Annotated in this window: 48 protein-coding genes and 1 other RNA gene (2 of these 49 only partly in view); 24 read left to right on the plus strand and 25 right to left on the minus strand. The window is 63.9% G+C overall.

The annotated features are described in order from the left end of the window. The 7 genes from V6U71_RS15725 to V6U71_RS15755 all read right to left on the minus strand — a co-directional run. Positions 1-254, minus strand: partial view of a M13 family metallopeptidase gene (locus V6U71_RS15725; protein WP_411339329.1) — the start only. 1,840 nt of this gene lie to the left of the window's left edge; the window shows 254 of its 2,094 coding nt (coding positions 1-254); the start codon lies at positions 252-254; its stop codon lies beyond the left edge, outside the window. An 80-nt stretch (positions 255-334) separates the two neighbouring features. Further along, positions 335-1,771 carry an amidohydrolase family protein gene (locus V6U71_RS15730; protein WP_411339330.1) on the minus strand — a complete coding sequence of 479 codons (1,437 nt, stop codon included), beginning with the start codon at positions 1,769-1,771 and terminating at the stop codon, positions 335-337. A gap of 221 nt (positions 1,772-1,992) precedes the next feature. Beyond that, positions 1,993-3,879, minus strand: a complete 1,887-nt coding sequence (locus V6U71_RS15735) for a DUF885 domain-containing protein (RefSeq protein ID WP_411339331.1) — start codon at positions 3,877-3,879, stop codon at positions 1,993-1,995. Positions 3,880-3,929: 50 nt separating this feature from the next. Beyond that, the gene (locus V6U71_RS15740; protein ID WP_411339332.1) at positions 3,930-6,020 is read right to left on the minus strand and encodes a PQQ-dependent dehydrogenase, methanol/ethanol family; all 2,091 of its coding nucleotides are present in this window, start codon (positions 6,018-6,020) and stop codon (positions 3,930-3,932) included. Between the two features lie 40 nt (positions 6,021-6,060). Beyond that, entirely contained in the window at positions 6,061-7,155 is a 1,095-nt protein-coding gene (locus V6U71_RS15745) for a dipeptidase (RefSeq protein WP_411339333.1), read from the minus strand. Then, entirely contained in the window at positions 7,152-8,720 is a 1,569-nt protein-coding gene (locus V6U71_RS15750; RefSeq protein WP_411339334.1) for an amidase, read from the minus strand. Before V6U71_RS15750 ends, V6U71_RS15745 begins: the two co-directional genes overlap by 4 nt. An 82-nt stretch (positions 8,721-8,802) precedes the next feature. After that, positions 8,803-11,124, minus strand: coding sequence for a TonB-dependent receptor (locus tag V6U71_RS15755; RefSeq protein WP_411339335.1), 2,322 nt, complete (start codon positions 11,122-11,124; stop codon positions 8,803-8,805). Between the two features lie 498 nt (positions 11,125-11,622). Here V6U71_RS15755 and V6U71_RS15760 point away from each other — a divergent pair, with 498 nt between their 5' ends. Beyond that, entirely contained in the window at positions 11,623-12,516 is an 894-nt protein-coding gene (locus V6U71_RS15760; protein ID WP_411339336.1) for a LysR substrate-binding domain-containing protein, read from the plus strand. A gap of 293 nt (positions 12,517-12,809) precedes the next feature. On the opposite strand, the gene glyA is transcribed toward V6U71_RS15760, so the two are convergent. The 5 genes from glyA to V6U71_RS15785 form a co-directional block, all read right to left on the minus strand. Beyond that, positions 12,810-14,132: a serine hydroxymethyltransferase gene (gene glyA / locus V6U71_RS15765; protein ID WP_411339337.1), complete on the minus strand. Its 1,323-nt coding sequence runs from the start codon at positions 14,130-14,132 to the stop codon at positions 12,810-12,812. A gap of 83 nt (positions 14,133-14,215) precedes the next feature. Further along, entirely contained in the window at positions 14,216-14,998 is a 783-nt protein-coding gene (locus tag V6U71_RS15770; RefSeq protein WP_054730873.1) for a phytanoyl-CoA dioxygenase family protein, read from the minus strand. A 496-nt stretch (positions 14,999-15,494) separates the two neighbouring features. After that, entirely contained in the window at positions 15,495-17,510 is a 2,016-nt protein-coding gene (locus V6U71_RS15775; RefSeq protein ID WP_411339338.1) for a S9 family peptidase, read from the minus strand. A gap of 11 nt (positions 17,511-17,521) precedes the next feature. Next, positions 17,522-20,440: a TonB-dependent receptor plug domain-containing protein gene (locus V6U71_RS15780; protein WP_411339339.1), complete on the minus strand. Its 2,919-nt coding sequence runs from the start codon at positions 20,438-20,440 to the stop codon at positions 17,522-17,524. A 125-nt stretch (positions 20,441-20,565) separates the two neighbouring features. Next, complete coding sequence (locus tag V6U71_RS15785; RefSeq protein WP_411339340.1) at positions 20,566-23,352, minus strand: TonB-dependent receptor plug domain-containing protein; 2,787 nt, start codon at positions 23,350-23,352, stop codon at positions 20,566-20,568. A gap of 187 nt (positions 23,353-23,539) precedes the next feature. On the opposite strand from V6U71_RS15785, the gene V6U71_RS15790 reads away from it, so the two are divergent. The 4 genes from V6U71_RS15790 (at position 23,540) to V6U71_RS15805 (ending at position 27,161) form a co-directional block, all read left to right on the plus strand. Further along, positions 23,540-25,480, plus strand: coding sequence for an isoaspartyl peptidase/L-asparaginase (locus V6U71_RS15790; protein ID WP_411339341.1), 1,941 nt, complete (start codon positions 23,540-23,542; stop codon positions 25,478-25,480). Beyond that, on the plus strand, positions 25,480-25,926 hold the full coding sequence (locus tag V6U71_RS15795) for an Lrp/AsnC family transcriptional regulator (protein WP_411339342.1): 447 nt from the start codon (positions 25,480-25,482) through the stop codon (positions 25,924-25,926). Before V6U71_RS15790 ends, V6U71_RS15795 begins: the two co-directional genes overlap by 1 nt. A gap of 70 nt (positions 25,927-25,996) precedes the next feature. Continuing rightward, positions 25,997-26,281, plus strand: a complete 285-nt coding sequence (locus tag V6U71_RS15800; protein WP_411339343.1) for a hypothetical protein — start codon at positions 25,997-25,999, stop codon at positions 26,279-26,281. A gap of 34 nt (positions 26,282-26,315) precedes the next feature. Continuing rightward, complete coding sequence (locus tag V6U71_RS15805) at positions 26,316-27,161, plus strand: hypothetical protein (protein ID WP_411339344.1); 846 nt, start codon at positions 26,316-26,318, stop codon at positions 27,159-27,161. Here the strand turns inward: V6U71_RS15805 and V6U71_RS15810 are convergent. Beyond that, the gene (locus V6U71_RS15810; RefSeq protein WP_411339345.1) at positions 27,158-27,778 is read right to left on the minus strand and encodes a cation transporter; all 621 of its coding nucleotides are present in this window, start codon (positions 27,776-27,778) and stop codon (positions 27,158-27,160) included. The two genes, V6U71_RS15805 and V6U71_RS15810, sit on opposite strands and share 4 nt — an antisense overlap. Positions 27,779-27,847: 69 nt before the next feature. Between V6U71_RS15810 and V6U71_RS15815 the strand changes: the two genes are divergently transcribed. Continuing rightward, a complete protein-coding gene (locus tag V6U71_RS15815; protein WP_411339346.1) occupies positions 27,848-28,258 on the plus strand; it encodes a MerR family transcriptional regulator in 411 nt (136 codons plus the stop codon). 16 nt (positions 28,259-28,274) lie between these two features. Here V6U71_RS15815 and V6U71_RS15820 read toward each other — a convergent pair whose 3' ends face one another. From V6U71_RS15820 to mscL, 3 genes are all read right to left on the minus strand, one after another. Then, a complete protein-coding gene (locus V6U71_RS15820; protein ID WP_411339347.1) occupies positions 28,275-29,027 on the minus strand; it encodes an NYN domain-containing protein in 753 nt (250 codons plus the stop codon). A 136-nt stretch (positions 29,028-29,163) separates the two neighbouring features. Further along, positions 29,164-29,518: a transfer-messenger RNA gene (gene ssrA, locus V6U71_RS15825) on the minus strand. Positions 29,519-29,546: 28 nt separating this feature from the next. After that, positions 29,547-29,963 (minus strand): large conductance mechanosensitive channel protein MscL, encoded by a 417-nt coding sequence (gene mscL / locus V6U71_RS15830; RefSeq protein ID WP_054730895.1) that lies wholly within the window; start codon positions 29,961-29,963, stop codon positions 29,547-29,549. 118 nt (positions 29,964-30,081) lie between these two features. On the opposite strand from mscL, the gene V6U71_RS15835 reads away from it, so the two are divergent. The 5 genes from V6U71_RS15835 to V6U71_RS15855 are packed head-to-tail and all read left to right on the plus strand — an operon-like array spanning position 30,082 to position 33,308. Further along, the gene (locus V6U71_RS15835) at positions 30,082-30,684 is read left to right on the plus strand and encodes a LemA family protein (protein ID WP_054730898.1); all 603 of its coding nucleotides are present in this window, start codon (positions 30,082-30,084) and stop codon (positions 30,682-30,684) included. Positions 30,685-30,722: 38 nt separating this feature from the next. Then, positions 30,723-31,229 carry a TPM domain-containing protein gene (locus V6U71_RS15840; RefSeq protein ID WP_411339348.1) on the plus strand — a complete coding sequence of 169 codons (507 nt, stop codon included), beginning with the start codon at positions 30,723-30,725 and terminating at the stop codon, positions 31,227-31,229. A 26-nt stretch (positions 31,230-31,255) separates the two neighbouring features. Then, the gene (locus V6U71_RS15845; RefSeq protein WP_411339349.1) at positions 31,256-32,056 is read left to right on the plus strand and encodes a TPM domain-containing protein; all 801 of its coding nucleotides are present in this window, start codon (positions 31,256-31,258) and stop codon (positions 32,054-32,056) included. 12 nt (positions 32,057-32,068) lie between these two features. Next, positions 32,069-32,749: a TPM domain-containing protein gene (locus tag V6U71_RS15850; RefSeq protein ID WP_411339350.1), complete on the plus strand. Its 681-nt coding sequence runs from the start codon at positions 32,069-32,071 to the stop codon at positions 32,747-32,749. 13 nt (positions 32,750-32,762) lie between these two features. Beyond that, a complete protein-coding gene (locus V6U71_RS15855) occupies positions 32,763-33,308 on the plus strand; it encodes an NUDIX hydrolase (RefSeq protein ID WP_411339351.1) in 546 nt (181 codons plus the stop codon). A gap of 18 nt (positions 33,309-33,326) precedes the next feature. On the opposite strand, the gene V6U71_RS15860 is transcribed toward V6U71_RS15855, so the two are convergent. From V6U71_RS15860 to carA, 4 genes are all read right to left on the minus strand, one after another. Continuing rightward, positions 33,327-33,962: a rhomboid family intramembrane serine protease gene (locus V6U71_RS15860; protein ID WP_411339352.1), complete on the minus strand. Its 636-nt coding sequence runs from the start codon at positions 33,960-33,962 to the stop codon at positions 33,327-33,329. A gap of 17 nt (positions 33,963-33,979) precedes the next feature. Next, on the minus strand, positions 33,980-34,456 hold the full coding sequence (greA, locus tag V6U71_RS15865; RefSeq protein WP_411339353.1) for a transcription elongation factor GreA: 477 nt from the start codon (positions 34,454-34,456) through the stop codon (positions 33,980-33,982). A gap of 96 nt (positions 34,457-34,552) precedes the next feature. Further along, complete coding sequence (gene carB, locus V6U71_RS15870; protein ID WP_411339354.1) at positions 34,553-37,873, minus strand: carbamoyl-phosphate synthase large subunit; 3,321 nt, start codon at positions 37,871-37,873, stop codon at positions 34,553-34,555. Positions 37,874-38,165: 292 nt separating this feature from the next. Further along, complete coding sequence (gene carA / locus V6U71_RS15875; RefSeq protein ID WP_411339355.1) at positions 38,166-39,374, minus strand: glutamine-hydrolyzing carbamoyl-phosphate synthase small subunit; 1,209 nt, start codon at positions 39,372-39,374, stop codon at positions 38,166-38,168. 131 nt (positions 39,375-39,505) lie between these two features. On the opposite strand from carA, the gene V6U71_RS15880 reads away from it, so the two are divergent. From V6U71_RS15880 to V6U71_RS15905, 6 genes are all read left to right on the plus strand, one after another. Further along, positions 39,506-39,958 (plus strand): GatB/YqeY domain-containing protein, encoded by a 453-nt coding sequence (locus tag V6U71_RS15880; protein WP_411339356.1) that lies wholly within the window; start codon positions 39,506-39,508, stop codon positions 39,956-39,958. A 52-nt stretch (positions 39,959-40,010) separates the two neighbouring features. After that, positions 40,011-41,891, plus strand: coding sequence for a DNA primase (gene dnaG, locus V6U71_RS15885; protein WP_411339357.1), 1,881 nt, complete (start codon positions 40,011-40,013; stop codon positions 41,889-41,891). A gap of 31 nt (positions 41,892-41,922) precedes the next feature. After that, positions 41,923-43,938: an RNA polymerase sigma factor RpoD gene (gene rpoD, locus V6U71_RS15890; RefSeq protein ID WP_054730923.1), complete on the plus strand. Its 2,016-nt coding sequence runs from the start codon at positions 41,923-41,925 to the stop codon at positions 43,936-43,938. A gap of 375 nt (positions 43,939-44,313) precedes the next feature. Then, a complete protein-coding gene (locus tag V6U71_RS15895) occupies positions 44,314-44,607 on the plus strand; it encodes a PspC domain-containing protein (protein ID WP_411339358.1) in 294 nt (97 codons plus the stop codon). 258 nt (positions 44,608-44,865) lie between these two features. Continuing rightward, entirely contained in the window at positions 44,866-45,537 is a 672-nt protein-coding gene (locus V6U71_RS15900) for a DUF6975 family protein (RefSeq protein WP_411339359.1), read from the plus strand. A gap of 105 nt (positions 45,538-45,642) precedes the next feature. Further along, on the plus strand, positions 45,643-46,488 hold the full coding sequence (locus V6U71_RS15905; RefSeq protein ID WP_411339360.1) for an AAA family ATPase: 846 nt from the start codon (positions 45,643-45,645) through the stop codon (positions 46,486-46,488). A 16-nt stretch (positions 46,489-46,504) separates the two neighbouring features. On the opposite strand, the gene V6U71_RS15910 is transcribed toward V6U71_RS15905, so the two are convergent. Beyond that, positions 46,505-47,902, minus strand: coding sequence for a methyl-accepting chemotaxis protein (locus tag V6U71_RS15910; RefSeq protein WP_411339361.1), 1,398 nt, complete (start codon positions 47,900-47,902; stop codon positions 46,505-46,507). Positions 47,903-48,184: 282 nt separating this feature from the next. On the opposite strand from V6U71_RS15910, the gene V6U71_RS15915 reads away from it, so the two are divergent. From V6U71_RS15915 to V6U71_RS15930, 4 genes are read left to right on the plus strand one after another with little or no spacing between them, the layout of a single operon-like run. After that, positions 48,185-49,363, plus strand: coding sequence for a vWA domain-containing protein (locus V6U71_RS15915; protein ID WP_411339362.1), 1,179 nt, complete (start codon positions 48,185-48,187; stop codon positions 49,361-49,363). 7 nt (positions 49,364-49,370) lie between these two features. Beyond that, positions 49,371-50,063, plus strand: a complete 693-nt coding sequence (locus tag V6U71_RS15920; protein WP_411339363.1) for an immunity protein Imm33 domain-containing protein — start codon at positions 49,371-49,373, stop codon at positions 50,061-50,063. 41 nt (positions 50,064-50,104) lie between these two features. Further along, positions 50,105-50,911 (plus strand): lipid II flippase Amj family protein, encoded by an 807-nt coding sequence (locus V6U71_RS15925; protein ID WP_084758140.1) that lies wholly within the window; start codon positions 50,105-50,107, stop codon positions 50,909-50,911. Then, a complete protein-coding gene (locus tag V6U71_RS15930; RefSeq protein ID WP_411339364.1) occupies positions 50,904-51,752 on the plus strand; it encodes a DUF817 domain-containing protein in 849 nt (282 codons plus the stop codon). The genes V6U71_RS15925 and V6U71_RS15930 overlap by 8 nt, the downstream gene beginning before the upstream one ends. Here V6U71_RS15930 and V6U71_RS15935 read toward each other — a convergent pair. Genes V6U71_RS15935 through V6U71_RS15945 form a run of 3 tightly spaced genes read right to left on the minus strand, consistent with a single transcriptional unit; the run spans position 51,749 to position 54,779 of the window. After that, on the minus strand, positions 51,749-52,993 hold the full coding sequence (locus V6U71_RS15935) for a M24 family metallopeptidase (protein WP_411339365.1): 1,245 nt from the start codon (positions 52,991-52,993) through the stop codon (positions 51,749-51,751). The two genes, V6U71_RS15930 and V6U71_RS15935, sit on opposite strands and share 4 nt — an antisense overlap. A 14-nt stretch (positions 52,994-53,007) precedes the next feature. Further along, complete coding sequence (locus V6U71_RS15940) at positions 53,008-54,213, minus strand: exo-beta-N-acetylmuramidase NamZ domain-containing protein (protein ID WP_411339366.1); 1,206 nt, start codon at positions 54,211-54,213, stop codon at positions 53,008-53,010. Then, complete coding sequence (locus tag V6U71_RS15945) at positions 54,210-54,779, minus strand: DOMON-like domain-containing protein (RefSeq protein ID WP_411339367.1); 570 nt, start codon at positions 54,777-54,779, stop codon at positions 54,210-54,212. The genes V6U71_RS15940 and V6U71_RS15945 overlap by 4 nt, the downstream gene beginning before the upstream one ends. A gap of 129 nt (positions 54,780-54,908) precedes the next feature. On the opposite strand from V6U71_RS15945, the gene V6U71_RS15950 reads away from it, so the two are divergent. The 3 genes from V6U71_RS15950 to V6U71_RS15960 all read left to right on the plus strand — a co-directional run bounded on the left by V6U71_RS15950 (position 54,909) and on the right by V6U71_RS15960 (position 57,253). Further along, positions 54,909-55,589, plus strand: coding sequence for a hypothetical protein (locus tag V6U71_RS15950; protein ID WP_411339368.1), 681 nt, complete (start codon positions 54,909-54,911; stop codon positions 55,587-55,589). Between the two features lie 21 nt (positions 55,590-55,610). Further along, on the plus strand, positions 55,611-56,837 hold the full coding sequence (gene tyrS / locus V6U71_RS15955; protein ID WP_411339369.1) for a tyrosine--tRNA ligase: 1,227 nt from the start codon (positions 55,611-55,613) through the stop codon (positions 56,835-56,837). Between the two features lie 74 nt (positions 56,838-56,911). Further along, complete coding sequence (locus tag V6U71_RS15960; RefSeq protein WP_054586832.1) at positions 56,912-57,253, plus strand: PilZ domain-containing protein; 342 nt, start codon at positions 56,912-56,914, stop codon at positions 57,251-57,253. Here the strand turns inward: V6U71_RS15960 and recG are convergent. Then, positions 57,250-57,671, minus strand: the 3' end of a protein-coding gene (gene recG, locus V6U71_RS15965; RefSeq protein ID WP_411339370.1) for an ATP-dependent DNA helicase RecG. The gene runs 1,645 nt beyond the window's last position; the window shows 422 of its 2,067 coding nt (coding positions 1,646-2,067); the start codon falls outside the window, past its right edge — the gene reads right to left on this strand; the stop codon is at positions 57,250-57,252. The genes V6U71_RS15960 and recG overlap by 4 nt on opposite strands.

The following is a 57,671-nucleotide window of genomic DNA, read 5'->3' on the forward strand; positions in this document are numbered from 1 at the left end:
AACATGCCGTAATTGGCCTTGTCGGCCGGGATGGGCGTGTTCTTCGCCCAGGTGCCGTTGGCATATTCATAGAAATCGTCGCCGGGTTTGGCCGCACGGTCCATGCCCGCGGTGTCGAACCCGAAGCTGCCGCGTTCCGGCTTCGGCGACGCTACGCCAGCAGCGGCCGCCGGCGCCTCCTGCGCCGAAGCTGCGGGCACGGTAGCGGCCAGGGCGGTACCAGCAAGCAGGGCGGCGGCGAACAGATTTTTCATGGGTTGAATGCCTTTTCGATTGGCAGGCCGGGTTCAAAGCGCGTGGCTGATCCGCCCGGCGGCTCGCTCCGCTGTCCGCGCTATTTCCTCTCCGGCATCGGCACTTCTTCGTGCGCGGGTTTATAGATGCGGCCGTCCTGCAGCATCAGCCGGCCGCCGACGAACGCGGTCTTGACCTTTTCCAGTGCCTTGAAATCCTCGTCGGGGTTGCCGTCGACGACGATGATGTCGGCGAGCTTGCCAGGCTCGATCGTCCCCAGCCGGTCGCCCATGTGCATGATCTCGGCGCTCGTCTTGGTCGCCGCGACCAGCGCCTCGGCCTTGGTGTAGCCGATCTGGGTGAAGCTCTCGAGTTCGTTGATATAGGCGCCGGGCATATATTCGGGCCAGTTGACGATCAGGTCGAGCCCGATCCCCATCTTGACGCCGGCGCGGCGCATCTTCTTGCCCATCTCCAGAATCGTCGTCTCGTTGAGTTCGAAGCGGCGCGAGGTCGAACCGAAATAGCCGCCCGACGAGCGGCTGATGATGCGATAGGGCACAAAGGTCGGCACCGAGGCGATGCCGCGCTTCGCCATCAGCGCGACCGCGGCGTCGCTGCGCGGCAGCGGATGCTCAATCGAGTCGACGCCCGCCTTGATCGCCATGTCGATGTACTGCGTTTCGCTGTCGACGGTCACCGGGAGCCCGAGCGAGTGCGCCTCGTCGACCGCAGCGGTGATTTCCGCCTGCGAATATTCGCTGGCCAGCTTGATCAGGTCGGCGCCCTTGGCGAACTGGATGCGTACCGCTTCGCGCCATTCGTCCGGGCCGGACGCGATCCGCACCATCGAATTGGGATTGTCGTTCGGCTTTTCGGGATAGCCCGGCATCATCGCGTGCAGTGCGGCGTGGCCGCCGGTCTGGGTGATGAGCTGCCCCGCGGTGAAGATGCGCGGCCCGGCGATTTCGCCCGCCGCCTGCAGCCGCTTGAGCACGAACGGCGTGTCGCCGTGCGACGCGACGTCGCGCACGCTGGTCACGCCGGCCTGCAGGTGGATGCCCATCCGCCGCAGCCCGCGCATCGCCGATTCCGCGCCGCTGAGATGCGCGGCCGAATAGACGCTCGAGTCGGCGACATCGAGGAAGGTCAGGTGCGTGTGGAGGTCGATCAGGCCCGGCATCACCGTCTTGCCGGTGACATCGTAAACGACGGCATCGGCGGGCCAGTTCTTGTCGTCGGGGCCGAGCACCGCGGTGATCGCCTTGCCCTGCACGACGATCGTCGCCGGGCGCGCCGGCTTGCCGGTGCCATCGAACAGCCGGCCGCCGACGAGCACGAACGATCCCTTCGGCGCGTTATAGTCGGCGGGGACCGGAATGCGCAGCACATCGTCCGAAAGCGGCACCGACTTGGGCAGCCACTGGTCGCGGTTATAGATCGGCCGCGCCTCGGGCCCGCTATCCTGCGCGAGCGCGGGCGAAGCAATCATGGTGGCGGCAAGCAGCAGCCCCGAAATCCGTGCGGCGATCTTCATCCTGTCCCTCTTGTCGTTCTGACGAACGCCCCGCCCGCGAAACCCTGGCGACGCCTTCGAATTTCTGTTTCCCAGCCCCAGTTTATCTTGGGCCTATGCCCCCTAATGGGTGACAGCCAAAGCCCGAGGCAACGTAATAAAGCTGACCCAGAGGGTCAGAAATTCTGGGCATTGCCCGAGGCGCGCCCCACCCGCCGAAGCGGTCGGGTCGCGCCAAAGGATCAGGCCGCCTTTTGCCTTGCGATCCACTGATCGACGCGGCGTTCGAGCAGGTCGAGCGGCGCCTGCCCGCGGCCGAGGATCGTGTCGTGGAAGCCCTTGATATCGAACTTGTCGCCGAGCGCGTCTTCGGCCTTCTTGCGCAGCTTCTCCATCTGGATCATGCCGATCTTGTAGCCGGTCGCCTGCCCCGGCATGATGATGTAGCGCCGTACCTCGGCCTTGATCTGGCCTTCGGAAGCGGCCGAATTTTCGGTGAAATATTTGATCGCCTGATCTTCGGTCCAGCCCTTGGAATGGAGCCCGGTGTCGACGACCAGCCGGATCGCGCGCCAGATCTCGGTCGTCAGGCGGCCAAAGTCCGAATAGGGATCCTTGTAAGCGCCCATCTCCTTACCAAGCTTTTCGGTGTAAAGGCCCCAGCCCTCCTGATAGGCATTGACGTACAGAAATTTGCGGAAGTTCGGAATGTCGGTCAGTTCCTGCGCGATCGCAAAGTTCATGTGATGCCCGGGCAGCGCCTCATGATAGGCGATCACTTCGAGCTGCGGGATCGGCATCGACTTCATGTCGAGCAGATGCGCGTAGAAGACGCCCGGCCGCGATCCGTCGGGGGTCGACATATAATAATGCTGCGCACCGCCGGCGATCTCGCGATACGGTTCGACGCGTTTCACGATCACGTCGGCCTTGGGCAGAATGCCGAAATATTTCGGCAGCTGCTGCTTCATGAAGGCGATGTGCGCGGTCGCCGCGTCGATATATTGCTGCCGCCCCGCATCGGTGTTCGGATAATAGAAACGCGGATCGTCGCGGACGAATTTGAAGAAGTCCTGCAACGTCCCTTTGAAGCCGACCTGCTCCTTGATCTTCTCCATCTCGCCCTTGATCCGCGCGACCTCGTCGAGGCCGATCTGGTGGATCTGTTCGGCGGTGAGGTTGGTCGTCGTCGAACTGACGAGCAGCATGTCGTAATAGGCCTTGCCGTTCGGATTCTTGCCGACCCCGGTCGCGACCGCATCGGCCTTCGGCAACTCGGATTCGAACCAGGCGATCAGCGCCTGATAGGCGGGCAACCATTTCGTGGTGAGTGCCTGCCGCGCGGCTTCTTTATAGGCATCGGCCTTGGCCTGATCGATCTTGCCCGCCTTAACGAGCCCGTCGATTTTCCCGGTGGCATCCGACCAGATCGCGCTGTCGCCCTCGCCGCCGAAGGGCGCGCCGGTGATCAGTGCGCGCGCCTGCCCGATCATGGCTTCATAGGAAAAGCGCGGCACCCGCGACCCTGCCTCGGCATTTTTTTTCGCGATGTCGAGCAATTGCAACTGCGCGCGCGCGACTTCGCCGATCCGCACGATATAGGCGTCCATGTCCGCCACATCGTCGACCTTGTGCACCTGCATCAGAAATTGCGGGATGCGCGTGTGCGGCCCGTACATCTGCTGGAAGACATAATTGTTGCGCCGGAACTTCGCGTAGCCCGCCGCATCCTCATAGCGGTAGATCCAGAGATCGTAGGAAAGCTGCGCGTCCTCGGGCAGTTTGGCGCGGTCGAACTTCGCCTTCATCTCCTCGACCGACCGGCGCTGCCAGTCCATTTTCCGGTCCTCGGCCTCTTCCGAAAAATCGTCGATCTTGTCATAGTCGGTCTTGTCGCCCTGATAGCCGCGCGACATCGGACTGAACGCCATTTCCTCCTCGAATTTCGCGTCGAACCAAGCGTTGAGGCGCGCCGTCTCGGCATCGACCGCTGGCGCTGCCGCGCCGGGCGCCTCGAAGGCAAATGCCGGTGCGCCGCCGAGCCCGGCGAGGACAAGCGCCCCCGCGGCGGCGAGACGGAGCGCCGTCAGGCGTCGGTGCGCCGGCTTGTTCATATGGGTCACATTCACGATCAATCTCCCGTTTATACGATGTCACTGCGGCCGAGCGCGGCCGCCGGTCATTTCTTCGCTTCTTCCTGCTGCAGCAGGCGCGCCTGTTCGCCCATATAGGCGCGGATGGTTTCGGCCTGTTCGGGGGTGATCCAGCGCGCGAAGCTCACCATGCCATTGTCCTTGAGCGCGCCGTCGATGACGATGCTCTTCCAGACCGCAGCGTCGGCGAGCGCGCCCGACCGGCGCAGGTCCGGTGCGGCAAGGCCTTCGTGGCAGGCGGCGCAATTTTCGCCATAGACGATCGCCCCGGCATTGACCTTGTCGGCTGCGAAGCGTTCCTTGGGCGGATTGGCGGGCGCCTGCGTCAGGTCCTGCTGAGGCCAGGCGGCGTTACCGCCGAGCTTGAACACCATGATCCGCCCGTTCGGCTGGCGTATGCGCGGCCTTTTGGTGTCGGGAATCCCCATCGCGCCGCCGCCCTTGCCGACCAGTACCGCGACATATTGCTCGCCGTCGATGCTGTAGCTGACCGGTCCGGCCATGATCCCGACCGGCTGCTTGTAGGTCCAGAGCTTTTTGCCGTTCTTCGCATCGAAGGCGGTAAACTCGCCATGCGCATTGCCCGCAAAGACAAGATCACCCGCGGTCGCCAGCGTGCCGCCGTTGATCATCTCGGGCTGCTCGACGCGCCAGACTTCACGCTGCTTCACCGGATCCCACGCGATCAGTGCGCCCGAGCCGTTCGGCTCCTTTTCGTTGAGCATCACCTGCGCGCCGATATTGAGGCGCCCGGGGCGAAATTTATACGCCGGGTCCTGATCATATTTCAGGCTCCACTGGACGGTCGGGATGTAGACGAGGCCGGTACGCGGGCTGTACGACATCGGCTGCCAATTGTGTCCGCCGACCGACGACGGCTCGATCATCTTCACGCCGTCCTCATAATAGGCGTTGGCGCTCATCACCGGGCGGCCGGTCTTGAGGTCGATATGATCGACCCAGCTCTGCTTCACGAAGGGCTTGGCCGACACGAGCTTCCCGGTTTCGCGGTCGATGAGGTAGAAGAAGCCGTTCTTCGGCGCCTGCATCAACACCCTGCGCTCCTTGCCATCGACCGGCAGCGTCGCGAGCATCATCTGCTGCGTGTGCGTGTAATCCCAGCTATCGCCCGGCGACCCTTGGTAATGCCATTTATATTTGCCGGTATCGGCGTCGAGTGCGACGATCGAGGCAAGGAACAGATTGTCGCCCTTGCCGTCCGAACGGATCCGGCGGTTCCACGGCGAGCCGTTGCCGACCCCCAGATAGACCTGGTCGAAATCGGGGTCGTAGACGATCGAATCCCAGACGGTACCGCCGCCGCCATAATCATACCATTTGCCCGCCCAGCTTTTCACCGCCGTCGCCATGATCGGGTCGGAGGCGGCGCCGTCGGGGCCTTTCGCCGGGTCACCCGGCACGGTGTAGAAACGCCAGACAAGCTTGCCCGTTTCGGTGTCATAAGCGGTGACATAACCGCGCACGCCCAGTTCGGCGCCGCCGTTGCCGATGATCACCTTGTCCTTGAACACGCGCGGCGCGCCGGTGATCGTATAGGGTTTCGAATTGTCGGTGGTCTGCGCCGACCAGATCTGCTTGCCGGTCTTCGCATCGACCGCGATCAGCCGGCCGTCGAAGGTCGCGACGAAGACCTTGCCCTTCCACACCGCAACGCCGCGGCTGACGACGTCGCAGCAGCCATAGACGGCGCGGTCGCCGTCGACCTTCGGATCGAACTGCCAGAGCTCCTTGCCGGTCTTTCCGTCGAGCGCATAAACCTTCGACCAGGCGGTCGAGGTATAGATGACGCCATCGACGACGATCGGCGTCGCTTCCTGCCCGCGGTTGGTGTCGAACTCGAAAGACCAGGCGAGCCCCAGCTTGGCGGCGTTGCCGGCGTTGATCTGGTCGAGCGCGCTATAGCGCTGCTCGAGGAATGTTCCGCCATGTGCCAGCCAGTTTCCCGGCTCGGCGGCCGCGTTCAGCAAGCGTTGCTGGTCGACGCCCTCCGCGCCCTTGCGCGGCCCGAACGACACCAACTGGCTGACGAGGATCGCGACGACGACGAGCGCCGCCGCGATGACGAAATATTTTCCCCGGCCCGACAGGATCTTCATAACGCCCCCAAGCTGTTTTCTGTTTATTGCAACGGAGCGATCAGGCGCCCCACACCTTTTCGAACACGCGCAGCAGGTTGCCGCCGAGCACCTTGCGGATTTCCTCGTCGGTCCAGCCGCGCTCCATCAGCCCTTTGGTAACATTGGGATATTCGGTGACCGTCTCGGTATCCTTGACCATGAACCAGGGCGGATTATTGCTGTAGACATCGCCGGGCCACAGTTCGGGGATGATCGCGACCAGATCCTTGCGGCCCCACATGAAGTCGGAGCCGAGCGCGATATGATCGACGCCGACGAGCTTCTTCATATAGTCATATTGGTCGAGATGCTTTTCGATCCCGACCTGCGCCGTGACCGGTTCGGGCGAGTTGCGCACCCGGGCGTGGAAATCATTGACCTTGGTCAGCCCGATCACTCCGCCGGTCGCGGCGATCGCCTCGATCAGCTTGTCGGTCATGTTGCGGGCATTATCGACCTTCGAGCGCAAATTGGTGTGCGAGCAGATGACCGGCATGCCCTTCGAGATTTCGAGCGCCCCGAACGAGGTCGCCTCCGCCGTATGCCCGCCGACGTCGAGCACCAGCCGCTCCTTGTGGATTTCCTCGACCAGCCGCTTCCCCGCGCGGGTCAGGCCGACCTCGGGGTCGAGCGATCCGCCGCCGAACGGACCCGCGACATTGTAGACGAGACCGACGATGCGGAGCCCAAGCTGCTTGTAGCCGCGCAGATTGCCGATCGCGGGCATGACCGGGTCGCCGTCGCGCACCAGAAATTCGGCCGATTGCCAACCCGACACATGCGCGATCTTGCCCGCCTGGTTCGCGGCGCGAATGTCGCGAACGGTGAGCGCCTGGACGATCCGGTCCGGATGCCGGTCGAGGAAATTATGCAGTTCGACGAAGCTGTCGAACCCGCCGCGGCTCTGGCAAATCACGTCGAGACCGGCCGCCTCCAGCTTGGCGAGATATTCGTCGTTGAGCGTCGAGCCGTCGAGGCCCTCGACCAGCGGCGCCGAATCCTGCAGCTTGCGCGCGTCCTGCACGCTCGCGCGCCGGGCCTGCGCCAGCGCGCCCGGCGCCGCGAACGCGGCCGCCGCGCCCAGCCCTGCCATGAATGCCTCTCTGCGATTCATAATCCCTCTCCTCGTCCAACCATATTGTTTCTCTTGTCCTGCCCGACCGGGCGGCGTCCGCGCCAGCCGGCCCGGCGTTCATAGGCGGCGCCGAGCGCCAGCAGTTTCGCCTCGCTGAACCGTGGTCCTGCGATCGTCAGCCCGATCGGCAGCCCGTCTTTCGACAATCCGCACGGCACGCTGAGCGCCGGTAGCCCGACGAGATTGAAGATCATCGTATTCTCGATCGAGAACAGCGGCTCGACGCCGGGGCCATATTCGGACGCGACGGCAGCTTTCACCGTCGGCGGCAATGTCTTGGTCGTCGGCAGCACCAGCACGTCGAAGCCATCGAATGCCGCGTCGATCGTCCGCTGGCGCTGCGCGATCGAACGGATCATGGCGACATGCTCTCCCAGCTTGCGCGACGGGGACCCGCCCTTCGGATCGTCGAGCATTTCGGTGAGCATCTGCATGATGTTGCGCGTCCGCGTCTGATACGCGCCGGGCCGCTCGGCGAACGGGCGGCTATGGTAGCTCAGCAGATCGGGTGCGGTGAACGCGCCCTCGGGCAGGTCGCCCCATCGGAAGTCGACGTCGCGGACGCTGCCGGCGATCGTCGCGAGGGTCTTGAGCGCAGTGTCGACCGCACCCGCAACCTCGGGATCGAGCCCGTCGAAGAAGGGACGTCGCGGGACGCCGATACGTAGCGCCGAGACCGGACGGCCCGGCACGGCGGCATAATCTTCGCGCGGTCGCTCGACGCTCGCGGGATCGAACGGATCATAGCCGGTCATCGCACCGAGCAGCAACGCCACATCCTCGACCGTCCGCGCGATCGGGCCGATGGTGTCGAGAATTGCGATACCCGGGCCGGCACCACCGTTCGAGACCAGCCCCGCGGTCGGTTTCAGCCCGACCACGCCGCACCATGCCGACGGGATGCGCACCGACCCGCCGCTGTCGGTGCCGAGCGCGCCGAAACACATGCCCGCCGCGACCGCCGCTCCCGAACCGCCCGACGATCCGCCCGAGACATGCTCCTCGTGCCACGGGTTGCGCACCGGGCCATAATGCGAGGTCGCGTTGGTCGGGCTGACTGCAAATTCGGCGAGATTGGCCTTGGCGACGATGATCGCACCCGCCTCCCGCAACCGCCGCACGACATGCGCATCCTGCGCGGGCACATGATCTTTCAGCAGCGCGCTGGCATTGGTCGTCGGCGCGTCGGCGGTATCGATATTATCCTTGAGCGCGATCGGCACGCCATGTAGCCCCGAGCGGAACTTGCCCGCGCGTGCTTCGGCATCGAGCGCCGCCGCCTGCGCCAGCGCCTGTTCGCGCATCGGCGTGATAATCGCATTGATCCGCGGGTTGCGGGCGTCGATCCGGCCAAGGCAGGCCTTCGTCAGATCGCTGGCCGTCAGCGTACCGGCGCGGATTGCACCTGCCGCTTCGGCAATCGTCAGATCGGCAGGATCGCCTGCCGGCGTGTCCGGCGCCGCGGCACGGGACGGGGACGCCAGAAGCGACTGCCCCCCACCCGCCGCCGCCGCGGCCGCAAACAGGAGTTCGCGGCGGTTCATCGCAAAGGCAAATGCCGGCGCCCGAAGGCACCGGCACCTGCATCGGCAAGCATCGGTCTTGAGAGGACCGGATGCGCCACGATCAGAAACTGACCCCGAGATTGACGCCGATCGTCCGCGGCCGCAGCCGGTAGGCACGTCCGGCAGTCGCGCCGAAGATATTGTCGACCCAGGTGAAATCCTTGCGGTTCGTCAGGTTCCGCGCGTAGATTCCAAGCCTGAAATTATCGACCGTCACCCCGGCACTGAGGTCGAAGAGATGGTAATCCCCCGACTTCAGTCCCGTTTCGGTGAAGTTGGTGTAATAGCCGCCGACATAGCTGTAGTCGCCGCGGATATAGGCTTCGTTCTCGCCGATATCGAAGCGCTTCTCGAGCGCCGCCTTGACATTGTGGTCGGCCGAACCCGGCAGGTTGGTGCCCTTGGTACCCAGCCCCGGGACGGTTTCGTCGAGCGTCGATTTCACCCAAGAGGTCGAGAATTCGGCGAACAGCCGGTCGCCGACTTCGCCGAACAGCTCGAACTCGACACCCTTCGATACCGCCTTGCCGGCGTTGAAGTAGAAAGCTTCGCCGCGCGCCAGCGACAGCGCGGGCGAAACCGGGATGCCGGTCCAGTCGGTGTAGAAGCCCGTCAGGCTGCTGCGCAGCCGTCCGTCGGGCGACTGGAACTTGACGCCGACTTCATAGGTATCGACCTTGTCGGGGTCGAGCAGCCCCGGATCGACCGCACGTTCGATCCCGTCGGCAAACTCGACCAGCCCGTCGTTGTCGGCATCGTCCTGGGGCAGGATCGCGCGCTGGAACTGCGGCTGGCGGAAGCCCTGCGCCCATTGTGCATAGAGGAACACCTCGTCGCTGGGCTTGTACGAGACATTCGCCTTCCACAGGAAACCGTCGGTCGTCGCGCTGCGCCCCTCGGCGGTCGTCGGCACGCCGTCGACACGGGCGATCAGGATATCCTGTTCGAACTTGTAATAGCGCCCGCCAACAGTCAGCGTCAGCGAATCGATCGGGGTCAGTGAGGCCTCGCCGAACGCCGCGAACTGCTTTTGCTTGTTCTTGTTGTCCGCCGTCTCGCGCGGCGCGCTCGCCGGCGGCGGGTTCGCGGTGCCGGTATAGCGGGTGAACGCATCGGCTTTTGTCTTGCGCTCCTCATAATAGAGGCCGCTGATGACCTGGAACGGCCCGTCGAATTTCGATGCGAAGCGGAATTCGTTGACGAACAATTCCTTGTCGGCGTTGGTCACCGAAGCGACCGCGAGCAGCGTCGGATCGGCAAAACCGAAGAAGCTGAAATCGATGTCGTTGCGGCCGCGGCTCTTGATCAGCGAGGTCGAATTGAGGAACGACCCGAAGCCCGCGTCATATTCGACGACGAGGTTGCTGATGTTGAGGTCCATGTTCACATAGCCGTTGCGGCCGCCATTCTCGCCGACCCGCACGCGCGCCTGCTGATAGGCACCGGGCAAGGCAAGCTGCACTTCGCGGAAGCCGTCCTGCCGCAACGCCTGATAGGCGTGCGACAGCGTGATCGACAGATCGTCGACCGGCCGCCACAGGATGCTGCCACGCACGCCGGTGATCGTCTCGCTGCCCGAATGCTTGTCGTCGCGCGCGACGGCACCGATCGCCACCGCATCCTCGACTTCCTGCGTCGGATCGCTGGCGGCGGTGTTGTTGATGTAACCGTCGTTGAACATGCGATAGGCGACGACGCGAATGCCGAGCTTGTCTTCGATCAGCGGCGCGTTGACGACGCCTTCGAGCGCATAATTATGGCTGCCGCTGCGGCCGGTGTGCGAATAGCCGGCGGTCAGGCTGCCTTCGACATCGCGCAGGTTCGGGGCGTTGGGGATGACGCGGACGGTACCGCCCATCGACCCCGACCCGTATAGCGTGCCCTGCGGACCGCGCAGCACCTCGACCCGGCTGATATCGACCATCTTGAGATCGGAGTTGCCGGCGCCATTGCCGTTGAGCGGCGGCCCGAGGCCCGTCACGGGCACTTCGCCGAAATAGCTGCCCACCGGCGTGTTCGCCGAAAGCTGGTCGGCCTGGCCGATGCCGCGAATGGTGATCGTGTTCTGGCCGGCGCCGCGGTCGGCGAAGCTGACACCGGGCAGCGAAGCGAGATAATCCTCCATGCCGACGAGATTGCGCTTTTCGATCGCGTCGCTGCCGAGCACGCTGACCGCCGCGGGGGTTTCCTGAAGCGTCGTCTCGCGGCGCGTTGCAGTGACGATGATGTCGGTGCTGGTAGCGCCGGCGTCTTCGCGGGCTTCCTGCGCTGCGGCACCCTGAACCGGGCCGAGCAATGCAACGGATGACAAGAGCGCCAGCAGCACCCTTCGGCACGAAATGGCGGAGCCCGAAATTGCGGGAGAATCATATTCGGTAATCATGGCAACCCCTTAAATTTAAATATTTACGACAAAAATAGTTCCCGCATTCATCATCACTATTTAAAGAACTAATTCTGAAGTTATATTTTATTATTATCTTATAATATAAATTCAAACTATGCTGACGATGCCTCCTATCGGTTTCATATTTTGAAGAACGCGAAGTTTTTCTCTTTTATTTGGCCCACAGCATCAAGGCTGGGCGGCGCGCGGTAAACCGGGCGCGAGCCCAATTAGGAATGTTTCGGTTTGCCCGAGCAAACCAATAATGCTCGTCCACAGGGGTAGCCCTTCTCATGCTTCTGCCCGACACCTGCATTCCTCAAGACGCGCAGGCCCAAAATGCGGACACCTAGAAAATCTAGGTGTCTCCCCCAGAATTGGCCATGTCGACAGACGGTTTCACTTCTGTAGACCAGCCTGTTGATGAACCGAGCCAATCGGGAATCGGGGAAGGTAGAAAATGATCCATCACATATCGAAGCGGCAGGTCTGCTGATGCTGCGCGAAACGCCCAATCTCGACTGGCTGCGCGTCTTCGCCGAAACGGCCGCGACCGAAAGCTTCGCCCTTGCGGCAGCGCGTCTGGGTGTCACTCCGGGCGCCGTGAGCCAGCGGATCAAGGCGCTGGAAGCCTTTCTGCGTATCGATCTGTTCCAGCGCTATCCGCAGGGCGTGAAGCTGACAGAGGCCGGGAAACGCTATGCGCAGCGGGTTGCCCCGGCGCTCGACCAGCTCACCACCGCGACGCGCGAGATTACGTCGACCAGCACATCGAAGTCGGTGCGCGTCACCATGCTGCCCTCGCTCGCCCAGCTCTGGCTCGGCCCGCGGATGGAGGAATTTCACGCGCTCGAAACGAACACGACCGTCGAAATCTGGGCCGACCCGACGATCATCGACCTGCGCACCTCGAACTTCGACATGGCGATCCGCTATGGCAAGCCGCCCTTCCCCGGCTGCGACTATCGCGAACTCTTCTTCGACGAGCTGGTCCCCGTGGCGAGCCCCAAGCTGATCGAAAGCGCGACGTTCGACGAACAGGGGCTACCCATCGGCGCGTCGCTGATGATCGATCCCTATTGGGAGCATGACTTTGCCGACTGGATCGCGCGTACCGGTTCGACTGCGCCGAAGGCATTGAAGACCCAGACCTTTTCGCTCTATTCGATGACGGTCGATGCCACCTTGCAGGGGCGCGGCTTCATGATCGGCCATACCGCACTGCTGGGCGAATTACTGAGAACGGGGCAGTTGCAGACGCTGTCGGACAGACGGGTGCCATCGGCGAACCAATTCTACCTGCTGACGAAGACAGCGACCCCGCTGACCGCCGCGGCGCAAACCTTCGTCGACTGGCTTCTCGAACAGGCGAGGCCCGGCGTCGCCTGAACCGCCGGGCGCTGCGAACGCGCCATGGAGGTCGGCTTCGGCCGGTTAGCAGCATCGACCTTTCGAAACCCCCGTTTGCGTCGAGCGCAGTCGAGACGCCCCTCGGCTGGGCGCTATGTCGATGGGTGTCTCGACTTCGCTCGACACAAGCGGAATCAGGGTAGGTCCGCTCACCACCCCACGCCATAGCGCGCTCGAATTGGTAACGCTGCACCCCGAAAAGCACCGCCCCCGCGCCTGGGGGAGAGACCTGGCGCGGGGGCGACTCTTGACCGGTTGCGGGAGACGACCGGTTAGTTGCGGACGAAGTGCAGCGTCTGGAACTTCTTGCGGAACGCCGTTGCGCGGTCGCGAACGGAAGCCGGATTGTCGGCGGTCAGTGCTTCGACGATGATGCTCGCCAGTTCGGGCATATCGTTGGTCGTCATGCCCCAGCGCACGATTTCGGGCGTTCCCATGCGGAGGCCGTTGAAACCGCCGGCAACGGGCTCGATCGGCAGGCCGATGCCCGAGGCGAGGATATTCGCCTCGCGCAGGCGCAGCGCGCCCTGATGACCGCCGCCGAAGCTTTCGGCGCGCAGCGCGAACTGCTGCGACGAGGTAATACCGCGCGAGGTTTTGAAGACCGGCAGGCCCTGCTCGTCGAGCAGTTCGGCCAGCGTCGATGCCGTCGCCGCCATTTCCTTGGCATAGGCAGCGCCATATTCCTTCCAGTCGAGCAGCGCGAGCGCCAGCGACGCGGTCTTCGCGACGTCGAAATTCGCGGTCAGGCCGGGATAGGCGATCTTGTCGATCCGCTCGGCAAGCGTCGCGTCGTTCGTCATCAACAGGCCCGAAGGCGGGCCACCGAGGCTCTTGTAGGTGCTGCATCCCATCAGATGCGCGCCCTCTTCGAGCGGCTGCTGCCACGCCTTGCCGGCGATCATGCCGCAGAGGTGCGCGGCGTCGAATAGGACATAGGCACCGACCTCGTCGGCGATCGCGCGGATTTCGCGGATCGGATGGTGCCACAGATTGAGGCTACCGCCGATCGTGATCAGCTTCGGCCGCACCTGCCGCGCCAAGTCGGCGAGCGCCGCGACGTCGACGGTGAAATTATCGGCGTCGACGGGGGCGGTGTGCACTTTCAGACCGTAAAGGCCCGCTGCGCCGGCGGTGTGGTGCGTGACATGGCCACCGATCGTGTCGGGCGGCGCGATGATCGCGTCGCCGGGCTTGCACGTCGCCATGAAGGTGTAAAGGTTGGCCATCGCGCCCGACGCGAGGCGGAATTCGACATATTTCGCGCCGAAGACCTCGGCTGCGACCTCGGCCGCCAGCACTTCGATCTGCTCGATCGCCTCAAGCCCCATTTCATATTTCGCGCCCGGGTAACCGAGCGAGGGGCGGCTGCCGAGCCCGCTCGAGAGCAGCGCTTCGGCGCGCGGGTTCATCGCGTTCGTCGCCGGATTGAGGTTGATCGCGCCGACATCGTGGATCTGGCGATTTTCCTCGACCAGTTCCGCCAGCCGCGCATCGACGGCATCCGAAGAACTGCCGGCCACCTTGGCAGCAACGCTCTGGATCAGATCTTCGCTTGCTTCGCCTACCCAGGGTCGCCGCGCCAACATCGTCATAATCAATATCCCCTCAGGACGAGCCGCGCACCGATGCGCGCGGCTCGCCGCAGTCAAAATTCAAAAAAATGCTTGAAGGTGCCTCAGGCGACCTTTTCGAGCAGGCAATCATCCTCGATCGCCTGAACCGGGGTCAGGTCGCGATGATGGAAATGATCCTTGCGATCGAACTTGGTGTGCGCATTCTCGACCGGGTTGAGGATCAGCGAGAAGATGCTGCGGTTCCACGGCGACATGTTCGGCGGCGAGCCATGGACGAGGCAGTCGCCAAAGATCAGCGCCGTACCGGCCTTGCCGGTCGCCGCGACGAGCGGGCAGGTCTCGGCGATTTCCTTGATCTTCTCCTGTTCGACGACCCACAGCGCGAAGCTCGTCGACACGGTGTCGTGCCAGGTCGCGACGCTGCCGAACTTGTGCGAGCCCTTGAAGAAATAGAGCGGGCCGTTGAATTCGGTCACATCGTCGAGGAAGATGTGGAGGTTCAGCGCCAGCGGCTGCGGCACGCCGTCATCATGGTGATGCGTCGAGAAATCCTGGTGCCACTGCCACTGATCGCCATCGAACGCCGCCTTGACGTTGATCTTTGCCTGCTGGGCATAAAGCTCCGGGCCGGCGATCTGCTGCGCGGGCTCGACGAGGCGCGGATGGCGGATCAACCGGTCGAACAGTTCGTCACGAAGGTGCAAACCCATCGCCGTGCGGACGACACCGCTCTTCTTTTCGCGGATGTTCGCCGGGTCTTCCTGTTCGAAGACGCGGTTCATCGCCTCGCGGATTTCGGCGATTTCCTCTGCCGAGAAGAGGTCGGGAATAACCAGAAAGCCATTTTCCTGATATTCGTCCAAGAGTTCCTGCGAAAGCTTCATAGCTCTACTCCACGGTCCTTATTGCCTGCGTTGATGCCCAATGCCGGGTTCGTGCCCGACATTTTTCGTTGTTCCCATATTTCGGATCAGTCGGTTGCATTCGCAAACCAATAATTTTCACTCACAGCGTTAGCGATTCTAGCTCTTTGCGCATGCTCCCACCAAATACTCGCGGAACCGGCCCGACGGGCCAGCAGCGAACGGATCGATAGCTACCGCGAACCTGATTTATCGAGGATATTTTCCGCAAGCAGCGATAGAATTTCTGATAAATCTCGATATCGGGAAATCCATGACAATATCGATCACGAATTTCGCCGCAATATCTCTCCCATTCGCGGTACGAAGCACGACGTTATTCAGGATAATGGGGTCGCATCCTAAATAAGGAGGCACCGTGCAGCATTATTTCTTTCGGCCACGCAAAGCCTTCGCATATAAACATATGCTGCTGACGAAGAGCGCCTGTCCGGAACCGGTCAGGCTGAAATAACGCCTATCTCTTCAGCCAGCGGTCGTACCAAGCGATGTTGCTGCGCATCCGGTGCACAAGATAGCTCGGCACCGTAAGCCCGTGATTTTCGCCGGGATAGACGATCAACTTCGTCGGTACGCCACGTGTCTTGAGCGCAAGGTACATTTGCTCGGCACCGACGCACGGCACATTGTCGTCGGCGTCGGCACACTGGAACAGGGTCGGCGCGGTGATCCGTTCGGGATGGAGAAAGGGATAGCCCAGCTTACGCCAGACCTCGAAATTCTCCCACGGGGTCCCGAGCTCGAGGATATATTCGCGCGCATACATGTCGACGCCGAAGGTCGCCAGCACGTTGGCAACCCCTGCCCCCGACACCGCCGCCTTGATGCGTTTATCGCTGGCGATCATGTAATCGGTGAGGATGCCGCCATAGCTCCAGCCGCCGACACCGATGCGGTCGGGATCGGCGACGCCGATATCGATCGCATGGCTGATCCCGGCGCTGATGTCCTTGACGTCGAGGTTGCCCCAGTCGGCATAGATGGCGCGCGAAAAATCGAAACCGCGTCCCGACGAGCCGCGCGGATTGATCTTGAGCACCCCATAGCCCGCCGCGGCATAGAGCCGCGCGTCGATGTCGAACTCATGGCTGTGCTGGTAAACGGGTCCGCCATGCAGGTCGGCGATCAGCGGGTAGCGCTTCGCCGGGTCATAATCGGGCGGCAGGGTCAGGAAACCGTGGATTTCCGTATCGCCGCTCTTGAACGCGACATCCTGGATCGGGCCCAGCGCCCGCATTTTCAGCCAGTCGTTGTGATGCGTCAGCGCGCGCATGTCGCCGACCGCCTTGATCTCGGCCGGACTGCTCGCGTCGGTGTCGAGCACCGCGATCCGGCCGTTCGTGGCGACAGCATAGTCGTAGCCGAGCCGCGCGCCTTCGGTCAGATAGGTGATCGCGCTGGTGCCCGGATCGATCTTTGCCAGCCAGGTGTCGCGATCCTGCTCGATCAGCGCGATCAACTGGCCGTCGGGGGTCCAGCGCGGATGATAGAACCAGCGGTCGATCCGCGCCGGCCGCACCGTCGTGCCGTCGATGACGTCGGCAACGACCATCTGCGGTGACCCATAATAGATCCACTTGTCCTCGGCGCCTTCGAGCCACACGAGCTTTTGCGAATCCGGCGACCAGGCGGGCCCCGAGCCCCAGTCGGGATCGCCGTCGGCGCCCGGCGAGGTGCTGATCCGGCGCGGTTCGCCGCCTTCGGGCGCGACGACGAAAATATCGTAGTTCAGCGTCCGGTCGCCGTCGCCATGATCCTTGGCGGTATAGGCGATCCATTTGCCGTCGGGCGACCAGGCCGGATGCCAGTGGTCGCGCGCGCCGGCGGTGACCTGCGTCGCTTTGCCGGTCGCGATATCGACGACGAACAATTGCTGGGTGCGGTCATCGAGATAACCGCGGCCGTCCTGCTTGAAGAAGAAGCGCTCGGTCTCGACCGGCGGTGGCGTCTTCGCCTTGCTGCCGACATGCTTGCCGATCTCCGCCACCACCACGGCGCGCTTGCCGTCGGGCGACAGCGCATAGTCGCTGATTCCGCCCGCAATCGTCGTCACCTGCCGCACCGCGCCGCCGCCCGCGGGCATGCGCCAAAGCTGCGTATTCTCGTCTTCCTCTTCCTTCGTGTCGTCAGGATCGGCGCCCGGCTTTTTCTGCGCGCCCGCGTCGCTCAGGAACAGGATCGTCTTGCCGTCGGCGCTGTAGCGCGGCTGCCATTCGCTCGTCGCGGGGGTCCTGGTGAGTTGGACGGGCGCGCCGCCTTCCCACGGCACCGTCCACAAATCGCTCTTTTCGGCATCGAGCTTGGTGTCGTTGACCGCGACGCTATAGGCGATCCGGCTGCCGTCGGGCGAAAAGCTGGGCCCTGCAACATCGGCGAGCTTGTGGATATCCTCGAGCGTGACCGGCGCCGATTGTGCCGCGGCAACCCCCGGCATCGCGCCAAGCGCAGCGCCCGCGAGAATGAGTGTCCGCATTCGCCCCTGCCTCACTTCGCTGCCCCCAGCGCGACTTTCACGCCCGTATAGAAATAGCGGCCCATCGCCGAAACCGGATAGCTTGCGTATCCGAAAGCCGGCTTTTCGTCGAAGAGGTTGTTGACGCCCGCATAGACGTTGAAGCGGTCGCCGACATCGATGCCGACCTGCAGGTCATGCTCCCACTTCTCCTTCACCTTGAAGAAGCGCGGGTCGCTGTAATCGGGATCGCCCGCCAGATCTTCGGCGACGAAACGGTCGGTCTTGCTGAACCAGGTGATGCCATAGGCGACGGTTACCGGTCCCTTTTGCCAGTTGAGATCGAAACTGGCGCTATACTTCGGAATATATTGCTCGCCGCGGTCGGAATCGAGCGTTGCACCCGGGCTGGCGACGAATTCCAGCCGGTCGAGATAATTGCCGACGAGCGAGATGTTGAAGGTGCCGAGATTATCGGTGCGCAAGCGATAGGCGAGCGTCAGGTCGAGCCCGGCGGTCCGGAAACCCGCGACATTGTCGGGCTTGACGTTGAAACCGATGATATAGCCGGTATCCGGGTCGCGGGTGATGCCCGGGCAGAACTGGTTGTCCAGCGTTGGCTGGTCGACGCATAGCTCTGCCAGTTCCTCGGCCTGCGGCGTGTTGATCGCGTCCTTGATCTTGATGTCGTACCAGTCGGCGGACAGGCTGAATCCGGGAAGGAAGCTCGGCCGCAGCACGACGCCCGCGGTCCATGTCTTCGCGGTTTCCTCGCGCAGGTTCACATTGCCGCCCGCCAGCCCTTCGGTGAAGACACTTGCCTGGGGGGTACTCGACGGGCTGAAGGTGGTCGGATCGACGCCGAGCGCGGTCAGCAGCGCGGCGCAATTCGCTTCGCGGTTCGCGGTGCCGTTGTTCGTTTCCGCCGTGTCGCACGGATCGACGATAAAGTTGTACGACGAGCTCGCGGGCGCAAAAAGCTCGGCGATGTTCGGGGCGCGCACCGCCTGCGAATAGGTCGCGCGGAACGAGATGTCGCGCACCGGGGCATAGACGCCATCGACCTTCCACGTCGTCGTGTTGCCGATCGTGCTGTAATCGGAAAAGCGGATTGCGGCGCCGAACGACAGGAGGTGCGCGAATGGCATTTCCTTCAGCAGCGGCACGTTGAGTTCGCCGAACGCTTCCTTGACCGTGAAGCCGCCCGACGCGGGCTGAACCGCGCCCGCCCAGGTCAGCCCGGCCGAAATCGCCGGATCGGGATCGAAACGGCTGCGTTCGCGGCGATATTCGCCGCCGATCGCGAAGCCGATAGGCCCGCCGGGAAGCTCGAACAGCGCCCCGAAATCGCCCGAGATCGAGCCCGAGACGACCTGCTGAGTCACCTTCGAGAAGCTGATGCTGTCGGTCGTCACGAAATCGATCGCCGCGGGATCGCGGACATTCTCGCCATAGATATTATAGGGGATGCAGCCGTCGAGTTCGGACGGCGCGTCCGGGTCGAGGCTCGACCGGCAGACGGGCAGACCGGTGTCGGGGTCGGTGACCACATCGATCGCCGCCTGCCACTGCGCCTCCAGCCGGTTACCGCGCGACAGCACGCGCGTCTTCGTCTGGCCATAGACATAGGACAGCTCATATTTCGCATGCTCGGAGATCGCGCCATTGGCGCCGATCACGCCGCGCAGCGTCTTGCGCGTCACATCTTCGGTGTTGATGCCCATGTCGAAATTGTCGCGGGTGATCAGCACCCCGTCGGGCGTGTCGGGATCCTCGAAATATTCGGCCGCTGCGCCGGGGACGATCGCATCGCGGATCGACTGCGGCATGAACGGGTTCTCGGCGGTCTGGAAAAGGTAGAAATCATAATTGGGCTGCGACAGGCTGCGCGTCCGGGTGCGAACATATTTGCCCTCGGCGAACAGATTGAACGCGTCGCTGAATTCATAATGGCCGAGCGCATTGACGAGATGCCGCTCGATACCGGGGAACAGGTCGCCCTGATAGCCGTCGACCGGCGTGCTCGACCCGCCCTGCGTATAGCCGCCCGATTCCTCGAGCACGAGGCCGCGGTCGTAGATGCGGCCATTGCCCTCGAAATCGGCGGCAAAATCGAAATCGACGTCGACCGCGCCGAAGCGCGAACTGTCGGCATAGCGAACGTCGTTATAGACGATATTGTCGGGGATATTCGGGTCGTCTGGAATGTCGCCCTGGTTGCGATAGAGGTTCGCCGCCACCGGATTGCGCAGATAGGGCCGGTCCTGATCCGACACCCGCGCGTCGCGATTATATTCATAGGCGATGGCGATATTGCCGCGGCCTTCGGCGAAATTCTTGCCCCAGGTCAGCGCGCCGAACTGGTTGCCGCCATCGCCATATTCCGAAATGCCGATCTGCCCGCGCGCGGTCAGCCCCTCGAAATCATGCTTCAGCCGGAAATTGACCACCCCCGACACGCCGTCGGCGCCATAGATTGCTGAGGCACCGCCGGTGAGCACGTCGACCGTCTCGACAAGGTCGGTCGGGATCGCGTTGATGTCGACCGCCGCCGACCCCGCCAGCCCCGATACATGGCGGCGGCCGTCGACAAGCACCAAAGTGCGATCGGTGCCAAGGTTGCGCAGGTTGAGGAGGTCGAGCCCCGCCTCGCCGAAATCGGGGTTCGAGCCGCCGGTCAGGTCCCCGGTGCGCGAGCCGACCAGCGCCGGGCTCTGGACGAGGAAATCGGCGAGGCTGGTCTGCCCCGACTGTTCGATCGTTGCCGCCGAATAGGAGGTGACGGGGTTGGCGAAATCGAGCTCGGGCCGTGCGATGCGGGTACCGGTTACGACGATTTCTTCGCGGGGGGTGTCGCTGCTACCTTCGTCCGCCTGATCGGATGCGGGCGGCGGTTCCTGCTGGGCAATCGCGGGCGTGATCCAGCTGGCACCGGCCAGCAGGGCGGACATAGCAAGCACAGGCTTCATCGGACGCAACCCCCTATTGGTTCAATCGATCATCGATCCTTGTTTCATTTCCTCAAATTGCAGACCGCGGGACAGCCCGGGCCGCCCTCCGGCGACCCGGCGGCGCATTACAGCGCCGAGCCCCCGAGCTTGTAGGTCAGCTGCAGAAAGACGCTGCGGCCGATGCTGTCGAACCAGCTCGTGTTGTAATAGGGGTAGCCCGACCACGTCGGATCCTTCACCGGGTTGGTGTCGAACAGGTTCCGGATCGTCAGCGAGCCGCGCATATGATCGGTGAAATCATATTGCAGCGTCGCGTTGAACAAATAGCTCGCCTTGATGAAGGCATCCTCGTCATAGTTCGGCAGCTTGCCGAGCCGGGTGCCCGAGAAGGTGAACTGCAACCCGTCGCTCGCCCAGGTGATGCTGCCGTTCGACTTGTCGCGCGGCAGGTAGAAGCCGCTGTCGAATGCCAGCTTGTTCTCGATCGGATCGCCCGGATATTGCTGGAAGCTGTGCTTGAACACATGGCTGTGCGCCAGCGACAGGGTGAAGTCGCCGATACCGGTCGGCAGCGTGCCGCGGAAGGCGACGTCGATCCCGCTCGTCTTTTCGCGCGCGATGTTGATCGGATTGACCCGGATCGAAGAAATCTGGCCGGCGAGCCCGCCGCTGGTGAAGCGGGTCACGCGGGCGATCGCATCCTGGCAGGTCGGCGAATTGGGATCGAGTTCGATATTGCCATCGGCGTCGGGACGGCACGCCGCCTCATCGCGGGCAATCTGGTCGATGCTGAGGTCGTCGACCTGATTGTCGAGCGACACGCGGAAATAATCGACCGAGAAATGGAGGCGGCTCGACGGCGAAAAGACGAACCCGGCGGTCAGCGTCTTGCCCGTTTCGGCCTTGAGATCGCGATTGCCCGTCCGGTTCACCACGATGCCGCTGCCCGAATAGCTGCAATCGCCGACCTCTTCCTCGGGCTCTTCGATCCCGCACAGATAATAATCGTCGACGCTGCTCTGGACGTTGCCCGGGCCGGTGAAGACATAATGGAGATCGGGCGCGCGGAATGCCGTGCCATAGGCCGCGCGGAACAACATGCTGCTGGTCGGACGCACCTCCAGCCCGCCATTATAGGTGAACTTGCCGACGTTGCGTCCGCCAAAACCGAAGCGGTCATAGCGCCCGGCGGCCGACAGCGTGACGAAGTCGAGGACGGGAACGCGAAGCTCGCCGCCGATGGCGGCATGGCTGCGCTTGCCTCTGCCGTCGCTGTCCTTCCAGCTATAATAATAATCGGTCAGCGCCAACGGGTCGGGGCGCAGGTTGTAACCCTGCTTGCCATATTCGGCGACCATCGCGAAGCCGACGGGTCCGGCGGGAAGCTGGAACAATTCGCCGTTGGTCAGCGTCGCCTGGAGGTTGTTCGTCCAACTGTACGGGCGATAGACGGTATCGGCCGAAATGCTGTCATATTCCGCCGGGGTCAGCGCCCGGTAAAAATAGACGTCGGGATCGCGGTTATAGATCGGATAGCCGCTGTCCTCGTCGATCCCGAGCTGGGGGCCGAGGAAGAAGTCCTGCGCCTTCTGGTTGATGATCTGCGGCCAGCGCACCACCGACTGATAGCGGCTGTAATTGAACGACAGTTCATAGTTCCAGGCGTTGCCGAAATTGCCGCGGACGCCGGGGGTGATGCTGTAGGTCGTCTGCTTGATGCGCTGCATCTCGAAGCCGCCGGTTTCCTCCGGCGCGAACTGGCGCGACCAATCATCGATCGTCCCGTCGAACGCATTGTAGAAGCTGTTGTCCGAACTCGACGATGAATTTTCGAATGCCCAGCTCGTCACGTCGTACATCAGGCGGACCTTGCTGATCCCGAACTGGAAATCGGTGAACAGCTTGGCGTTGTCCGACAGCTCGTAAGACATGCTGCCAAAGCTGTTGAAGCCCTTGCGCCCCGAAACGATCGTCCCATAGGCGATCGACGATTTGCTGCCGCAATAATAGCCTGGACCGTAATCGTCGATGACCGGATCATAGTCGCCGTAACGCGGCCGCGAAGTATAGATGGTCGAACCGCGGTTCAGGTGGGACAGCCGCGCGCAGGTATCGGCGCCCGGATCGATATAACTGTCGTTCTCGATGCTGTAGCGAAGGAAGGTGCGCCGCGCGATCGTGCTGACCGGATTATCGTCGGTGCTGTCCTGGATGCTGCGGTCATAAGCCCAGAGCGGGCGCTGATCGAGATATTCGATGCCGCCGACGATATTGAAACGCCCCGAAGACCAGCCGCCGGTGGCGGTGAAGCGATGCGACATGCCGCCGCCATGCTGGGTGCGCCCGTGGCGATAGTCGAGCGTGATGCCGTCGAGTTTTTCCTTCATCTTGAAGTTGACGACGCCGGCGATCGCGTCGGAGCCATAGATCGCCGACCCGGCACCGCTCAAAATCTCGACCTTGTCGATCAGGCTGACCGGGATGTTCGAGATGTCGGTGAAGTTGCTGCGGCCGATATAGGGCAGCGGGAAATCGGCGATGCGGCGGCCGTTGACCAGCACCAGCGTGTGGTTGGGGCCGAGTCCGCGCAGGTCGACCTGCTGCGCGCCGGGCGTGAAGTCCGCGCTGCTGCCCGATTGCGGGCTCTGCGTCTCGCCGCTGTTCTGCGTCATCGCCGCGAGCAGTTCGGGGACGCTGGTATAGCCGTTGGCGCGGATCGTGTCGGAATCGATCGTCGTGACCGGCGACGGGCCCTGGTCGCGGATCGTCGGGATGCGCGAACCGGTGACGATGATCTCATCGTTCCCGCCCTCGCTCGCGGGATCCTGCGCCCAGGCGGGCGTGGCCAGCGCCGGCAGGCAGACGCCCAGCCCCAACAGGATTCGAAGCGACCGCGCACCCAGAGCTTGCATCAAATTACCCCTTTATGTCCCCCGGCGCGACTCAAGGCGCGCCCGCGCCCATTTGACGCATTTTCGTTTCACCAGAAAGCCCCGATAATTTCAATCAATATGACGATTTACGGAATCATATTGTCATTATCTGCGCTTATTATGTAACATCGTGCCATCGCATCGGCGCATCGGGGGAGAATTTTGGATGTTGGCTATGATCGTGCGCGGGCTGCTCCTGCCGCTGCTGGCGGCGCTGGGTCTCGCACTCGCCCCGGCGGCGGCAAAGGAAGCAAAGCCGAAACCGTACGAACATTATGTGTTCGGCAAACTGAACACGCCGACCCCGGGCCCGGTGTCGGGCGGGCTGCTCCTGATGGGCGGCGGCGACCGCAATATCGATTCGATGAAATGGTTCTTCGGCAAAGCCGGGAACGGCCATATCGTCGTGATCAGCGCTTCCTATGGAAAGGAGATCGGCGAGGAATTCTTCGACGAGGTCGGCGGCATCCAGTCGGCTGAAATCTTTGTCTTTCACGACCGGTCGCAATCGACGAACCGGAAGATTCTCGACCGGCTGCGCAAGGCCGACGGCATTTTCATCGCGGGCGGCGACCAGTCGCGCTACGTCCGTTACTGGCGCGGCACCCCGGTCGCCGAGATCCTCGACGCGCATGTCGCGGCGGGCAAGCCGCTCGCGGGGACGAGCGCGGGCCTCGCGATGCAGGGCGAGAAGCTTTACGGCGCGATGGACGACGGCAGCATCAAAAGCCCCGAGGCGCTCGCCGACCCCCTCGGCCCCGCCAACACGATCGAGGGCGATTTCGTCCATTTTGCGCTGCTCAAGGGCATCGTCACCGACACCCATTTCAAGGAACGCGACCGCCTCGGCCGCCTCTTCGCCTTTCTTGCCAAGGCGCAGGTCGGGCGCCCCGCCGACCAGCCTGCGATGATCGGCCTCGGGGTCGACGAAAGCGCCGCGCTCGCGGTCGAACCCGACGGCAGCGGACGTATCTATGCGACCGCGCCCGACGGCTATGCCTGGGTAGTCGACGGATCGACGCTGCGCGGCGTCACCGGCCGCGGCCCCCTCGACACCCCACGCGTCAAGGTCGTCGGCGTCGGGCCCGGATCGGTCGTCCATCTCCCGTCGGGCCGCGTCGACAATCCGGTCTTCGAGCGCCACTATGCCGCGCGCGCGGGCGAGATCGTCGAGGTGCCGCGCTGGTCGCTGGCGATCCACGGCGGCGCCGGGGTGATCGAGCGCAAGACCCTCTCGCCCGAAAAGGAACAGGCTTACCGCGCCGGTCTCGACGCCGCGCTGCGCGCCGGCGCGGCAGTGCTCGACAAGGGCGGCGCGGCACTGGATGCGGTCGCGGCGGCGGTCCGCCTGCTCGAGGACAACCCGCTGTTCAACGCCGGGCGCGGCGCGGTCTTCACCGCCGAGGGCAGGAACGAGCTCGACGCCGCGATCATGGACGGCAAGACACTGAAGGCCGGCGCGGTCGCCGGCGTCACCCGCACGCGCCACCCGATCGACCTTGCGCGTGCCGTCATGGACAAAAGCCCGCACGTCATGCTCGCCCGCGACGGCGCCGACCGCTTTTCGGTCGAACAGGGCCTCGAACAGGCCGACCCCGCCTGGTTCCGTACCGAGGAACGCTGGCAGCAGTTGCTCGCCTGGCGCGCAAAACAGCAGGCCGCGGTCGATCCCACCCATTTGTTCGGCACCGTCGGCGCCGTCGCGCTCGACGCCGAGGGCAATCTCGCCGCCGCCACGTCGACCGGCGGCATGACCGGCAAGCGCTGGGGGCGGATCGGCGATTCGCCGATCATCGGCGCCGGCACCTATGCGAAGAACGGCCAGTGCGCGGTGTCGGCGACCGGGTCGGGCGAATATTTCATCCGCGAAAGCGCCGCACGGCAGGTCTGCGACCGCGTCGCATGGAAAGGCGAAAGCCTGAAGGATGCGGCCGACCACACAATCATGGCGGTCGGCACGATCGGCGGCGACGGCGGGCTGATCGCGATGGGCCCCGACGGGCGCCCGGCCTTCGCAATCAACGACCTCGGCATGTATCGCGGCCAGATCACCGCCGCGGGAACGCCCGCGACGGCGATCTTCGCCGACGAGAAGCTGGCCGACTGATGCCGAACGGCGGCGTCACACTCGACGAGGTCGACGAGCGGCTGCTGACCCTGCTCCGCGACGACGCCCGCCAGACGATCGCGCAACTCGCCAAGGAACTCGGCCTGTCGCGCGGCGCGATCTATTCGCGCCTCGCGCGGCTGGAGGAGGAACAGGTCGTCGCCGGCTATACGGTGCGGCTCGGCCGCGCCTTTTCGGCAAGCCGGATGCGCGCGCATATGATGATCAAGACGCTGCCACGCTATCACCGCGAGGTCGAACAGGCGCTCGCGGCGATCCCGCTGGTACAGGCGATCCACGCGATCAGCGGCGAATATGATATCATCGCGATGCTCGAGGCCGAGGACAGCACCCAGCTCAACGAGCTGATCGACGAGATCGGCCTGCTCGACGGGGTCGAACGCACGACCACCTCGGTCATATTGGTGACCAAGGTCGAACGTTAGCGTCGGGAGGCTCGCGTTGGCGGGAACCGGCACCCCCGGCCGCCCGTTATGATCGCAGGAGGGAATATCCATGCTTCGACGCCCGCAATCTTTCCCGCTGAAATATGTGTTGCCCGCACTCGCCACCGGACTGGCGGCCGGGGCCGGGATATTCGCCTTCTGGCGCCGCCGCCGCGATGACGAGGCGCCGCAACACGCCGCCGCCTTTTCCGCTGACGAGACCGATCCCGAAAATTTCGCCCAGACCCGGTCGGCAGGCCCGGCCGCGATGCGCGATCCCGCACGGCGGCGCTGGGACGAAGTCGATCAGGCAAGCGACGAATCCTTTCCCGCGAGCGATCCGCCTGCCTATTGAGGCCGCACGAGCGTAACGACGGCGGGGAACGGACATGGGAATCTTGCTGGGGCTGATCGCGGCAATCGGCCTGTTGCCGTTGGCGATCGCCGTCTTGCGGCTGCCCGCCGGGGCCGGCGCGAAATCCGCCGACAGGCGCGGCCTCGCCGCCTCGACGCTGCTTTGCGCGCTCGCTTTCAGCCTGACCTTCTTCGTTCAGGAGGTCGGGCTCGTCGTGCCGAAGGCGCTGGTGCCGGGGCTCGACCCCATTCTCTACCACAATGACCATGACTGGCGCGGCGACGCGCCGGTGGCCGAATTGCTGCAGGGCGGCGGCGCAATCGCCACCTTGCTGAGCGGCCTCGCCTTCCTGTGGCTGGCCGGGCGGATCGGAACGGATCGCCCGGCATGGCGGCTCTTCGCTTTCTGGATGGCGTTCCAGGGATTGTTCCAGGCGCTCAGCCAGGCCGCGGTCGGCAGCCTGATCGCCGGAAACGACGTCGGGCGCGCGCTGACCTATATCGGCATCGGTCCGCTGGTCCGCCTTGCGCTGCTTCCGCTCGCGGTCATCGGCCTGTTTGCCGCCGGCCGCGCGCTGGCGCGGCGCTATCCGCTCGCGACGGGCCGGCCGGATCGAGCGACCGCCCTCGCCCTGCTCGCGACGCTGGCACTCGCCACGCTTCTCACCATCCCGTTTCGCATCCCGCGCGAGCCGGTCGAGGTCGTACTGATCCCGCTCGTCGTCCACATCTTCGGCCTCGGCTGGCTGACGCTCGGACTGGCGACGACCACCGCGGCCCAACCACCGCCCGGCACAGCCGGGCTGGCCATCCCCGCCGCCGCGCTCGCTGCCATGCTTGCCTTCTTCCAGCTCGTGCTGCGTCCCGGCGTCGCTTTCTAGGCGGCGGTCGCCAGTTCGCCGCGCGCCTGCCGGAAGACGTCGAGGCTGCCCCAGATCGCCAGCCCCGCCATGATCGCCGCGACGACGAGATCGGGCCAGCCCTGCCCCGTCCCGAATACGCCGAGCGCCGCCGCCATCACCGCGACATTGCCGATCGCGTCGTTGCGCGAGCAGATCCACACCGACCGCATGTTGGCGTCGCCGGTGCGGTAGCGATAGAGCATCAGCGCGACCGCGACATTGGCGGTGAGCGCCAGCGCGCCGATGATCCCCATCGTCTCGGCGTGCGGCGCACTCCCGCTCACAAAGCCCCAGATCGCCGAACCGAACACCCAGAGGCCGAACGCCAGCATCGTCACCGCTTTCAGCAACGCCGCTCGCGCCCGCCACGCAAGCGCCATGCCCGCGACGCCGAGGCTGATGGCATAATTGGCGCTGTCGCCGAGGAAATCGAGCGCATCGGCCTGCAGCGCGCGCGAGTCCGCCGCAACCCCGGCGACGATCTCGACTCCGAACATCGCGGCGTTGATGATCAGCGCGATCCACAGCACGCGCCGCCACTTCGGATCGTTGAGCGCGGTCTTGCCGCTTTTCCCTGCACAGCATTGATCGGCCATCGCCGAATTCTCCTGTTATCTTCGAGTCGGCACCCTATATGGACCCTGTAGCAACTACAGGGTCAAGCGATGAAAATCGGCGAACTGTCGCGTGCCACCGGCACCAACATCGAAACCATCCGCTATTATGAGCGGATCGGCCTGCTCCCGGCGCCCGATCGCACCGCAGCCAATTACAGAAGCTATGGGGGCACGCATCGGGCGCGGCTGTCGTTCGTCCGCCATTCGCGCGACCTCGGTTTCACGATCGAGGAAATCCGCTCGCTGCTCGACCTCTCCGACCACCCCGAGCGCGATTGCGGCGAAGCCGACCGGATCGCCAGCCTGCATCTGGCGCAGGTCGAGGAAAAGATCGCCCAGCTTGCGCTGCTCCGCGACGAACTGACGCGCATCGTCGGCCGCTGCCGCGGCGGCGTCGCCGCCGACTGCCGGGTGATCGAAGCTTTGGGCGATCATGGCCAATGCGAGAGAGAGCATTGAACCGAGCAGGTTCGGTTCATTTGCCCTTGCTGGTCGGGCCCGCCCTCATGCGAATTTGAATGTGGCCGGCATCAGTCCTGCGCAGTTCGAAAGCACCAGTCTTTTCCACGAGATCGCTCAGTTTCGCTTGCCCATAGGAGCGCGGGTCGAAATCAGACGCCAGCGTCGCCAATCGATTGCCGACGGGACCGAGGGGCACCCAACCTCCGTCGTCATCCAACTGCGATATGGCTTTGCGAATGAGCGGGATAGCAGCACTTGGAGGCTGCTTGGCAGTGGCAGGTCGCGAATCTACGCGCTCCGGCTCGTCGGGCGCCGGCGCTTCCGGCAGCAGGTTTTCGGTGTATGTGAAGCGCCTGCAAGCCTGCCGAAAACTTTCCGGGGTCTTCTGTTCACCGAAACCATAAACGTCGATCCCCTGCTCGCGAATGCGAGCAGCCAAGGCAGTAAAGTCGCTGTCGGACGAGACCAGGCAAAAACCATCGAAGCGTCCGGTGTGCAAAAGGTCCATGGCGTCGATAACGAGCGCGATATCGGAGGCGTTCTTGCCGGTGGTGTAAGCGAAACTCTGCTGAGCCCGAATAGCATGAGTCGCGAGTATATCGGCCCATGCCTTCAGCCGTGGTCCGGAAAAGTCGCCGTAAATGCGGCGAACACTTGCCTCGCCGATCTTGGCGATTTCCTCGAACAGACGGGTCGCGATGCGCGAGGACGCATTGTCGGCGTCGATCAGTACAGCGAGACGCGGCGCGCGAGGGTCAGCGGACATTCGCGGACTATATCGTGCCGACATTAAGTTTGCATGCGCTTTGCAAAGAGCATGCGACCGCCGGTCGTGCAGAAAAACAATCGCAGATTTCGGGAAAGGTGGGACGATTCTGTTGCCCGGCTCGTCCCCAGCCGCTGGTATCCGATTCTGTTGCCCGGTTCGGTCCGAACCGCGTTCTATTTGTCTAACCTTAGGCCGTGAGGCTTATCGGTTAGGCAGCAAGAGCGAGTGCTTCGTTATCGTTAGCACTTATCGTTTTGAGCCTTGAACGGGTTACTCAGCCCGGGCAAAAATATCGTCTTTGAACACACGTCGATCCTGGTTCGGCCCCCTCAGAAGCCCGTGTCCCCATCAAGAAACGCGGGTTTGTGGTGGAGCCGCCGGGTACTGCCCCCGGGTCCGCTGTGTCTATTCCACGACACCATTTATCACCATAGCCGGCCGAAACCGACACGACTGATATAGGAAGCCCGCCCGCGCTTGGAAAGAGCGGGCGGGCATTTTGTCGTGGATATAAAACTACTTCTTTTTCAGTTCGTCGCGGATTTCCGTAAGCAGGTCGACTTCGGTCGGCCCGGCGGGCGCGTCGGGCGCCTTGCGGACGACCTTGTTCACCGTCTTCACCAGAAGGAAGATGATCCACGCGAGGATCAGGAAGTTGATCACCGCGGTAATGAAGGCGCCATAGCCGACCATCGCGACGCCCGCTTTCTTGAGCGCCGCATAATCGGTCGCCGCCACGCCGTCGGGCACGCTGCCGAGCAGGATGAACTGGCTCGAAAAATCGACTCCGCCGAAGATCCAGCCGACAACCGGCATGATCAGATCCTCGGTCAGCGAGCCGGTGATCGTCGCAAAGGCGCCGCCGATGATGACACCGACCGCAAGGTCGATGACATTGCCGCGCGCAATGAATTCCCTGAATTCTCCCAACATCTTGCTTGCTCCCCGATGGTTGGTGGTCCGCACCGAAACTGCCGTGCGGATTGCACAAAGGCAAGCGCCATCCTATTATGTGTATTGTTGCGGCAAAACGCCGCGCGAGGGAGCATTGATGACCATGACCTATCGTTCCGCCCGCTGGCTGATTGTCCCGGTTGCCGCACTGTCGCTGTCCGCGTGCGGCATCAACAGCGTTCCCACCAAGGAAGAAGCCGCCAAGGCGAAGTGGGCGAATGTCGAAGCCGCCTATCAGCGCCGCGCCGATCTGATCCCCAACCTCGTCGAAACCGCCAAGGGCGCCGCCAAGATCGAGCAGTCGACGCTGGAAGGCGTGATCCAGGCCCGCGCCTCGGCGACGCAGGTCAAGCTCAGCACCGACGACCTCGAAGATCCTGCCAAGGTTCAGGCCTTCCAGCAGGCGCAGGGCAATGTGTCGAGCGCCCTCGGCCGCCTGCTCGTCACCGTCGAACAATATCCCGACCTCAAGAGCCAGGCGCGCTTCGCCGACCTGATGACGCAGCTCGAAGGCACCGAGAACCGGATCAATGTGTCGGTGCAGGACTATAACGGCGCGGTGCAGGATTATAACACGACGATCCGCACCTTCCCCGACATCATCGGTGCCAAGATCGTCCATGGCGCTAAGCCGATGACGCCATACCGGGCGGTGACGCCGAACGCCAATGTCGCGCCGAAGGTCGATTTCGGGCAATAGAGATGCGGCTATCCGTCCTTGCCATTCCACTCGCGACCATGCTGGTCGCGGGGGGATGCAAGGAAACGCCGAAGACAGTTGTCGCTAAAGAATCCGGCTCTTGCGATGGCGTACCAGAGATTTCCTTTGACCCAGCTATCGCCGATCCGGCGAAGCTGCTCGATTCCGGTAACTACGAAACGGTGTTAGCGGCGCAAACACGGGTCCTTCTAGCTCATGAGGGTCATCAGCTGCCCGTAATAATCTTGCCTAGCCTGAATCGTCAGGACATCGCGATCGTGAGCGATTGCCTCGGCAATCGCTGGGAGAGAGAAGGAAAAATCGATGGAGACGACCTTCTCATCCTTCTCGCGCCCAAGGAACGCCGCGTGCGCATTGCCACCGGCAATAAATCGAGAGCCGATTTGCCTGACGCCGAAGCGGCGAAGATTATCGAGAAGATGACGAAGATTTTCGCCGATAGCCGTTATTCGAGCAACCGGTATGGCCATGGCATCGCGACAGGTATCAGAGCGATTCAAAATCATATGGACGGACGGCAATGATCAAACTCATCTTGCCCGCTTCTTTGATGCTGATGTCGCTAATGGCGGCGCCAGCCAGCGCGCAGACCTTTCCGAAGCTGGCGGGCAACCCCGTCGTCGATCAGGCCGACATCATCCCCGCGGCCGAAGAAGCCGCGCTTAATACGCAGCTTCTCGATCTGGAGAAAACGACCGGCCACCAACTCGTCGTCGCCACGGTCAGCGATCTCGAAGGCAATGACATTGCCGATTACGGCTACAAGCTTGGCCGGGCTTGGGGCATCGGCGACGAGGCGAAGGATGACGGCGTCGTTTTCCTGATCGCGCCGAACGAGCGCCGGATGAACATCTCGGTCGGTCTGGGGCTCGAACCCGTGCTCACCGACGCTTTGTCGGGACGGATTATCCGCGACGTCGTGACGCCGAAATTCAAGGCGAATGATTATCCCGGCGGCATCCAGGACGGCGTCAACGCGATCGCGCAGCAGATTCAGTTACCGCCCGAGGAAGCCGCGGCGCGCGCACAGGCGGCGGCGACGGAGGAGCGCGACCGCGCCGACGACGGCGATATCGGCGGGCTGATCTTCATCGGCTTCATCGTCTTTTTCTTCTTCATCCTGCCGATCCTCTCCAGTCTCGGGCGGCGCGGCAAGAAGCATCGCAAGAACCGCCCGTGGGGCGGCGCGCCGATCATCATCTGGGGCGGCGACGACGATGACTGGGGATCGGGCGGCGGATCGTCCTGGGGCGGCGGCGGTTCGAGCTGGGGCGGCGGCGGCGGAAGTTTCGGAGGCTTCTCGGGCGGCGGCGGCAGCTTCGGCGGCGGCGGCGCGTCGGGCGGCTGGTAAGGGAGCAGGGCCATGAAAGTCAGCCATGTCAGCGAAGCCGACCATGATCTCGTCACCGTCGCGGTCGCTGCCGCCGAGGCGAATACCAGCGGCGAAATCGTCACGGTCGTCGCGGCGCAATCGAATGACTATGACGATGTCGCGCTCGTCTGGGCGAGCGTCATTGCCTTTCTCGCCATGTCGGTGATCGCGCTGTTCCCCGAATTTTACCAGGGCCTCTATTATCGCCTCACCGGCGGCTGGGGGCACGAACTCACCGCCAATGAATGGCTTGGCACGGTGATCGCGGTCGGCGTGCTCAAATGGATCGGCATGTGGCTGATATTGCTGTGGCGGCCGCTCCGGCTGGCGCTGACGCCGCGCGTGATCAAGGCCGGACGCGTCCGCGCCCGCGCGGTCGACCTGTTCAAGGTCGGCACCGAGGCGAAAACCTTGGGCCGCACCGGCGTGCTCCTCTACCTCAGCCTCAAGGAACATCGCGCCGACATCGTCGCCGACGAGGCGATCGCGACCAAGGTGGCGCCCGAAGTCTGGGGCGACGCGATGGCGGCGCTGATCGACCAGGTTCGTGCCGGGCGTCCGGGCGCCGGCATGGCCGCGGCGGTGACGCAGATGGGTGTCGTGCTCGCCGAACATTTCCCCAAGGGCGACGAAAACCCCAATGAGCTGCCCGACCGGCTGATCGAAATCTAAAAAAGGACATTCCATGGCTCGCCCCGCCCCCGACGCGCCCATCGAGACCCGGTGGGAGGGAAAATTCGTCACCGTCAAACAGCAGGGGACGTGGGAATATGTCTCGCGCTCGCGCGGGATACATGCCGCGGTGATCCTTGCGATCGACGAGGCCGCGGACGGCCGCCACGTCATCCTCGTCGAGCAATATCGCGTGCCGATGGGCAGGAACTGCATCGAACTTCCCGCCGGCCTCGTCGGCGACGACACCGCCGACGAAGCGGCCGAAATCGCCGCCGAACGCGAGTTGGAGGAAGAAACCGGCTATCGCGCCGCCAACTGGCGCACCGTCGGCGAGTTTTTCAGTTCGCCCGGGATGGTGAGCGAAAGCTTCACCCTGCTCGTTGCGAAAGAGCTGACCAAAGTCGGCGAAGGCGGCGGCGTCGACAGCGAGGACATCGTCGTCCACCGCGTGCCGCTGGCCGGGATCGAGGATTTCGTCGCGGCAAAGCGCGCCGAAGGCTGCGGTATCGACGTACGCGTCGCGATGCTGCTGGCGGGTGGACTGCTCGCCGAATAACCCAGGTTCGAGCGGAAGCTACCGCCCCCCGAACCGCCACCGGAGCAAAGGCCGCGCGAGCAGCAGGCCGGCGAGAAAGCCGCCGACATGCGCCCAGATCGCGATGTTGCCGAAACCGCCGCCGCCCGCGATGCCGATCAGAAGCTGCAGCCCGATCCACGCCGCCGCCAGCCATAACGCGCGGACCCAATGGCCAGGGATCGGCCCGATCGCCTGCGTCCGCGAGCGGCTGAAGATCAGGGCATAGACCGCGATCAGCGCCGAGATCGCGCCGCTCGCGCCGACGACGACCGTGGTCGACGCGGGGTCCGCGAGCCACTGCGCCAGCGATCCCGCATAGGCGCCGGCGATCAGTAGCACCGCCATCGGCGCCGAACCGAGCGGCGCTTCGAGCTGGCGGCCGAGGAACAGCAGCACCATCATGTTGAAGGCAAGGTGCAGCACCCCGCCGTGCAGGAAGGCCGAACTCAGCGGCGTCAGGAAAAAGGGCAGCATCGTGCCCGGCGGGGCGATCAGTTCGGCGCCGAAGCGCGCCGGAATGAAGCCCGCGCCGATAAACGCCTGCTGCTCATAGCCGGTGATCGACAGGACGATGAACAGCAGGGTGCAGGCGATCGCGAAGCCCGTGACCACGGGCGCGTGCTGCGGGTTCATCGCGCTGCGTCCACCACTCAAACGAATTCGATCTTGGTCACCAGATAATATTTGTCGCCCGCAGGCACGGTGACTTCGATCTCGTCGTCGACGCGGCGGCCGATCAGCGCCCGGCCGAGCGGCGAATTATAGCTGATCTTGCCGTCCTTGGCGTCGGCCTCGGCCTGGCCGACGATCTGGTAGCGGACAGGCTTGTCGTCCTCGTCGGCGAGGGTGACGGTCGCGCCGAACACGATGCGGTCGCCCGACAGCGTCGTCGGGTCGATCACCTGCGCGCGCGACAGCCGGTCCTCGATATCGCCGATCGTCGCTTCGACCTGGCCCTGGCGTTCCTTGGCGGCGTGATATTCGGCATTTTCCGAAAGGTCGCCATGCGCGCGCGCTTCCTCGATCGCATCGACGATCAAGGGTCGCTCGGCTTTGAGCGCCGAGAGCTGCGCGCTCAGCTTCTCATAACCTTCCGCCAGCATCGGCACCTTTTCAACGCTTGCCATTATCCTGTTGTCCTTCGTCAATAATCCGCCGCCAGCGAAACTTCGCCGGGGCGGCCGAGCCGCTTTTCCGTCAATGTCGGGGGTGGGAGCGGTCCTTCAATAATAGTCCTGAAGCGGCTTTACTTCAAGAGAGCGCGCACGAAGCGCCCCGATCGCCTGCGTCGATGCATCGCTTGCCGCCGCCGTCGTATAATAGGCGACATCGGCCGCGAGCGCCGAGGCGCGGATCGATTGCGAGTCCTGCAGCGACTGCCATCCTTCGGTGGTGTTGAAGATCAACTGGACGTCGCCGTCCTTGATCCGGTCAACGATATGCGGCCGCCCTTCGGCAACCTTGTTGACGCGCTCGACCGCAACGCCCTCGCCCGCGAGATAATCGGCGGTGCCGCCGGTCGCGACGACCTGCCAGCCCCAGCCGGCAAGGCGGCGGACGGCATCGATGATGCGCGGCTTGTCGCTGTCCTTCACCGACACGAAAACGCGTCCCGTCGTCGGCAGCCGGTCGCCGGCGCCGAGCTGCGCCTTGGCAAAGGCAAGGTTGAAATCGCTGTCGATTCCCATGACTTCGCCGGTGGACTTCATCTCGGGCGACAGCACCGGGTCGGTGCCGGGGAAGCGCGCAAACGGGAAGACGGCTTCCTTGACCGCGACATGTTTGATGTCGCGGTTGATCTTCGGCAGGTCGGCCAGCTTCTCGCCCGCCATCACCCGCGCCGCGATCTTGGCGATCGGCGACCCGACGGCCTTGGCGACAAAGGGCACGGTGCGGCTGGCGCGCGGGTTGACCTCGATCAGGTAAACCTCGTCGTCCTTGACCGCGAACTGGATGTTCATCAGCCCGCGGACCTCGAGCGCGCGGGCAAGCGCATCGGCCTGCCGCTCGATCTCGGCGACGATCGCCGGCGACAGGCTGTACGGCGGGATCGAGCAGGCGCTGTCGCCCGAATGGACGCCCGCTTCCTCGATATGCTGGAGCACGCCCGCGACGACGACATCGGTCCCGTCGCACAGCGCATCGACGTCGACCTCGATCGCATCGCGCAGATAGCGATCGATCAGCACCGGCGAGTCGCCCGACACCTGCACCGCGGTCTCGATATAATTTTCGAGCTGCGCCTGATCGTCGACGATTTCCATCGCGCGGCCGCCGAGCACGTAGCTCGGGCGCGTCAGCACCGGGTAACCGATGCGTGCCGCAACCGCGACGGCTTCCTCGCGGCTGCGCGCGATGCCATTCTCGGGCTGCTTGAGGCCGAGCTTGTTGACGAGCGCCGCGAAACGCTCGCGGTCTTCGGCAAGATCGATCGCGTCGGGCGAGGTGCCGAGGATCGGGATGCCCGCCTCGGCCAGCGCTTGCGCCAGCTTGAGCGGCGTCTGGCCGCCGAACTGGACGATCACGCCCACCAGCTCGCCCCGCGACATTTCGACGTGCAGGATTTCGAGCACGTCTTCGGCGGTCAGCGGCTCGAAATAGAGGCGGTCCGACGTGTCATAGTCGGTGCTCACCGTCTCCGGGTTGCAGTTGATCATGATCGTTTCATAACCCGCCTCTTCCAATGCGAAGCAGGCATGGCAGCAGCAATAGTCGAACTCGATCCCCTGCCCGATCCGGTTCGGACCACCGCCGAGGATAACGACCTTCCTGCGGTCGCTCGGGTTCGCCTCATTCTCGGGCTCGCCGAAGGTCGGCGCTTCGTAGGTCGAATAAAGATAGGGCGTCTGCGCCTGGAACTCGGCCGCGCAGGTATCGATCATCTTGAACACCGGCCGCACGCCGAGCTTGTGGCGCAGCGCGCGCACTTCGGCCTCTGTCACGCCCCCGGTCATCGCCTTGACCGCCTCGTGGATCAGCCCGCTGCCGCGCGCGGTTGCCTGCTTCGACCCGGGGCGGAGATTCGCCGACTGGAGCGCCAGATAGGCAAGGCGTTTGTCCGAAAAGCCCATCGCTTTCAGCTTGCGCAGCCCTTCGGCATCGCGCGGCAGGCCGTTTTCGCAGACGTCCTGTTCGGCCGCGACGATCTCGGCGATGCGTTCGAGGAACCACATATCATAACCCGCAACGCGGTTGATCTCGGCGAGCGGCAGGCCCTCGCGGATCGCCTGCGCGGTGTTGAGCAGCCGGTCGGGGGTACGCTGCGCCAGTTCGTTGCGGAGCTGGTCGTGCGTCGCGCCCTTGAGGCGGTCGACGAAGTTGAAGCCCGAAAGCCCGGTTTCGAGTCCGCGCAGCGCCTTCTGCAGGCTCTCGTGGATCGTCCGGCCGATCGCCATCACCTCACCGACCGACTTCATCGCGGTCGACAGCGTTGCCTCGGCACCCTTGAACTTCTCGAAGGCAAAGCGCGGGATCTTGGTGACGACATAGTCGATGGTCGGCTCGAACGATGCCGGGGTGACCCCGGTGATGTCGTTCATGATCTCGTCGAGCGTGTAGCCGACCGCGAGCTTGGCCGCGACCTTGGCGATCGGGAAGCCCGTCGCCTTCGACGCGAGCGCCGACGAGCGCGACACGCGCGGGTTCATCTCGATCACGATCAGGCGGCCGTCCTTCGGATTGACCGCGAACTGGACGTTCGACCCGCCCGTTTCGACCCCGATCTCGCGCAGCACCGCGATGCTCGCGTTGCGCATGATCTGATATTCCTTGTCGGTCAGCGTCAGCGCTGGCGCGACGGTGATGCTGTCGCCGGTGTGCACGCCCATCGGATCGACATTCTCGATCGAGCAGATGATGATGCAATTGTCCTTGCGGTCGCGCACCACCTCCATCTCATATTCTTTCCAGCCGAGGAGCGATTCCTCGATCAGGACTTCGGTGGTCGGCGAGGCGATCAGGCCGCCGCGGACGATATGCTCGAACTCCTCGCGGTTATAGGCGATGCCGCCGCCGGTACCGCCGAGCGTGAACGACGGGCGGATGATCGAGGGCAACCCGGTGCGTTCGAGCACCGCAAACGCCTCGTCGAGCGTGTGCGCGACGCCGCTGCGCGCGCTTTCGAGGCCGATCTTGTCCATCGCGTCGCGGAACTTCTGCCGGTCCTCGGCCTTGTCGATCGCCTCGGCGTCGGCGCCGATCATCTCGACGCCGTACTTGGTCAGCGTGCCGTCGTTGAACAGCGCCAGCGCGGTGTTGAGCGCGGTCTGCCCGCCCATCGTCGGCAGCACCGCATCGGGGCGCTCCTTTTCGATGATCTTGGCGACGATCTCGGGCGTGATCGGCTCCACGTACGTCGCGTCGGCGAGGTCGGGATCGGTCATGATCGTCGCCGGATTGGAATTGACGAGGACGATGCGATAGCCCTCCTCCTTCAACGCCTTGATCGCCTGCGTCCCCGAATAGTCGAACTCGCACGCCTGACCGATAACGATCGGGCCGGCGCCGATGACGAGGATGGATTGGATGTCGGTTCTTTTGGGCATTATTTTTTCTTCGATCCGGAGGGTTTCGCGTGAAGCCGATCGGGTAGAGTTTCGACCGCTTTGGCTATACAGGCACGGCGCTTCGCCGCAGTGTTTTCAGGCACAATGATCTCAAATTGCGCACCATCGTGGAGGATAACGACCTCACCGCCAGAATATGGCCGGAAATCGATCTCGACCTCACATTTTGCTGCGTCCTCCCGAAGCAACTGTTGTGACGACACGCATGCTGGCGTTCTCGTCGAACACGTCAGGACGAGTGGCTCCGTCAGCAACAATAGCGTTGCAAATATCACTTCAACCCACCCACAAACTTCTCGAACAGATAGAAACTATCCTGCGGCCCCGGACTCGCCTCGGGGTGGTACTGCACGCTGAACGCATTCTTGCCCGTGATCGCGATGCCACAGTTCGATCCGTCGAACAGGCTCTTGTGCGTTTCGACCACACCCTTCGGCAGCGTCGCCGCATCCACCGCGAAGCCGTGGTTCATGCTGGTGATTTCGACGACGCCGTCGCCCTCGTCGCCGCCGACGCGCTGCACCGGGTGGTTCGCGCCGCGGTGGCCCTGATGCATCTTCACCGTCTTCGCGCCCGCCGCGATGCCGAGCAGTTGGTGGCCGAGGCAGATGCCGAAGATCGGCACATTGCGTTCGAGCAGCCCCTTGATCACCGGCACCGCATATTCGCCCGTCGCCGCGGGGTCGCCGGGTCCGTTCGACAGGAAGACGCCCGCGGGGCGCAGCGCAACGATCTCGTCGAGGCTCGTCTTCGCGGGCACCACCGTCACCCGCGCGCCCGCCTTGACGAGGTTGCGGAAGATATTGTCCTTCGCGCCATAATCGACCGCGACGACATGCGGCGCGGCATCGCCGGCGCGCTTGTGGTCCGATCCTTCATAGCCCGATCCCAGATGCCAGACGCCGGCGTCCCAGCTTCCCTGCCGCTCGCGCGTCACCGTCTTGGCGAGGTCCATGCCCTCCAGCCCCGGCCAGCCCTGCGCGAGGAGCAGCAGGCGGTCGAGGTCGAACTTGCCGTCGGGGCTGTGCGCGACGACGCCGGTCGGGGCACCCCCATCGCGGATGCGGCGAGTCAGCGCGCGCGTGTCGATGCCAGCCAGCCCGATCAGGCCCTGCGCCTTCATCCATTCGGGCAGCGTCTGGACGCTGCGGAAATTGCTGGGCAGCGTCGGCAGTTCGCGCGTGACGCACCCGATCGCGGCGCGCTTTTCGCGCTCCATATCCTCGGGGTTCGCGCCGACATTGCCGATGTGCGGAAAGGTGAAGGTGATGATCTGCCCGGCATAGCTCGGGTCGGTCAGGATTTCCTGATAGCCGGTCATCGACGTGTTGAAACAAATCTCGCCCACACCAGCGCCCGCCGCGCCATAGCCGACGCCCCACAGGACGGTGCCGTCGGCAAGGACGAGGACGCCGGTCGCGCCCTCGGGCTGGCTTGCGGGCGCCACTTTAGGCGCCACAGGGGGGTTGGCAGGTGCCATTCAACATGCTCCGGACGGGGGGCTAAACGGCCGACCAACTAGGCGGCAAAAAAGTGATTCACAAGCTATCGGATTAGGAAACTTCTCGCTAGAGAGGGCCTTTCCGAAATTTGCAGCGCACGAGGACACGCATGATTCGCGATGACATCAAGGCTGCGCAGGTTGCCGCGATGAAGAGCGGCGACAAGGCGCGTCTGGGCACGATCCGGCTGATGCTGGCGAAGATCAAGGACAAGGACATCGAACTGCGGACCGGCACCGCGCCGGCCGACGACGATGTGCTGGTCACCGACGTGCTGCAGAAAATGGTCAAGCAGCGCCGCGAATCGATCGCCATGTACGAACAGGGCGGCCGCCAGGAACTCGCCGACATCGAAGCGGCCGAGGTTGTGGTGATCGAGGACTTCCTGCCCGCGCAGCTTTCGGACGACGAAGCGACCGCGGCGATCAAGGGCATCGTCGACGAACTCGGCGCGACCAGCCTCAAGGACATGGGCAAGGTGATGGCCGCGGTGAAGGACCGGCTCGGCAGCCAGCTCGACATGAGCAAGGCGTCGGGCTGGGTGAAGGCGGCGCTGAGCTGACCACTCGCCCCTCCCGCTTGCGGGAGGGGTCGGGGGTGGGCATATCCACATTATGACTCTCACCCCGCAATGGCTGGACGAACTCCGCTCACGCATCACGCTGTCGACCCTCATCGGGCGCACGGTGAAGGTCACCCGCGCCGGCCGCGAATACAAGGCCTGCTGCCCCTTCCATAACGAGAAGACGCCCAGCTTCACGATCAACGACGAAAAAGGCTTCTATCACTGCTTCGGTTGCTCGGCGCATGGCGACGCGATCCGCTGGATGACCGATCAGCGCGGCCTGTCGTTCATGGACGCGGTCAAGGAACTTGCCGCCGAGGCCGGGATGGAAGTTCCCGCCGCCGATCCGCGCGCCGCGAAGAAGGCCGAGGAGCAGGCGAGCCTACGCGACGTCACCCAAGCCGCAGCCGACTGGTTCACCCAGCAACTCGGCAGCAGCAACGGGGCACCCGCGCGCGAGTACCTCGCCAAGCGCGGCATTTCGGACGCGACGCGCAAGGCCTTCGGCTTCGGCCTCGCGCCCGACAGCCGCAGCGCCCTCAAGGAAGCGCTCAAGAAATTCCCGACCGCGATGCTCGTCGAGGCGGGCATGCTGATCGCGGTCGACGACAAGGAGCCTTACGATCGCTTCCGCGGCCGGTTGATGATCCCGATCCGCGACGCGCGCGGGCGGGTGATCGCCTTCGGGGGGCGCATCCTCGGCGATGGCGAGCCCAAATATCTGAACTCGCCCGACACCCCGCTCTTCGACAAGGGGCGCACGCTCTATAATCTCGACAAGGCCTCGCCCGCGTCGCGCCAGACGAACCGGATCGTCGTCGTCGAAGGCTATATGGACGTCATTGCTCTCGCCGAGGCGGGGATCGCCGATGCGGTCGCGCCACTCGGCACCGCGCTGACCGAGAACCAGCTCGGCATGATCTGGCGCATGGTGCCGGTACCGGTGCTCTGCTTCGACGGCGACAGCGCGGGTCAGAAAGCCGCGATGCGCGCCGCGATGCGCGCGCTTCCTTTGCTCCGGCCCGGTTTCAGCCTCGCCTTCGCGACACTGCCCGCAGGGCAGGATCCCGACGACCTCGTCCGCGCGCGCGGTGCGGCGGGCTTCGCCGAAATCCTCGAGGACGCGCAGCCGCTCGTCGAACGCCTCTGGGCGCACGAAGTCGCCGCCGGCCCGCTTGCCACCCCCGAGGAACGCGCCGCCTTGAAAACGCGCCTGCTCGCCCACGCCGACGCGATCGAGGATGCGGACGTCCGTCACCATTACCGCGAGGCGTTTCGCGAGCGGCTCGATGCGCTGTTTGCGCGGCGGCGGCCCGAGCGTGCCCCGCGCGTCCCCTGGGCGCCGTCGGCACCGCGCGGGGCGGGACGCCGCTTCGCCCCCGATCCGCGCCTGCAACATCCCGCCGACGAGACGCGTTCCATCGGACAGGCGGGGATTGCGGCACCGCTCGTCGCCGCGCTCATCGGCGGATTGCTGCGCTATCCCGAAGCGCTGCGCCGCAACGAGGAGGCGCTGACGCGGCTCGCGGTTCCCGATTCCGCCGACGCCGAATTGCTCGGCGCGATGCTTGACATCGTAATCGGTCAGGAAGGGCTTGATTGCGAGGGGTTGCTTGCCATATTGGAGCCAATGAAAGTGTATAATAGGGCGACGACATTGCTCAGAGCCGACGGAATACACTTCTCGTTCAATCGCAGGCTTGAAGGCGACAAGGCTGATGCAATGCGGGAAACCGCATTGCGCGACCTTGATGAATATATCGGCGTGCTGGTCACCCAGCCTGAAATCCGCACCCGGCTTGCCGAGGCCACCGCGGATTACATGCGCTCGATGGACGAAGAAGGCCATGCGCGACAGCAAAGGTTGCGCGCGATGGATGAAGATTTGAACCGAAGGCTGGCTGCGCTGTCCGACAGCAGCCAGAACTGACCGACTTATTGCCCCTTAGGCAGGAACAAATATGGCCACCAAGAACACCGAAGCCGACACCGACGCCCCGCTGATCGACCTCAACGAGGCCGATGTCAAAAAGCTGATCGCGCGCGGTAAGAAGCGCGGTTACCTGACCTATGACGAATTGAATGCGGCGCTGCCGCAGGACGAGATGTCGTCCGAGCAGATCGAGGACATCATGTCGGCGATCTCCGACATGGGCATCAACATCGTCGAGAGCGACGAGGATGTTCAGGAAGAAGCCGATCAGGAAGCCGACGACGAGGTCGACGTCAGCGCCGGCACCGGATCGCTGTCGAACCCCGCGGTCGAAAAGAAGAAGGAAACGGTCGATCGCACCGACGATCCCGTTCGCATGTACCTGCGCGAAATGGGCGCGGTCGAGCTGCTGTCCCGCGAAGGCGAAATCGCGATCGCCAAGCGCATCGAGGCCGGCCGCGACACGATGATCCTCGGCCTCTGCGAAAGCCCGCTGACCTTCAACGCGATCATCGAATGGTCGAACGCGCTCAACAACGGCGACATGCAGCTCCGCGAAATCGTCGATCTCGAAGCGATGCTGTCCAAGGACCCCGCGCCCGAAAACCTCGATGAGGAAGGCGGCGAGGACGACGGCGAGATCAGCGAGAAGAACGCCGGCGTCTCGTTCAAGGACGAGGACGAGGTCGAGGAAGAGCCCGCGGCCGACGGCGACGACGAGGACGGCGAAGGCTCGTCGGGCAAGCGCGAGAGCTTCGAGGAGGACGAGGAAGACAACACCCTCAGCCTCGCAGCGATGGAAGAGCTGCTGAAGCCCGATGCGCTCGAAAAGTTCGCGAACATCACCAAGAGCTTCAAGGCGTTCCAGAAACTGCAGGAAGCCCGCCTTGAATCGCTGTCGGGCGGCGAGGAATTTCCGTCGGCGTCGGAAAAGAAATATCACAAGCTGCGCGAGGAACTCACCGCGCAGGTCGAAAGCGTGCAGTTCCACGGCACCAAGATCGAATATCTCGTCGACCAGCTCTACAGCTATAACCGCCGCCTGACCGCCCTCGGCGGCCAGATGCTGCGCCTCGCCGAGCGCCACAAGGTGCCGCGCAAGTCGTTCCTTGACAATTATGTCGGGCGCGAGCTCGAGGAAAACTGGCTCGATCAGGTCTCCGGTCTCGACAAGAAATGGGCCGCCTTCGCCGAGAACGAAGCCGGCGCGGTCGACCGCATCCGCATCGAAATCAGCGAGATCGCTCAGGCCGCCGGCATGAGCCTGACCGAATTCCGCCGCGTCGTGAACATGGTCCAGAAGGGCGAGCGCGAAGCGCGTATCGCCAAGAAGGAAATGGTCGAGGCGAACCTGCGCCTCGTGATCTCGATCGCCAAGAAATATACGAACCGCGGCCTGCAGTTCCTCGACCTCATTCAGGAAGGCAATATCGGCCTGATGAAGGCGGTCGACAAGTTCGAGTATCGCCGCGGCTACAAGTTCAGCACCTATGCGACCTGGTGGATCCGGCAGGCGATCACCCGCTCGATCGCCGACCAGGCGCGCACGATCCGCATCCCGGTCCATATGATCGAGACAATCAACAAGCTGGTCCGTTGCAGCCGCCAGTTCCTCCACGAAAGCGGTCGCGAGCCGACGCCGGAGGAAATGGCCGAGCGCCTGTCGATGCCGCTCGAAAAGGTCCGCAAGGTGATGAAGATCGCCAAGGAGCCGATCAGCCTCGAAACGCCGATCGGCGATGAGGAAGACAGCCACCTCGGCGATTTCATCGAGGACAAGAATGCGGTCATCCCGGTCGACGCCGCGGTGCAGTCGAACCTCAAGGAAACCGTCACCCGCGTGCTGGCATCGCTCACGCCGCGCGAGGAACGCGTGCTGCGCATGCGTTTCGGCATCGGCATGAACACCGACCACACGCTCGAAGAGGTCGGCCAGCAGTTCAGCGTGACCCGCGAACGTATCCGCCAGATCGAGGCCAAGGCGCTCCGCAAGCTGAAGCACCCGTCGCGCAGCCGCAAGATGCGCAGCTTCCTCGACCAGTAAGCTTCGGCAAGCTTCCGGACACCAGACACCCCGCCCTCACCGGCGGGGTGTTTCATTTTGCACTTTCGATCAAAGCCTTGATCGAATGGTGCACTGCACAATTTTTTACGCTCGTCCTCTTTAAATCTTCACATTTGGGCCCCAGATGCCGGCCGTCATCGCGATGCCGAGCGCTTCAACGACAAGAAAGCGCACGCCATCGGATGGCAATCATTCCCGCATAATGGGAATCGGTTCGCACTCAAGACGGCGCAGCCCCGATTGGCTGACATGAAAATCCCGGAAAACCGGGGGCTGCAGAAACTGGCACGGCCTTTGCGATGCACTTGGCATCGCCGCGGCGCAGGGCCCGCAGCCACAGGAAAGACAAAAAAGATGGAAAACGAAACCACCAACCTCTTCCGCCGCCGCGACACCTTCTTCGGGATCTGCGAGGCCGTTGGCCAGGACTTCGACTTCAACCCGCTGTGGCTGCGCCTCGCCTTCGTCGCGCCGCTCTTCTTCTTCCCGGTCCAGACCTTCATCGGCTATTTCGCGCTCGGCGTCGTGGTACTCGCGTCGCGCTTCCTCTTCCCCGCGAAGCTCGGCAATACCGCTCCGGCGGCGACCCAGCCCGCCGCGATCGCCCCCGCCGCTCCGGCGACCGGCGAACTCGCTCTCGCCGCCTGATTGGGCGCGGGCCGGGCTCCCTCTCCCCGTCTGACCCGCTCCCGGCTCCCTGACGTCCACTGGCGCCATAGCCAACCGGGACCGGCAAGCACCTTGCGCTTGCCGGTCCCTTTATTTTCGGACCGTCCCGCACCGGCACAGCATTTCGTCGATTCGGCGCACCTTATAAACGCGACGTTTACGACGTTACCCTAAGACTCATCGCCGGAATTCCAGAGGGGCGGGTTCATCACCCGCGCCGCATGCGAGGATCAAGCGTTGAGCCAGTCGACCCAGCCCAAGCTGCCGGCACGCGATGTCGCCGAAATGCTCGATTCGCTCGTCGCGAGCGAGGGCACCGGTGCGCATCCGCATGTCCGCTCGGGCGCGCTGTCGAGCGGCCCCGACGCGATGCGCAACCTTGCCGACGCCGTCCATTTCCTCTGCCTCCTCCACGGCCGCTACCCCGGCGTCATCGACCATGCCGCGCGCAAGGCGGTCGACCCCGCCTCGCGCCAGTGGATGGACGAAGCCGCCGATGCCTTCGCGCAGGAACGCGCCTTCCTGTCGAAGATCGCCGCCGCCGTCGGCCCGGTGCCGAGCACGCAGGGACAGGCACAGAGCGAGTCCGCGGTCGGCGCGCAGTGTAAGGCGCTCGACATGCTCGCCGAATCCGACCGGCACGGCTGCGCGGTCGGCGCCGCGATCGCGCTGACCCTCGACTGGCGGACGATCCGCGTCCTGCTCGACATCAGCGCGCAGCGGCTCGACATGAACCCGCCGCGCTGCACCCTGCCCGACCTGCGCGACACGGCGCGGCTCGCCGCGACGATCGCCGACAGCCCCGCGGTCGAGCGCGCCATGGTTTTCGGCGCCCAGCAACTGATTACCCAGCACAGCGGCCTGTGGGATCTGCTCGCCGCCCGCGCCGCCAGCCGGCACGACGCCTGAGCCGACGCCGCAACGGGCGGCAACGCCTGTTTACTTGCACCGCCCACCCTCCCTCGCTATGCCCGCCCTGATTGACGTTCACGTTAAGGGAAAGGCAGCACGCCCATGCGCTTCGAAGGAACCAGCGCCTATATCGCCACCGACGACCTGAAGGTCGCGGTAAACGCCGCGACTTTGCTGCGCCGCCCGCTGCTCGTGAAGGGCGAACCCGGCACCGGCAAGACCGTGCTCGCCGAGGAAATCGCGAAAGCCTTCGACGCCCCGCTGATCACCTGGAACATCAAGTCGACCACCAAGGCGCAGCAGGGCCTCTACGAATATGACGCGGTCGCGCGCCTCCGCGACGGCCAGCTCGGCGAAGAGCGCGTCCACGACATCCGCAACTATATCCGCAAGGGCAAATTGTGGGAGGCCTTCACCTCGCCCAGGCTCCCCGTGCTGCTGATCGACGAGATCGACAAGGCCGACATCGAATTCCCGAACGACCTGCTCCAGGAACTCGATCGCATGGCCTTCCATGTCTACGAGACCGACGAGACGATCGTCGCCAAGGAGCGCCCGATCGTCGTCATCACCTCGAACAACGAGAAGGAACTGCCCGACGCCTTCCTGCGCCGCTGCTTCTTCCACTATATCAAATTCCCCGACCGCGACACGATGGCATCGATTGTCGACGTCCATTTCCCCGGCATCCAGAAGACGCTGGTCAGCCGCGCGATGGACATCTTCTACGAGGTCCGCGAAGTCCCGGGGCTAAAGAAAAAACCTTCGACGAGCGAGCTGATCGACTGGCTGAAGCTGCTCCTCAACGAGGATATGCCGCTCGAGGTTCTCCAGAACCGCGACGTCGGCAAGGCGATCCCGCCGCTCCACGGCGCGCTGCTCAAGAACGAGCAGGATGTGATGCTGTTCGAAAAGCTCGCCTTCATGGCGCGGCGGCAGGGAAGCTGACGTCCCGGACCTCGTTTTATAGCTGGTAAGCCACCTCGACGTCGCCCCAGCGGCGGCCGTTGATGATCGCCGGCATATAGACGTTGCGCACCGTCACATAATTGATCCCGTCGCCTTCCTGGCGATAGACCATCATGAAAAAGGGCGCCGTGCTGCGTTTGGCGGCCGCGTCGGCTTCGTCGTAGAGGATGCGGCCGTTCCGGCAGTGCGCCGTGTCATGGGCAACATCGCCCGTCGGCGCGCGCGAGCAGTCGGTGACATGTGTCGGCAGGAAGCCGTTGATGTCGCTCGCCGACGACATCTTGATTTCGGGATGCTCGGCGACGATGCGGTCGAACAGCGGCCGCCAGTGGATGTCGGCCCAGTCGCAGAGGCTGGTACGGAAACGTTCGGGGTTCGACCCCGGCACGCGGACATAATCGGTATCGAAAACCTGTTCCATCGACAGCCTGCCCGAGGCGATCGCGCCTTCGGCGAGCGCAACGAACTCATCGCGCACCTGTGCGGCAAGGTCGACGATCGCCGAATCCTGCGGGCTGACCCCGGCCGAGATCACCGCGTTGAACATGCGGTTCGACACATGCTCCATCGACAAGATGCTGTCGTGCGTTTCACCCAGCGTCGCGCCATTGTCGCGCACCGAGGCGACGACGCGATCGAGCGCGCCGCGCACCTTGGCGCCATTGGCATGGACCATCGCCGAGCTCTGCGCGATCCGGTCGCTCTGGTCGTCGAGCAGCGCCACCAGATGCGTCGCGTCGTGCAGCGCGTCGGTGATCGTTTCGAACTGCGCTTCGGCGCGGCTCGACTGTTCGACCCCCGACTGGATTTCGGCGACCAGCCCGCCCGCTTCGGCCGCGAGACTGCCGATGCTGCGGCGGATTTCGTCGGTCGCGCTGCGCGTGTTCTGCGCCAGCTTCTTCACCTCGGCGGCGACAACCGCAAAGGTGCGCCCGGCGTCGCCCGCGCGCTCGGCCTCGATCGCGGCGTTGAGTGCCAGCATGTTGGTGGTCTTGGCGATCGATTCGATCGACTGGCTGACCTGCTGCACCTGCTCCATCACCGCGGCAAAATTGGTGACATGCGCGCCCAGCCGCGCGACGAGATCGATCACCGATCGGAATTCGGTGACCGCCGCGTTGACGCGCTCGGCACCGGCGTCGAGCTGTTCGCACGCCCGCGCCGACAGCAATTTCGCTTCGTCGGTCGAATCGGCGATCTGACGCTGATCGGCCTCCAGGCCGACGACATAGTCCTCGAGCCGGCCGAGTTCGCCGATCTGGCGTTCCATCTGGTCGGTCGCGCGCTTGATCCGGCCGGCAGCATCGCTGCACCCGACCGCCAGCGCGCCACAGTCGCTCGCGACCGATTGGTCGAGGATCGGAGCCGCCGGGTCGATCGGATCGAATTTCATTGCGCCACCCACTCTGGATTAATCTGCGGGTGATGACCGATAATGGTTAACGCGTGGTCAATGGGCGAGGCGACGGCATCGGGGTGGAGAGCCGTCGCTTGTAAGTCGTCATCCCGGGCTTGGCCCGGGACCCGCCTTCCTTGGTACGCACGAAAGACAAGGCAGGCCCCGGGTCAAGCCCGGGGTGACGAAGAGCGACACGTCTGCTTCCGTCAAAACCCGCACACCTTCCGTTTACGTAAAGCAGTTGCACCCTTCCCCGCGACAGAGTACCCCTGACCCATGTTTTTCGGCTTTCTCGACGAGCTTCGCGCGGCGGGCATTCCCGCCAGCTTGAAAGAGCATCTGATGCTGCTGGAGGCGCTCGACCGCGAGGTGATCGACCGCAGTCCCGAGCAATTCTATTATCTGTCCCGCGCCATCTACGTGAAGGACGAAGGCCTGCTCGACCGCTTCGACCAGGTGTTCAACAAGGTCTTCAAGGGCATCATTTCCGATTACGGCCAGAACCCTGTCGACGTCCCCGCCGACTGGCTGAAGGCGGTCGCCGAGAAATTTCTGACGCCCGAGGAAATGGCGGCGATCGAATCGCTCGGCGACTGGGACAAGATCATGGAGACGCTGAAACAGCGGCTCGAGGAACAGCAGAAGCGCCACGAGGGCGGCAGCAAGTGGATCGGCACCGACGGCACCAGCCCCTTCGGCAATTCGGGCTATAACCCCGAGGGCGTGCGGATCGGCGGCGAGAGCAAGCACAAGCGTGCACTGAAGGTCTGGGAAAAGCGCGAGTTCCAGAACCTCGACAACACCAAGGAACTCGGCACCCGCAACATCAAGATCGCGCTGCGACGCCTGCGCAAGTTCGCGCGCGAGGGTGCGGCCGACGAGCTCGACATCCCGGGCACGATCGACGGCACCGCGCGGCAGGGCTGGCTCGACATCAAAATGCGCCCCGAACGACGCAATGCGGTCAAGCTGCTGCTGTTCCTCGACGTCGGCGGATCGATGGACCCGTTCATCAAGCTATGCGAAGAATTGTTCAGCGCCGCGACCACCGAATTCAAGAATCTCGAATTTTTCTATTTTCACAATTGCCCCTATGAGGGCGTGTGGAAGGACAACAAGCGCCGCTGGTCCGAGCGCCATCAGATGTGGGACATCCTCCACAAATATGGCCATGATTATAAGGTGATCTTCGTCGGCGACGCATCGATGTCGGCCTATGAAATCACCCATCCGGGCGGCAGCGTCGAACATTTCAACGAGGAATCGGGCGCGGTCTGGCTCCAGCGGATCACCCATGTCTATCCCGCCGCCGTGTGGCTGAACCCGGTGCCCGAGGCGCATTGGGGCTACACCCAGTCGGTGAAGCTGATCAAGCAACTGATGAACGACCGCATGTATCCGCTGACCCTCGCGGGCCTCGACGATGCGATGCGCGAGCTGACGCGAAAGCATTGACCAGCGCATGGCGCTGCCGTCGTTGATCCGGCGCCTGTTTGGCCGATACGCGATCGAAGACCCGCGGCCGGTCGCCGAAGATGCGCCCTATACCTTCGAGCTTCCGTCCGAAAACGAACTGCTCGCCGTCGCACCCGGCGATCTCGTCAAGCTGATGTTTCGTTCGATCCCCGCCGGCCAATGGGAGGTCGAACGCATGTGGGTGATCGTCACCGCGGCCGACGGCGCGCATCTGGCCGGGACGCTCGACAATCATCCGGGCGACATGCCGCAATTGAAGGCCGGCGACCGCGTGAGCTTCGAACGCAGGCACATCATCGACATCATGTGGGACGATAATCGCACCGTACCGCCACCCCCGGCACCCGAACGGCGCGATTATTGGGACCGCTGTTTCGTCGATAATGCGATCCTCGACGGCCGCCGCAAGGTCGAATTTCTGTATCGCGAAGAGCCCGATCCGCCGCGCGACGACGAAAAATTTTCCGACAGCGGCTGGCGGATCGAAAGCGATCCCCCCGATATGTTCGACATCGAGAGCGGTAACGCGCCTTTCAGCTATGTCGCTCTCGGCGCCGTGCTGAACCGCGACGACAGCTGGCTGCACCTGATCGACGCGCCGGTCGGCAGCGCCTTCGAGCGCGACCCGGACACGGGCCGGTTCGTCGCGGCCGACATGCCGGTCGACGATCCCGATTGAATTCGCTCGAAATGATCCTCCCACAGGGCTAATCCCCGGCGATGATCGACCTCCCCCTCGTCACCATCCTGTTGCTCACCGGCTTCATCAACCTGATCGGTGCGCTGGCTTATGCGGCGCGCATCGCGGGGGTGCGGACGCGGCGGATCGCGATGTCCTTCGCGCTGTTCAACATCCTCGTCCTCTTCTCGCGCACCTCGAACAGCTTCCTCGGCCCCTTCCTCGCCAAGCGCATCGAGACGCGCATCCACGACGGCAGCGGCGCCTCGCTGTTCGTCGACATGCAGTTCGTGCTCGCGGCGGCGAGCATCGCGACCCTCGTCGGCATCCTGCTCGTCCCCACCGGGCAGCGGATGTTCGCCGCGGCGATCGGCTGGTACCAGGACAATCGCTCGACGACGAAGCTCGCGCTCAAGGCCGCCAGCCCGAGCGGCCTCAGGACGCTCCGCCAGTCGCTCCGCTTCCCCAGCCTGTCGCACCTAAAGGGCTGGCACATGCCAAAGGGCATCGGCTGGGGCGTGCTGATCGCCAACTGCCTTGCGCAGTCGCTGCTCGCCGTCGGGGTCGTCGCCTCGCTCTACGCCGGCTATCTCGCCCCCGAATTTCGCGTCACCGCGTCGCAGCTTTCGGCGCTGATCAACGGCTTCGCGACGATCCTTCTGTTCGCCTTCATCGACCCGCAACTGTCGGTGATGACCGACGACGCGGTCGAAGGGAAAGTCGACGAGGCCGATTTCCGCCGCGCGATCACCTTCATCTCGCTGAGCCGACTCGCCGGAACGGTCCTTGCGCAGGCATTGCTGCTCCCCGCCGCGATGCTGATCGCGTGGGTCTCGGTGCATGTCTGACGCCGGACGCGGTCACAGCCGCTTCCACGCCGTCCGCGCCCGCCTCGAAGCGATGGCCGTCGAACCCGGGCCGCGCGGCTGGTTCCTCGAATTTCTCGCCTTCGGCTTCAAGCAGGGCTGGGCGTGCCTGTTCGGCGGCCTGATGCTCGCGCTGCTCCTGGGCACGCACCTCTTCTGGCCCGACACCGCGCCGCTCCACCGCTACGACGCCATCACCGTCGGCGCTGTGCTGATCCAGCTTGGCATGCTCGCCTTCCGGCTCGAAACGCCGAAGGAAGCCATCGTCATCCTGATCTTTCACATCGTCGGCACGGTGATGGAGCTGTTCAAGACCGCCGCGGGATCGTGGCAATATCCCGAAGCGAGCCTGCTCCATATCGGCGCGGTGCCGCTTTTCTCGGGTTTCATGTACGCCGCGGTCGGCAGCTATATCGCGCGCGTCTGGCGCATCTTCGATTTCCGCTACACGGGCTATCCGCCAGCATGGGCGAGTTATGCGCTCGCCGCCGCGATCTACGTCAATTTTTTCGCGCACCACTGGCTGCCCGATATCCGCTGGCTGCTGTTCGCGGCGACCGCGCTGCTCTTCTGGCGCTGCCAGGTCTGGTTCCGTCCCCTGCACATCCACCGCCGCATGCCGCTGCTCGTCGGCTGGGGCCTCGTCGCGCTGTTCATCTGGTTCGCCGAAAATATCGGCACCTTCGCGCGCGCCTGGACCTATCCCAGCCAGGACGACGGCTGGCACATGGTCGGCCTCGAAAAGCTCGGGAGCTGGTACCTGCTGATGATCATCTCGTTCGTGCTCGTCAGCCTCGTCCAGCGGCCCAGAACGCCCGGCTAACCGAAAGGCTGGTCGATAGACGGTGGCGGTTCGCTGAACCAATTCGGTCCGCTGTCGGTCATGTAAAAACAATCCTCCAGCCGGATGCCGAATTCGCCGGGGATATAGATGCCGGGTTCGTTCGAGAAACACATGCCCGGCGCCAGCGGGGTCGTTTCGCCGTGGACGAGGTTGACCGGCTCGTGCCCGTCGAGACCGATGCCATGGCCGGTGCGGTGCGAGGTACCGGGAAGCCGGTAGCCCGGACCCCATCCCAGATTTTGATAGAAGCCGCGCACCGCATCGTCGACGCGTCCCGCCGGCGTGCCGAGCTTTGCCGCGGCAAAGGCGACATCCTGCCCCTTGCGCATCTGGTCCCAGACCTCGCGCTGGCGCGCGCTGGCCTTGCCATGGACGAAGCTGCGCGAGATGTCCGACTGATAACCATGAACGGTCGCGCCGCAGTCCATCAGCACCACCTCGCCCGCGCGCACCGCCTGCGGCTTGCCCGATCCGTGCGGATAGGCGCTCGCCTCGCCGAGCAGGATCAGTTCGAACTCGCTTTTGCCGCCCAGCGCCACCGTCGCCGCGCGCATGATCGCGCCGATGTCGGCCGGGGTCATCCCCGCCTCGACCCGCGGCGCGGTGTGGCGATAGGCGGCCATGGTGATGTCGGCGGCGATCTGCATCAGCGCGATCTCGGCGGGCGATTTGTGCATCCGGCAGCCGCGCACGACCGGCGCGCCGTTGACGACCTTCATCTCCGGCATCGCCTTTTCGAGGCCGTCGACGGCGAAATAGCGCACCGTCTCCTCGACCCCGATCCGCCCCTTGGCGAGCCCGCGCTTGCCGAGCCATGCTGCGACCGCCGCCAGCGGATTTTCATCCTCGTTCCACGTCAGCACTTCGGCGTCGATGCCCAGGCTTTCGCGCACCGATGGTTCTTCAAAGAAAGGCGTGACGATCGCCGCCTCGCCCTCGCGGGTCAGCACCGCCGCGGTCAGCCGCTCGCTCCGCCACCATTCGACGCCGGTGAAATAGACGAGGCTCGATCCCGGCTCGATCAGCAAGGCGCCGATGTCGTTCGCGCGCATCAGCTCCTTCGCCTTGGCGATGCGCGCCATACGCTCGTCGCGGCCGATCGGGACCGCCTTGGCGGCAAGGTTCGGCAGCGCCGCCGTGTCGGCAGCGAACCCCGGCACCGGCAGCGAAGCGGCGAGACCTGCGAAAGCCGCGGTGCCGATAAATTGCCTTCGGTGCATCGTCGCCCTCCCCTTCAATAGATCAGCAGGTCCGCAATTTCCTCGCGCCATGCCGCTTCGTCGGGCAACGCAAGCGCGTCGAGATCGCCCGGCGCCGCGCCCGCATCGTCGGTCCATTCGCGCAGCAACGGCGAACCGTTGATCACGTCGATCGCCAGCACGTCGTTGGTATATTCATATTTGAAATCGGTGCCGCGCCAGATCGGATAGTCCGGATAAAGCGCGCGGATCGCCTTGAACCCCAGCGCCTGCACCCGCCACGGCCGGAACGCTTCATGGTCGTACCAAGGACCTTCGGCATGGATATGGATGCCGCTGTTGAGCGCGCCGGCATGCTTGTGAAAGGTCGGCTGGAACCAGATATCGCGCAGCTTGCATCCCGCCAGCCATTCGGGGGCAAGGCGATACATTTCGGCGATGACGGCCTTGGCGTCGATATCAGGCGCACCGAACAGTTCGAGCGGGCGCGTCGTTCCCCGGCCTTCGCTCAGCGTCGCGCCCTCGACCATCACCGTCCCGGCATAGGCGCGCGCCATGTTGACGTTGGCGGCATTGGGGCTGGGGTTGATCCACACGCGCGCCGCGGGCCAGCCGAAGCCGGGCCCCTCGGGCTGCCACCCGTCCATCTCGATCACCCGGTAATCGACGTCGAGACCGAAGTGGCGGATGAACCAGCGGCCCATCTCGCCCATCGTCAGCCCGTGACGCATGACCATCGGTCCCGCGCCGACGAAGCTCTCCCACCCGGCGCGCAGCAGCGTCCCTTCGACGGGACGTCCCGCCGGGTTCGGCCGGTCGAGCACCCACACCGCCTTACCATGCTCGGCCGCGGCTTCGAGGATGTAGAGCAAGGTCGTCACATAGGTGTAGATGCGGCAACCCAGATCCTGCAGGTCGACCAGCATCACGTCGAACGTGTGCATCGACTGCCCCGACGGCCGCCGCACCTCGCCATAGAGGCTGAATACCGGCATGCCATAGGTCGGATCGGTGAAGTCGGGCGACTCCATCATATTGTCCTGCAGGTCACCGCGTACGCCATGCTGCGGCCCGAACACCGCAGTGACATCGATCCCGGCCGCGACCAGCGCATCGAGGCTGTGGGTCAGGTCGGCGGTCACCGAAGCGGGATGCGCGAGCAAGGCAACGCGCTTTCCCTGAAGCGGCGCGCGAAGCGCAGGGTCGGCGAGCAGGCGGTCGATACCGAAAAGGGTCGTCATGCCCGCCCGCGTGCCTCAAGCGTCAGCGCAAAGCAATCGGGATGATGGAAGTCGGGCTTGCCCGGCGGATGGCGCAGCGCCCAATAGCTTTTGGCGCCGTCCACTTCCTCGATGACGGCAGACAGCGCCAGTTTCGACCCGGTATCGGGAAAGATGCCCGGTTCGATGCGCATCGCATAACGGCCGGGCGTGCGTTCCACTTCCATTTTCCACGGCGCGAGATCGTCGGAAGACAGCAGCGAACGATAATCGTCGAACTGGTAACAGGCCCAGCGACCGTCGGGCGCATAGTTGAATTCGGTATAGTCGGGCTGACCTTCTTCGGTCAGAAAAGCCTCGAAACAGGTGCCTTGCCACAGCCCATCCGTACCGCTGTCGGCAATGACGAGTTGGCCTTCGCCCTGCGGCAGCACGATCGCTCCGATTTCGCCGTCGACGATGAAGCGCAGCGCAAAGCCGCCGTCGAACGACAGGTCGACCTCGACCGCAATCGAGCGCACTGCCCGTGCAGGCGTATCGGGGTGGCAGATGAGGGGTAAGCGCCGGGAATCTTCAGAATCGGACACTGACCTTCCTCCATTGACTCCGAACCTGTCGATGGGATGAGCGAAAACTGCGACCGAGACAAGCATGCGGTCTTCGGCGCCGCGACCAGTCAATTGACAACCACAGCACGACTGTAGACGAAATACGATATGGATATTTTCAAGCTTTCCAAATCGCTCGACGAGCTGATTTTCGACATTCTGATGTGGGTGATTTTCTATCCCTACACGCTGGTCCGCGTGCTCATCTGGCCGGGAAACATGATCGATTACGCCGCCGCCGAGCTGAAAAAGAATCCCGACAAGGAAGAACTCTTCGATCGCGGACTGAGCCCGCCGGTCTTTCTTTTCCTGTCGATCGTCCTCGCCTGGATGATCTCGCCGGCGGCACCCGCGACCGCCCAGACCGAATCGGAAACCGCGATTGCCGGCCTGATCAACGGGTCGGTGATGTCGCTGCTGACCTATCGTCTGGCACTCTATTGTGTCTTTCCCTTTGCCGGCGCCCTGATTTACGAATGGCGCACCCCCGGCAGCATCAGCCACCATAGCTTCCGCCTGCCCTTCTACCAGCAAGCCTATCTTTGTGCGCCGCTGGCGATCGTCTTTTCGATCACGACGGTCGTCGCGACCAGATTCCAGGACATCGACGTCCTTGCGTTCATGGCGCTCGCGATGTTCGCCATCCTCATCTGGTATTTCTGGTCGCAGGTCGTCTTCTTTCGCCGGACGATGGACAGCAGTTGGCCCGCCGCCCTCTTCTGGGGCTTTCTGTCCGTCTGCCTCGGAGTCACTTTCCTGGGCGCGCTGGACTTCATTGTCGGCGCATAGGGTGTTAAGGGCGCGCGCATCATGACCAGTTACAAATCCGACCTGCTGCGCCTGCTCGACGAGCGAGGCTATATCCACCAGATGACCGACGCGGACGGGCTCGATTCGCTCGCCGCCAAACAGGTCGTTCCCGGCTATATCGGTTTCGACGCGACCGCGCCGTCGCTGCACGTCGGCAGCCTCGTCCAGATCATGATGCTGCGCCGCCTGCAACAGACGGGGCACAAGCCCGTCGTGCTGATGGGTGGCGGGACGACGCGGATCGGCGACCCCACGGGCCGTGACGAAAGCCGCAAGATGCTGTCGGACGAGACGATCGCCGCGAACATCGCGTCGATCTTCAGCATCTTCCAGCGCTTCCTGACCTTCGGCAACGGCCTGACCGACGCGGTGATGGTCAACAACCACGACTGGCTCGGCAAGCTCGGCTATATCGAATTGCTGCAAGAAGTCGGCACCCACTTCACGATCAACCGCATGATGACGTTCGATTCGGTCAAGCTGCGCCTCGACCGCGAACAGCCGATGACCTTCCTCGAATTCAATTACATGATCCTGCAGGGCTATGACTTCCGCCATCTGTCGAAGGCGATGGATGTCCGCCTGCAGATGGGCGGTTCCGACCAGTGGGGCAATATCGTCAACGGCATGGAACTCGGCCGCCGCATGGACGGCGCCGACCTCTATGGCCTGACGACTCCGCTGCTCACCACCGCGGCGGGCGCCAAAATGGGCAAGACCGCCGCCGGCGCGGTGTGGCTTAACCCCGAACAACTGTCCCATTTTGACTATTGGCAATATTGGCGCAATTGCGACGACCGCGACGTCGGCAAGTTCCTGAAGCTGTTCACCGACCTGCCGATGGACGAGATCGCACGGCTCGAAGCACTCGAGGGCGCCGAGATCAACGCGGCGAAAAAGATCCTCGCCGACGCGGCGACCGCGATGTGCCGCGGCGAGGAAGCGGCGCGCAGCGCCTCCGAGACAGCCGCGCAAACCTTTGAAAAGGGCCAGATCGGCGGCGACCTGCCACAGGTTGCCGCTCCGGCGGACGGCATCGACATCCTGACTGCGCTGCGCGAACTCGGCTTTGCCGCATCGAACAAGGAAGGGCGCCGCAAGCTCGACGAGGGCGCGGTGAAGGTCGACGGCGTCGTGATCCGCGATCCGCATCACCGGATTCTGCCCGCCGCCGAGCCCGTTCCGCTGAGCCTCGGATCGAAAAAGCACGGGCTGGTAACCGGCTGAGCGGCGCGCCGGCGTTTACCGATTCTTGATGAATCGGGCCGATTCTGCCACACCAGACCAGCAAGGTATTCGGTATGCGCAAGATTGACCTTAAAAAGGCCCATTATGTGGGGCTCGATCAGCGGATTGCACCGCGCAGCGACGTCTATTGCCGCTTGCCCTTCGTTCTACCCGACGGCCGGCAGGAAATGTGTACCTGCGTCAACATCAGCGCCGACGGCATGCTGATGCGTTACGAACGCGGGCTGGAGATCGGCGACCTCGTCGTCTTCCGCATGCCGATCATCGGCCGCACCTCGGCAAAGGTCATCTGGTCGATCGGCGGCAAGACCGGCGTCCAGTTCGACAAGTCGATTTCGGTCGAAGACTATCTGCCGATGATCCGCGCCATGGGCGCCAGAGGCGACGTAAACTAACCACTCCGAAGCAGCGGCACCGCCGCATCGCGCTCGAACAGATAAAGGCAGAGCCGCACCGCCTCGCCGCGCCCCCCCTCGATACCGCCGTCGCGGTCGACGAACAGCCGCGCGTCGTCGTGCGCCACCGGCAGCAGCCGCACGAGTTGTTCGGGCGTCGCGACGCGATAATCGGCATCGCCCGACTGTTTGAGCCCGAGCAACTCGCCACCGCCGCGCAGTTCCAGATCCTTCTCGGCAATCACGAAGCCGTCGTTCGTGTCGCGCATCAGCGCCAGCCGCTCGCGCGCGGTCTCCGACAGATTTTGCGAGCGCAGCAACAAACACACCGACTTCGCCGTGCCGCGCCCGACCCGGCCGCGGAGCTGGTGGAGCTGGGCGAGCCCGAAATTCTCGGCATGTTCGACGATCATCAGGC

Source organism: Sphingopyxis sp. J-6, from assembly GCF_046603995.1.
Taxonomy (GTDB): Bacteria; Pseudomonadota; Alphaproteobacteria; order Sphingomonadales; family Sphingomonadaceae; genus Sphingopyxis.

Excerpts from the sequence above, each read along its gene's own strand:
- V6U71_RS15845 (WP_411339349.1), top strand. The coding sequence starts at position 31,256 with ATGCTGATGTCGCTAATGGCGGCGCCAGCCAGCGCGCAGACCTTTCCG.
- V6U71_RS15785 (WP_411339340.1), bottom strand. The coding sequence starts at position 23,352 with ATGCAAGCTCTGGGTGCGCGGTCGCTTCGAATCCTGTTGGGGCTGGGC.
- V6U71_RS15770 (WP_054730873.1), bottom strand. The coding sequence starts at position 14,998 with ATGAAGCTTTCGCAGGAACTCTTGGACGAATATCAGGAAAATGGCTTT.
- V6U71_RS15860 (WP_411339352.1), bottom strand. The coding sequence starts at position 33,962 with ATGAACCCGCAGCACGCGCCCGTGGTCACGGGCTTCGCGATCGCCTGC.
- V6U71_RS15895 (WP_411339358.1), top strand. The coding sequence starts at position 44,314 with ATGGAAAACGAAACCACCAACCTCTTCCGCCGCCGCGACACCTTCTTC.
- V6U71_RS15910 (WP_411339361.1), bottom strand. The coding sequence starts at position 47,902 with ATGAAATTCGATCCGATCGACCCGGCGGCTCCGATCCTCGACCAATCG.
- V6U71_RS15840 (WP_411339348.1), top strand. The coding sequence starts at position 30,723 with ATGCTGGTCGCGGGGGGATGCAAGGAAACGCCGAAGACAGTTGTCGCT.
- V6U71_RS15850 (WP_411339350.1), top strand. The coding sequence starts at position 32,069 with ATGAAAGTCAGCCATGTCAGCGAAGCCGACCATGATCTCGTCACCGTC.
- V6U71_RS15930 (WP_411339364.1), top strand. The coding sequence starts at position 50,904 with ATGTCTGACGCCGGACGCGGTCACAGCCGCTTCCACGCCGTCCGCGCC.
- V6U71_RS15745 (WP_411339333.1), bottom strand. The coding sequence starts at position 7,155 with ATGAATCGCAGAGAGGCATTCATGGCAGGGCTGGGCGCGGCGGCCGCG.
- V6U71_RS15925 (WP_084758140.1), top strand. The coding sequence starts at position 50,105 with ATGATCGACCTCCCCCTCGTCACCATCCTGTTGCTCACCGGCTTCATC.
- V6U71_RS15960 (WP_054586832.1), top strand. The coding sequence starts at position 56,912 with ATGCGCAAGATTGACCTTAAAAAGGCCCATTATGTGGGGCTCGATCAG.
- carB (WP_411339354.1), bottom strand. The coding sequence starts at position 37,873 with ATGCCCAAAAGAACCGACATCCAATCCATCCTCGTCATCGGCGCCGGC.
- V6U71_RS15780 (WP_411339339.1), bottom strand. The coding sequence starts at position 20,440 with ATGTCCGCCCTGCTGGCCGGTGCCAGCTGGATCACGCCCGCGATTGCC.
- V6U71_RS15750 (WP_411339334.1), bottom strand. The coding sequence starts at position 8,720 with ATGAACCGCCGCGAACTCCTGTTTGCGGCCGCGGCGGCGGCGGGTGGG.
- V6U71_RS15805 (WP_411339344.1), top strand. The coding sequence starts at position 26,316 with ATGGGAATCTTGCTGGGGCTGATCGCGGCAATCGGCCTGTTGCCGTTG.
- V6U71_RS15740 (WP_411339332.1), bottom strand. The coding sequence starts at position 6,020 with ATGAAGATCCTGTCGGGCCGGGGAAAATATTTCGTCATCGCGGCGGCG.
- V6U71_RS15775 (WP_411339338.1), bottom strand. The coding sequence starts at position 17,510 with ATGCGGACACTCATTCTCGCGGGCGCTGCGCTTGGCGCGATGCCGGGG.
- V6U71_RS15760 (WP_411339336.1), top strand. The coding sequence starts at position 11,623 with ATGCTGCGCGAAACGCCCAATCTCGACTGGCTGCGCGTCTTCGCCGAA.
- V6U71_RS15820 (WP_411339347.1), bottom strand. The coding sequence starts at position 29,027 with ATGTCCGCTGACCCTCGCGCGCCGCGTCTCGCTGTACTGATCGACGCC.
- V6U71_RS15935 (WP_411339365.1), bottom strand. The coding sequence starts at position 52,993 with ATGCACCGAAGGCAATTTATCGGCACCGCGGCTTTCGCAGGTCTCGCC.
- V6U71_RS15790 (WP_411339341.1), top strand. The coding sequence starts at position 23,540 with ATGTTGGCTATGATCGTGCGCGGGCTGCTCCTGCCGCTGCTGGCGGCG.
- carA (WP_411339355.1), bottom strand. The coding sequence starts at position 39,374 with ATGGCACCTGCCAACCCCCCTGTGGCGCCTAAAGTGGCGCCCGCAAGC.
- V6U71_RS15815 (WP_411339346.1), top strand. The coding sequence starts at position 27,848 with ATGAAAATCGGCGAACTGTCGCGTGCCACCGGCACCAACATCGAAACC.
- tyrS (WP_411339369.1), top strand. The coding sequence starts at position 55,611 with ATGACCAGTTACAAATCCGACCTGCTGCGCCTGCTCGACGAGCGAGGC.
- V6U71_RS15730 (WP_411339330.1), bottom strand. The coding sequence starts at position 1,771 with ATGAAGATCGCCGCACGGATTTCGGGGCTGCTGCTTGCCGCCACCATG.
- V6U71_RS15950 (WP_411339368.1), top strand. The coding sequence starts at position 54,909 with ATGGATATTTTCAAGCTTTCCAAATCGCTCGACGAGCTGATTTTCGAC.
- V6U71_RS15905 (WP_411339360.1), top strand. The coding sequence starts at position 45,643 with ATGCGCTTCGAAGGAACCAGCGCCTATATCGCCACCGACGACCTGAAG.
- V6U71_RS15795 (WP_411339342.1), top strand. The coding sequence starts at position 25,480 with ATGCCGAACGGCGGCGTCACACTCGACGAGGTCGACGAGCGGCTGCTG.
- rpoD (WP_054730923.1), top strand. The coding sequence starts at position 41,923 with ATGGCCACCAAGAACACCGAAGCCGACACCGACGCCCCGCTGATCGAC.
- greA (WP_411339353.1), bottom strand. The coding sequence starts at position 34,456 with ATGGCAAGCGTTGAAAAGGTGCCGATGCTGGCGGAAGGTTATGAGAAG.
- V6U71_RS15755 (WP_411339335.1), bottom strand. The coding sequence starts at position 11,124 with ATGATTACCGAATATGATTCTCCCGCAATTTCGGGCTCCGCCATTTCG.
- V6U71_RS15810 (WP_411339345.1), bottom strand. The coding sequence starts at position 27,778 with ATGGCCGATCAATGCTGTGCAGGGAAAAGCGGCAAGACCGCGCTCAAC.
- V6U71_RS15855 (WP_411339351.1), top strand. The coding sequence starts at position 32,763 with ATGGCTCGCCCCGCCCCCGACGCGCCCATCGAGACCCGGTGGGAGGGA.
- V6U71_RS15920 (WP_411339363.1), top strand. The coding sequence starts at position 49,371 with ATGGCGCTGCCGTCGTTGATCCGGCGCCTGTTTGGCCGATACGCGATC.
- V6U71_RS15835 (WP_054730898.1), top strand. The coding sequence starts at position 30,082 with ATGACCATGACCTATCGTTCCGCCCGCTGGCTGATTGTCCCGGTTGCC.
- V6U71_RS15880 (WP_411339356.1), top strand. The coding sequence starts at position 39,506 with ATGATTCGCGATGACATCAAGGCTGCGCAGGTTGCCGCGATGAAGAGC.
- V6U71_RS15800 (WP_411339343.1), top strand. The coding sequence starts at position 25,997 with ATGCTTCGACGCCCGCAATCTTTCCCGCTGAAATATGTGTTGCCCGCA.
- V6U71_RS15915 (WP_411339362.1), top strand. The coding sequence starts at position 48,185 with ATGTTTTTCGGCTTTCTCGACGAGCTTCGCGCGGCGGGCATTCCCGCC.
- V6U71_RS15940 (WP_411339366.1), bottom strand. The coding sequence starts at position 54,213 with ATGACGACCCTTTTCGGTATCGACCGCCTGCTCGCCGACCCTGCGCTT.
- glyA (WP_411339337.1), bottom strand. The coding sequence starts at position 14,132 with ATGACGATGTTGGCGCGGCGACCCTGGGTAGGCGAAGCAAGCGAAGAT.
- mscL (WP_054730895.1), bottom strand. The coding sequence starts at position 29,963 with ATGTTGGGAGAATTCAGGGAATTCATTGCGCGCGGCAATGTCATCGAC.
- dnaG (WP_411339357.1), top strand. The coding sequence starts at position 40,011 with ATGACTCTCACCCCGCAATGGCTGGACGAACTCCGCTCACGCATCACG.